Genomic DNA, 56,343 nt, shown 5'->3' with positions numbered 1-56,343 from the left:
GATCGACGCAGGTACCGATCCGGGCATTCACATTTTCGATTTGGATGATAGTTCTGTGTCCGAGGCACGCCGCCGCGTGCCCTCATTGACGCACCTACGGCCTTTCGAGGGGCCCTGATCCAGAACCGGACTGATGGCGGACGAAAAAAATGCCCTTGCGGTCACGCTGTTCAGCGAGATCCTGACCGCTGACCAACTGCTGCGCAACCGGCTGAGCCGGGTGCTGCCCAAGGGCATGGAAATCTCGCATTTCTCGGTGCTGAACCACCTTGTGTACGTCGGCGACGAGCGCACCCCGGCGCAACTGGCCAGCACCTTCCACGTCACGCGCGGAGCAATGACCAACACCTTGGCCAAGCTGGAATGGGCCGGATACATCCACATCCGCCCCGACTGGGACGACGCCCGCCGCAAGATGGTCGCCATCAGCCCCGCCGGTCGCCGCGCGCGCGATCAGGCGATTTCCTCTATTGCGCCGTTGATCAACCGCGTGGTCGGAGAACTGGGGCTGGAGCGGGTGCGGAGTACTCTGCCGGTGTTGCGGGATTTGCGGTTGCAGTTGGAGGGGGAGTAGTTGGGCTGAGGTTTCGTTGCTATTCTGGATTTAGTGACCGATCTCCGGCGATTAGAGTTTGATCGAATGGCCCTTCGTCACATTATGTCAAAGTATATGCTCAGAAATAACGTCAAACAAAGGTTTCAGCGCAAAAGCTATCACTCAAGACAAGTATTGGGCGCGCCTTTAGCCACAATTTCCTGCCATTCGGCCCCTAAGGCCGCCCGTGCGTCAATCGCGTTTGTCGCCTCAGGGTCATTTGCTCTGAACATGACGGCCACAATTGCGGCATCCCGAGAGCCAGCGATTATTGGTGTGGCGCTCGTATATCCCGAGTAGGTTCCTGTATTTCCGTAGGTGCTGAATGTCCCGGTTGAGCTGTAGTTTGCACCAACGACGCGAATATTGTTCTCGGAATCCATTGCTGCGATAAGATACTTATCGTAACCGAGGCGGATGGTTTCAACTGCGGCCATTCTAGTAACCAGTTTTCGTGCGCCTGCTGAGCCACAGGCTGGTGCGGTGCTAGCATCAATCCTTACGATATTTTGAGCGAGTTGTGTTGTGGACGAAGAGGCGCATGCTCCTAAAACCGCGATGATCATAAACCCAGCCAAACAGCTGGCTTTTCTCTTTAGGCATTTTCCAATCATTTTTTCCCACTGATCGATGTAGTGTCAAATTAGCTACTGGGTGCTACCAAATTTTGGGGGTTTAATATCACATCAACGATTGCAATCGGCAAGATTCAAAGCGTGTCATAACAGAGCTTAAGCGGTTTTTACGTCGCTCTTTTAGAGAGACTCACCCCGATTTCACACTCGCCGTCACATAATTCACGCTCAGATCCCGGTCCGAGATCGACCAGCTCCACAGGATCGGGTTGAACACGAAGCCCTTGCGGTCCACCGGCTCCAGCCCGGCTTGGCGCAGCAGGTCGAACAGCTCATCCGGGGTGATGAACTTGTTCCATTCATGGGTGCCGCGCGGGAGCCAGCGCATGACGACCTCGGCTCCGAAAATGGCCATCGCGTAGGATTTCGGGTTGCGGTTGATGGTGGAACACACTTGCAGCCCGCCGGGTTTCAGCAATTGTTGTGTCGCGGTGAGATAGCCGAGGGGGTCGGCCACATGCTCGACCACCTCCATGTTCAGCACCACGTCGAACTGCTCGCCAGCGGCGGCCATGTCCTCGGCGGTGGTGTGGCGATAGTCGATCTGCAGCCCCGATTGCTCGGCATGGATGCGGGCGACGGGCAGGTTGCGCTCAGCGGCGTCGGCGCCGACCACCTCGGCCCCAAGGCGGGCCATAGGTTCGCTCAGCAGCCCGCCGCCGCAGCCGATATCCAGCAAGCGCAGGCCCTCGAACGGGCGCGAAACGGTCAGATCGCGGTCAAATTCCCCGGCGATCTGCTGGGTGATGTAATCCAGACGGCAGGGGTTCAGCATATGCAGCGGCTTGAATTTTCCGTGAGGATCCCACCATTCGGCTGCCATCGCCTCGAATTTTGCGATCTCTGACGGGTCCACCGTGTTCGGATGCGCTTGCATTCCTGTCTCCGTATGCTCTTTTACGTTTTAAGCACTATATAGGGCCATAATGGACAAGTACCCGGACCAAAAGCGCGCAGTTCAATATCTTTACCCGCCGATCGACCCGTTCGATCAGCGCATGGTGGATGTGGGCGACGGGCATCGCATCTACATGGAACAATGCGGCAATCCGGACGGGGTACCGGTGGTGATCCTGCATGGCGGTCCGGGCGGCGGCTGCAGCCCCGCGATGCGGCGCTATTTCGACCCCGAGGTTTACCGGGTGATTCTGTTTGACCAGCGCGGATGCGGCAGATCACGCCCTCATGCGGCGGTCGAGGACAACACCACGTGGCATCTGGTCGCCGATATCGAACGGCTGCGGACGCTGCTGGATATTGAGGACTGGATCGTGTTCGGCGGAAGTTGGGGCGCGACGCTGGCGCTGATCTACGCGCAAACCCATCCCGACCGCGTCAACCGTCTGGTTCTGCGCGGCGTCTTCCTGATGACGCAGGCAGAGCTGGACTGGTTCTATGGCGGGGGCGCGGGCAAGTTCTGGCCCGAGCAGTGGTCGAAATTCACCGCCCTGCTGACCGAGGACGAACTGTCCGACACTATTCGCGCCTATAACAAACGGCTATTCTCAGGAGATCGCGCGACCGAGATCCTCTATGCGCGGGCGTGGTCCAGTTGGGAAAACGCGCTGGCCTCGATCCATTCCAGCGGATCGACCGGAGAAAGCCCCGGCGAATATGCGCGGGCCTTTGCGCGGCTCGAGAATCACTATTTCATCAACAGCGGTTTCCTTGAGAAAGACGGCCAGATTCTGGATCAGATGGACAAGATCGCGCATATCCCCGGCCATATCGTGCAGGGTCGCTATGACATGATCTGCCCACCGCAAGCCGCGTGGGCCTTGTCGGAACGCTGGCCCAATGCGGAACTTAAAATGGTGCGCAACGCAGGCCATGCGCTGTCCGAACCGGGCATCAGTGCGGAACTGGTGCGGATCATGGACCGCGTGGCCGAGGGGGTGGCATGACACGTATGGACCGCCGTGCGCTGTTCGCCTCGGGTGCCGCTGCTGCGCTGCTGGCGGCGACGGGCGCGTCGTTGGCGGATACTCCGAAAACGGGTGGCGTGCTGCGTTTGGCCGTGCCGCGCGATGACAGTCTGGAACAGGTCGCGCGAGGGGCCGTGTTCGATACTCTGACCGAGATTGCCCCCGACGGGACCCTGCACGGCGAACTGGCGACCGGCTGGCAGACCGATGCCAACGCGAGGGTCTGGACCTTTGACCTGCGCCCCGACGTTGTGTTCCACGACGGCACCGCGCTGGAGGTGCAGGACGTCCACGCCGTGTTGTCGAGTTTTGGTCGGGCTGAGGCGCTGGGCCCCAACCGCCTGCGTCTGGACCTTGCAAAGGCCAATCCGGGTCTGCCGTTCCTGTTGGCCGACAGCCGTTTTGTCATCACGCGCGACGGACAGGACGTAACGCCGCTGAACGCCGCGAATGGCACCGGCTGTTACAAGGTGGAGCGCGCCGAGGACGGGCGGCATTTTCTGGGGCGGCGCGTTGCGGATCACTACAAAACCGGTCAGGCGGGCTGGGTCGACGCGATTGAGATCATCGTGATCCCGGATGCCCGTGTCCGGGCCGAGGCGCTGCGCGACGGCTATGTGGATGTGGCCGCCTTGCCGAACCCCGATGACATGCGCCGTATCCGCGGATTGCGGTATCACCCGTCCGAGACAGAGATGTCACTGGCGGTTGCGCCCCAAGTGGGCATGCCGCGCCAGATCGGACGGGGTCAGATATTGGATGATGGGCGGATCGCCGAACGGTGGTGGATCGCCTAAGTCTGATCACGATTTGCGCCGGGGGTTGCAGACTCGGAAACTCCTGCGTATATGCATCTCCAACAGCGGCGCGTTGAACCTCTGGTTCAAGGCTCCACCGGAAGTTTTCACGGGCCGCGCGCCCGTTTTTTTGTGCCCGATTGAAGGGTAGAGACCCGAATGACAAACGACCTGATAGCCAAAGCTGCCATCGACCGGCGACTGGCCGAGATCATTACTCCCGTGATCGAGGATCTGGGGTATGAGCTTGTCCGCATCCGCCTGATGAGTGGCAAGACCACCACGATGCAGATCATGGCCGACAAGCCCGATGGCGGCATCGAAGTGGATGATTGCGCCGAGATTTCCAACGCGGTCAGCGCCACTTTGGATGTCGAAGACCCGATTTTGGATGCCTATACGCTTGAGGTCTCCAGCCCCGGTATCGATCGTCCTTTGACCCGCCTCAAAGATTTTGAGACGTTCGAAGGGTATGAGGCCAAGATCGAGACCGCTGAGCTGATCGACGGCCGCCGCCGGTTCAAGGGTGAGCTGGCCGGGATCGAAGGGGACGAGGTTCTGATCAATATCCCCGAGGGGGATGAGACGATCACCATCGGTCTGCAATTCGACTGGCTGAGCGACGCCAAGCTGGTGCTGACCGATGATCTGATCAAGGAAATGTTGCGCCAGCGCAAAGACGCTGGATCCTTAAACGAAAACGCTTTCGACGAGATTGAGACCGAAGGGTCCGAAGAGGAGACGAACTGATGGCAATCACCTCAGCCAACCAGCTGGAGCTGCTGCAGACCGCCGAGGCCGTGGCCCGCGAAAAGATGATCGACCCCGGTCTGGTTGTCGAAGCGATGGAGGAATCGCTCGCCCGCGCCGCCAAGAGCCGTTACGGAGCGGAAATGGACATCCGCGTGTCCATCGACCGCAAGACCGGCAAGGCGACATTCACGCGCGTCCGCACCGTGGTCGAGGATGAGGAGCTTGAGAACTATCAGGCCGAGTTCACTGTCGAACAGGCCAAGCAATACATGGAAAACCCCGAGGTCGGTGATGTCTTCGTGGAAGAAGTTCCTCCGGTTGAAATGGGCCGTATCGCGGCGCAATCCGCCAAGCAGGTGATCCTGCAGAAGGTGCGCGAAGCCGAGCGGGATCGTCAGTACGAAGAATTCAAGGATCGCGCAGGCACCATCATCAACGGTGCGGTCAAACGCGAAGAGTTTGGCAACGTCATCGTCGATCTGGGCGGGGCCGAGGCCGTTCTGCGCCGCAACGACAAGATCGGCCGCGAAAGCTATCGCCCCAACGACCGCGTGCGCGCCTATATCAAGGAAGTGCGTCGCGAGGTTCGTGGCCACCAGATCTTCCTGTCGCGCACCGCGCCGGAATTCATGGCCGAGCTGTTCAAGATGGAAGTGCCGGAAATCTATGACGGCATCATCGAGGTCAAGGCCGTGGCCCGTGACCCCGGCTCGCGCGCGAAGATTGCCGTGATTTCTTACGATGGTTCGATTGATCCCGTCGGCGCCTGCGTCGGTATGCGCGGTAGCCGCGTGCAAGCCGTTGTGAACGAGCTGCAGGGCGAAAAGATCGACATCATCCCGTGGAACGAAGATCAGCCGACCTTCCTGGTGAACGCGCTGCAGCCTGCCGAGGTCTCCAAGGTGGTTCTGGACGAAGAAGCCGGCAAGATCGAAGTTGTGGTGCCCGAGGAGCAACTCTCGCTGGCAATCGGTCGCCGCGGTCAGAACGTGCGTCTGGCCAGCCAGTTGACCGGTCTGGACATCGACATCATGACCGAGGCCGAAGAATCGGCCCGTCGCCAGAAGGAATTCGAAGCCCGCACCCAGCTGTTCATGGAGACGCTGGATCTGGACGAGTTCTTTGCGCAGCTGCTGGTCTCGGAAGGCTTCACCAACCTTGAAGAAGTCGCTTACGTCGAGATCGACGAGCTGCTGGTCATCGACGGTGTGGACGAAGGCACCGCGCAGGAACTGCAGACCCGCGCGCGCGAATTCCTCGAGGCGCAGGCCAAGGCGGCCTTGGACGCTGCCCGTGCGCTGGGCGTCGAGGACAGCCTCATTGAATTCGAAGGCCTCTCACCCCAGATGGTAGAGGCGCTGGCCAAGGACGATGTGAAGACGCTGGAAGACTTCGCAACCTGTGCCGACTGGGAACTGGCCGGTGGCTGGACCACGGTCGACGGCGAACGCATCAAGGATGACGGTGTTCTGGAACCTTTCGGCGTGACGCTGGAAGAGGCTCAGGATCTGGTCATGACCGCCCGTATCATGCTGGGCTGGGTTGATCCGGCTGAACTGGAGCAGGCCGAAGAAGACGACGAAGCGACCGACGAGGAGGTCGAGGCCTGATCTCAGGCCTCGGGTGGCTGACATGGGTCGCGGTGGCGTCCATAAGGATCGGTCGGAAGGGCCTGAGCGCAAGTGCATTGCCACCGGCGAGGTTCAGCCCAAATACGGGCTGATCCGCTTTGTGACGGGGCCGGATGGTCAGGTCTACCCGGATGTCGCGGCGAAACTGCCGGGGCGTGGGGTTTATGTGGCAGCGGATCGCGCCGCGCTGGACAAGGCCGTTGGCAAGAAACTGTTCTCGCGCGGGTTCAAGGCGCAGGTGAGCGCGTCGAAGGACCTGACCGACGAGGTCGAAAAACAGATCGCGCGCCGTGTCGTTGAATTGCTCAGCCTGGCGCGCAAGTCCGGTGACGCGGTCGCCGGGTATGAAAAGGTCAAGACGTGGCTGGACCGGGAAGAGGCAAGCGTGCTGATTCAGGCCAGCGATGGGTCGGGGCGCGGCAAGTCGAAACTCAGCACGCCGCACTTCGGCAAATACATCGGCTGGCTGACGGCGGACGAGCTTGGGGCGGCATTTGGGCGCCAAACCGTGATTCATGCGGCCTTGGCCTCTGGCGGACTCGCCAAACGTGTTGTAGAGGAAGCGCAGCGCCTGCGTGGCTTGCGCGAAACGGATGACGGCGGCAGGGGCCGCGCGGAAGGGTAAGAAGCTTTATGAGCGATACTGACGGCAAAAAGACATTGGGTCTTCGTGGCGGGGCACGCCCCGGAAATGTGAAACAGAGTTTCAGCCACGGACGCACCAAGAATGTCGTGGTGGAAACCAAACGCAAACGCGTGGTGGTTCCCAAGCCGGGTGCGGCCAAGCCAAGCGGCGGGGCTGCGCCTTCGGGTGATCCGTCGCGTCGTCCTGCGGGGATCTCTGACGCGGAAATGGCGCGCCGGATGAAGGCGTTGCAGGCGGCCAAAGCGCGCGAGGCCGAAGAGGCTGCCGCACGCGAGGCACAGGAAAAGGCGCGTGAAGAAGAACGCGCCCGCCGCCGTGCCGAACAAGAGGCCAAGGAACGCGAGCAGCGGGAAGCCGAAGAAAAGGCTCGTGCCAAGGCCGAAGAGGAAGAACGCAAGCGCGTTGAGGCAGAAGAAGCCGCCAAACGCGCTGCTGCAGCACCGGCCCCGTCAGAAGAACCCAAAGCAGCCCGTGGACCGGCCAACAAACCCGCGCCCGCCGCAGCCCCGCGCAAGCAGGACCGCGAACGCGAGCAGCGTGGTCGTGGCAAAGGCCGCGACGACAATCGTCGCTCGGGCAAGCTGACACTGGGCCAGGCCACCGGTGGTGAGGGCAACCGTCAGCGCTCGATGGCTGCAATGAAGCGCAAGCAGGAGCGTGCGCGCCAGAAAGCCATGGGTGCTCCGGTTGAACGGGAAAAGGTGATCCGCGACGTGCAACTGCCCGAGGCGATCATGGTCTCGGAATTGGCCAACCGTATGGCCGAGCGTGTAGCTGACGTGGTCAAATCGCTGATGCAGATGGGCATGATGGTCACGCAGAACCAGACCATCGACGCCGACACCGCCGAGCTGATCATCGAAGAATTTGGTCACAAGGTCACCCGCGTATCCGATTCGGATGTTGAAGACGTCATCAAAGAGGTCGAAGACAGCGATGACGACCTGCAGCCGCGTCCGCCGGTCATCACCATCATGGGTCACGTTGACCACGGTAAGACCTCGTTGCTGGATGCAATCCGCGACGCGCGCGTTGTGGCAGGTGAGGCCGGTGGCATCACCCAGCATATCGGCGCCTATCAGGTGAAAACCGATGGCGGTACCACGCTGACCTTCCTGGATACCCCGGGCCACGCGGCGTTTACGTCGATGCGCTCTCGCGGTGCTCAGGTCACGGATATCGTGGTTCTGGTTGTTGCGGCTGACGACGCCGTGATGCCGCAGACGATCGAGGCGATCAACCACGCCAAGGCGGCTCAGGTGCCGATGATCGTGGCGATCAACAAGATCGACAAGCCCGAGGCGAACCCCGACAAAGTCCGCACCGATCTGCTGCAGCATGAGGTGATCGTCGAGAAAATGTCCGGTGAAGTTCAGGACGTCGAAGTTTCGGCCATGACCGGTCAGGGCCTAGACGAACTGCTGGAAGCCATCGCGCTGCAGGCCGAGATTCTGGAACTGAAGGCCAACCCCGACCGCGCCGCCCAGGGTGCCGTGATCGAGGCGCAGCTGGATGTGGGTCGTGGTCCTGTCGCAACCGTTCTGGTTCAGAACGGAACGCTGCGTCAGGGCGATATCTTCGTTGTGGGTGAGCAGTACGGTAAGGTCCGTGCTCTGATCAACGACAAGGGTGATCGCGTGAAGGAAGCTGGCCCCTCGGTTCCGGTCGAGGTTCTGGGCCTGAATGGTACGCCCGAAGCCGGTGACGTTCTCAACGTAACCGAGACCGAAGCGCAGGCCCGTGAGATTGCTGCCTATCGTGAGCAAGCCGCCAAGGACAAACGCGCCGCCGCCGGTGCCGCGACCACCCTTGAGCAGCTGATGCAGAAGGCCAAGGAAGACGAGAATGTGGCCGAGCTGCCGATTCTCGTCAAAGCCGACGTGCAGGGTTCCGCCGAAGCCATTGTTCAGGCGATGGAGAAGATCGGTAACGATGAAGTACGTGTGCGCGTGCTGCATTCGGGCGTGGGTGCGATTACCGAGACGGATATCGGCCTTGCCGAAGCCTCGGGGGCGCCGGTCATGGGCTTTAACGTCCGTGCAAATGCCTCGGCCCGGAACACGGCGAACCAGAAGGGTGTCGAGATCCGCTATTATTCGGTGATCTATGACCTGGTGGACGACGTGAAAGCCGCCGCATCGGGCCTGCTGAGCGCCGAAATCCGCGAAAAGTTCATCGGCTACGCCGAAATCCGCGAAGTCTTCAAGGTCACCGGTGTCGGCAAGGTAGCCGGCTGTCTGGTCACCGAAGGCGTTGCCCGCCGCTCGGCTGGCGTCCGCCTGCTGCGTGACAACGTGGTGATCCACGAAGGCACGCTGAAGACGCTGAAACGCTTCAAAGACGAAGTGGCCGAGGTTCAGTCAGGTCAGGAATGCGGTATGGCGTTCGAGAACTACGATGATATCCGTCAAGGCGACGTAATCGAAATCTTCGAGCGCGAAGAGGTTACGCGGACACTGGACTGATCCGGATCCGAATAGAGATTGAAAACAGCGGTTCCATCGGGGCCGCTGTTTTTTCTTGGGGAAGGTCGCTGGCCTTCGGCTGGATGTGCGATGTTTTCTGAATCCAAGTGGTACCGCGCGTCTTACCGGCTTATGCCAATTATGCGGTCGGTCCGATTTAACTTCGTATGCGCGGCCTAAGGAAGCTATTCGTTATTCTTAATCGAACGGCTGCTCTTGGGGCTCTTGAGTTCTTTTTTAGTGGCTTTCCAGAAACTAGAACTAGACCACAAGATGTTCACAATTGATCGAAGTCGCCACGGTTTTCGAGGCAGCTTCTTTATCGGCACGTGCATTCTGAGTGGTTCGAGAAATCTGCCTTGTCCTCAGGACACCTATCGATTTGAGCTGTTTCAACATAACATGAAGCCCGTCGCACTTGTTTAAGCACACGATTTCCAGGTATCACCTTTGACCGACAGGCTCACATCTTTTGGTTAAAATCCGCCCTAGAAAAGCCAATCCTCTATTGAGAGGGGCGCTTGATACGTCCAGAACGCAGTTTCAGGTGTGTCTGTAGTTGGCAGGGACATTGACGGGACCTCCTGTTCCGTCAAGTTCGATAGCCTGAGTTCCAACCAACTGGTCAATGAGCCATTTCCGGCGACCAGCTTAGGAGTGTCAAAAACAAATGCGTCGTTGTCGGCCAGCTTATTTGCAGAGGGTCCCGCTACGGCTGGTCGGAATGAAATCCCCTCATCCTGCAATTGGAAACCGCCACTGGCAACGACGGCTTCCGCGTTCACCAAAGCGGCGTTTCCGGAATTGTTAGCATCAACGGTGGCGGCAGTAGTGTCGGGAAGTTCGTTTCTCAATCTGGCGATGAGTTCAGGGTTCAATTCCCGTGCGCAATATCCACACATCGTGTTCTCCAAGTATGTCTACCGACAGGCTTTTGGACCCATCGAATTAAATTAGTATCTCTAACGCGGGTATCGGAGAAATGCGGCAGTTTTTGGGCTGTCAACTCAATACCCGGAGTTGGCCATCGCGTCCAAACTACGCGGTCGAAAAGCCGATCAGGACTCACCGACCGTTTGTCCAGTCATTCACCCCTTTGAGAACGCGTTTATAGAACGTGCCTTGCGCATCCCCACCCGCAGGACTTACAACCAACTCCCGATCCAAGTTCAGCACCCCTGCGGGTACGATTTGCCGCGCGATCTCGGGCGGTGTGGTTTCGTCGGACGTTCCATTCTTCCAATCGTGAAAGGCTGATGAGTATCGAACGACTGCTCCGCTCGTCGGCAAATCGAGCAGCCCGCCCTCGGCAAAGAACGTCAACCCGTCGCCCATTTCTTCGCCGATGAGTTTGAGCCTGTTCCCCAAACGATGTTTAAGGATGGCCACAAACACGATCGCTGCGGAAAACGTGAACTTATCGACAAGCACAACAACCTGCTGACTTGCGCTTTGCGCGATCGCGTCGATCAGGGGCATCGTTAGAAGAAAATCGCCGCCAGTATTTCCGCGAACGTCAATCAAGAGTGTTTTGTGCGAGCAAGCGCGCACGCAGGACGCGGCATCTGAGATGGCTTTAGGCAGTGCGTTCTCACTAGGATCAGAGAAGCTTGGTAAAGCTATTGATAGCCCAAGCTCCTGCCAGTCGTGCATTTCCACAAAGGTCCTGGGCTCCCAGGTTGGATCAGCCTTGCCGTGCTCATTTCTTGGGTAGAGCGTCGATGCAGGAACAGTATTTCCATTTGCCACTGTCAGATTGGTTATCTGTCCGTTTTTGTCCCGCACATGATACTCGGTCGTACCGTCGTCTGAAGAAAACCCCAAATGTTTCAAAGCGTAAGGCCAAGCCAAAAGGATCGGTCCGATGACCCGTTTCCTTTGGCGCGTTCCCGCCAGTAATTTCACCGCAGCGGCTTCGATTTGGCTCAAGGCTGCGCCGTTTACTGCGATCAACTCGCCTTGCGGTGCAGTTACCCCTGGTGCTGTACCAATGAGGTGCACGGATTGCCCCACGCTCACGAACCTCAGCGGTACCACCGAGATCGCATCATTCGGGATCAGGCGTGTGTGCCCATTCTCGGGAAGGGCCAACAGGCGCATTGCGGATAACAGAAAGGCTTCGGTGGCGCCCTCCAACGCGTATCGTCGGCAGTCCTCAATGCAGTTGTCTATCACGGCTTTTTCGATCCGCCGAAAGCTGGGATCGGTTGGCAGCGCAGTTTCCAGAATTTGCTTCAGGTCTTCCGTCAGCGACATGATTCAAGGTGCGCATAGCCCAACGTCAATGTCCAGATTGGGCTGGAACCGGGTCTTCTTGCTTCAGCCACAAACGCCCGGTTGGTTGCGATGCAAATGTCAGCCTTGTGGGGCGTTCAACACTTACGGCTACTGCGATGCAGGCAAAAACGTCGCCGGATGCATGATGATATCGAAATGCTGCATCCCCTTTTGCAGATCGAAACTGAGCGAGTGTCCGCCCTTGCGCAGCCGTTCTGCGTAATCCCGACTCTGGCGGACGAATTCGGGCGTGTCGCGCTCGGCCACGGTTACGCGATAGCGCGGGCCGGGGGCGGGCAGGTGCAGGTTGGGGGACAGGTCGTGGACCTCGACAGGCGTCAGTTGCAGCGGGTCGTTGACCGGGGTCAGGCTGATCGGTTCCAGATCGTAGACCCCGCTGATCAGAATGACATCGCGCACGCGCAAGCCGGCCCGCGCCAGCGCATCCGCCGAGGTCGCCATGACCATCGCCACAAGATGCGCACCTGCGCTGTGGCCCGACAGGGTGATCCGTGAGGGGTCGAACCCCAGCGCACCCGCCTGCGAGGCCAGCCACAGCAGCGCATCACGGCATTCCGCGACCATGTCCCCAATGCGCGCATCGGGGGCGAGCGTGTAGTTCAGGGTGGCAAAGGAGTGCTCGGCCTCGATCAGTGCCGGGGCCATCATCGCCGACTCGCGCTGGCTGAGGGCCTGCCAGTACCCGCCGTGAATAAAGACATGCAGCGGCGCGCCCGCGCCTTTGGCCGGAAAGAAATCCAGCACCTGCGCGGAACTGTCGCCATAGGCCAGATTCTCATGGCAGGTCATCTGCGCGCGGTGCTGCGCGCTGAGCGCGGCGTAGCTGTCGATATAGGGCGTCAGGTCGCCGCCGATCATGGACCGGGGCGAATATTCCTGATCCAACTCGTCCTGTGAAAATCCGCGATACAGCATGGAACGCCCTCTTTTTCCGATAGGGTATTCCTTGTGCAGCCCGTGCGCGAAATCAACCGCTTTCAGGTCCAGTCCAGCACAACCTTGCCGGATTGGCCGGATTTCATCGCAGCAAACCCTTTGGCGAAGTCATCCACCTTCATCTGATGGGTGATCACCCGGCTGACATCCAGACCGTTCTGCAACATAGCGATCATCTTGTACCAGGTCTCGAACATCTCGCGGCCATAGACGCCTTTGATGGTGATCGCCTTGAACACGATGCGCGACCAGTCGACCGGGGATTTGCCGGGGGGTATCCCCAGCAAGGCGATCTTGCCGCCCATCACCAGCGCCTCGACCATCTGGTCCAGCGCGATTTGCGAGCCTGACATCTCGAGCCCCACATCAAAGCCCTGAGACATACCCAGTTCGGTGATGACATCCTGCAGATCTTCTTTCGAGACATCGACCGTGCGCACCGTCGGCACCACATGTTCGGCCAGTTTCAGGCGGTCGGGGTTGATATCGGTGATCACCACATGCCGTGCACCGGCATGGCGGGCGACGGCGGCGGCCATGATGCCGATGGGGCCCGCGCCGGTGATCAGCACATCCTCACCCAGCAGATCAAAGCTGAGCGCGGTGTGAACGGCATTGCCTAGCGGGTCGAGGATCGCTCCGATCTCATCCGGGACATCATCGGGCAGGGGGACCACGTTGAAGGCGGGCAGTTTCAGGTATTGGGCAAAGGCCCCCTGTTCGTTCACGCCAATCCCGCGCGTGCCCGGGTCCAGATGGAACTTGCCAGCGCGGCTTTGGCGGCTGTCGGTGCCGATCAGGTGCCCTTCGCCCGAGCAGCGCTGCCCGACATCCAGGCCGGTCACATTGCGCCCGATCTCGACGATCTCTCCGGCAAACTCGTGGCCGGTGATCATCGGTACCGGAACCGTGGCGGCGGCCCACTCATCCCAGTTCCAGATATGGATATCCGTACCGCAGATGCCGGTCTTGTTGACGCGGATCAGGACCTCATCCGGGCCGATCTCGGGCACCGGGGCCTGTATCATCCACAGGCCTTCCTCGGGTTTCGATTTTTCCAGCGCTTTCATGGTGTTGGGTCGCATAGGTTTACTCCCACAAATCGGTGGACAGGTATTTCAGGCCGCTGTCGCACATGACAATTGCGATGCAGCCGCCCTTTTCGGGGCCACGTAAAAGATCAATGGCGGCGGCAAGATTTGCCCCGGCCGAATAACCGGCGAAAATCCCTTCGGTTCGTGCCAGTAGCCGGGCGCAGTCCCGCGCTGCTTTTCCGGATACCGCCAAGTGACCGTTCAGAGTCGTCCCGCTCAGATGTACCAGATCACTTATCGCGTAACCGCCCCCCTGAATCGGGTGATCGGGGGTGCTGACCGTGTCTCCGGCAATTGCGCGCGCGCCTTCGGGTTCAACGGCATAGCAGCGCACGCCCAGCGGGCCGAGGTATTCGGCTGCCCCGGCCAAGGTGCCACCGGACCCGGCGAAGTCACAGAACGCTGTTACGGACCCACCGGATTGCTCCCAGATTTCGGGGCCCGTGCCGGTGGCGTGTGCTTTCGGGTTGCCCGAATGTCCGAACTGATCTGCGCGAAACGCATTGCGTTCCGTTGTGATGCGTTGGGCGGCCTCGTCGACCAGCGCCAGATCGGCCCCCGAAACCTCGCCCGGCCTGCTGCCCTCGGCTTGCGGGACGATGATGACCTCGGCCCCCAAGGCCCGCATCATGCGGGCGCGTTCGACCGAGTTTCCCGCGCTCATCACGGCGACAAACGGGTGGCCCAGAATACCGCAGACAATCGCCAGCCCGGTTCCCATATTGCCCGAGGTCAGTTCGACCACGGTCTGCCCCGGTAACAACGTGCCATCCGCACGGGCCAGTTCGATGATAGAGCGGGCCGCGCGGTCCTTCTTGGAAAATCCGGGCAGCAGATAATCCAGCTTGGCCAGAATCCGGCCCTCAAGATCGAGCGACTGACAAATGCGGGTCAACTCGACCAGAGGCGTGTTTTCAATGGCCTCGATGACAGAGGGGTGGATCACGAGATTATCCCCAACTCTTTGCCGACCTTGCCAAAGGCCGCCAGCGCGCGGTCCAATTCGTCCTTGGTCAAAGCCGCGTTCATCTGCGTTCTGATCCGGGCCTTGCCGCGGGGCACAACGGGGAAGAAAAAGCCCGAGACATAGACGCCCTCGTCAAACAGTTTTGACGCCATCTCCTGCGCCACCGTTGCCTCGCCCAGCATCACCGGGATGATCGGGTGTTCGCCGGGCAGAAGGTCAAAGCCCAGTTTCTCCAGTCCCGCGCGCCAGTATTTGGCGTTGCCGAACAGTTGCGCGCGCAGCATGTCGCCCTCTTCCACCAGCCGGATGGCTTCCAGACCGGCGGCGACGATGGACGGCGGCAGCGAGTTTGAGAACAGATAGGGCCGCGCCCGCTGCCGCAGCAGGTCGATCACTGGCTGCGGCCCGGCGATATAGCCGCCGATTGCCCCCCCAAGTGCCTTGCCCAAAGTTCCCGTCAGAATGTCCACATCGACGCCGAAATGATCCGGCGTGCCCGCCCCGTTCGGCCCCATGAAGCCGGTGGCGTGGCAATCATCGACCATGACGATGGCGTCATATTTGTCGGCCAGTTCCCGGATCTTTGGCAGGTTGGCCAGATAGCCATCCATCGAAAACACACCATCGGTGGCGATCATGATGTGCCGCGCGCCATCCTCGCGCGCCTGTTTCAGCCACGCCTCAAGATCGTTCATGTCATTGTTCATGTAACGATAGCGCTTGGCCTTGCACAGCCGCACCCCGTCGATAATCGAGGCGTGGTTCAGACTGTCCGAGATGATGGCATCTTCGGGTCCCAGAAGCGGTTCGAACAGACCGCCATTTGCGTCAAAGCAAGCGGCGAACAGGATCGCGTCGTCCTTGTTCAGGAATGCGGCCAGCTTCTGTTCCAACTCGCGGTGAATGTCCTGCGTGCCGCAGATGAAGCGGACCGAGGCCATGCCGAAACCCTTGGGCTCCATCGCGCCTTTGGCGGCGTCGATCAACGCTGGGTGGTCGGCCAGCCCCAGATAGTTGTTGGCGCACAGGTTGATGACCTGCCGGTCGCCCACCGTAATCTCACCGCCCTGAGGCGAGGTGATCATTCGCTCGCGTTTATACAGACCTTCAGCTTCGATCTGGGCGAGGGTGTCCGTGATGTGGGACAGGAATGCATCTGCCATGGCGGTCTCCGGTTTGTCTGAGTCGCGTGTCTAACATAGCGGACGTAATTCCCAAATAGGAGAATTACAATATGAAGGAAAAATATCCGTGAAGGTGGAATACTGCTGATGTCAGGCGTTCTTGACGATCAGGAATACCCGCGCCGGTTCGGCGGCTGATATGGAATGCGCGATATCGGCGGCATAGCGTGCGGTATCGCCCTGCCCAAGGTCCGAGATCGCCGTGCCCGAGGTGACGCGGACCGCGCCCTCGAGCACGGTCAGTTGCTCGCGCGCGCCGCGTGCATGGGGCTGGCTGTTCAGGGCCCCACCGGCGTCGAACTGAATGTCATAGACCTCGTGCCCGCCGGCTTCTTCCGGGGGAGAGAGGATGCGGATCCGGCATTTCTCGCCCATGTTGTCGATGCTGGGCACCTCGGCGCTGCGCAACACTTCGATACGGTCGGTGTTTTCGCCGTCTTCCAGCAGTCCGGCAAAATCGACCTGAAGCGCGCGGGTCAGGTTCCACAGGGTCGAGATCGTCGGGCTGCTTTCGCCGCGCTCGATCTGGCTGACCATCGACCGGGACACGCCGCTGAGGTTGGCCACCGCTTCCAGCGAGAGCCCCTTGGCGCGGCGCGCCTCTTTCAGGCGGGCGGGCAGGCGTGTCAGGATATCGTCTGTGTCTTCCGTCATCACGGAATCTCATGCGCCTTTCCGGATGTGATGTCAATTCCGGGCGTGACAGTGAGTCCAATAGTCAGACTATGCTGCAGGAGCATAATGCGCGCATATTCTGGAGGAGAGAGATATGAATGACGTAGTGATTCTGGATGGTGCCCGCACCGCCATCGGGACGTTCGGAGGTGCATTGGCATCGACCGCCCCCATCGATCTTGCCACCGTAGCGACCGAAGCTGCGCTAGAGCGTTCAGGTGTCGAGGGTGGACAGATAGGCCACGTTGTCTTTGGCCATGTGATCAACACCGAACCGCGCGATATGTATCTGTCACGGGCCGCTGCGAAACAGGCTGGCGTGTCCGATGAGACCCCGGCGATGAACGTGAACCGGCTGTGCGGTTCGGGCGCTCAGGCGATTGTCTCGGCGGCGCAGTCGCTGATGCTGGGGGATGCGGAATTCGCGTTGGCGGGTGGCGCGGAAAGCATGTCGCGCGGGCCCTACATTGTGCCGCAGGCGCGTTGGGGCGCCAAGATGGGGGATGTCACCTCGCTGGACATGATGGTTGGCGCGCTGAATTGCCCCTTCGGGACCGGTCATATGGGTGTCACGGCCGAAAACGTCGCCGATGAGCATCAGATCACGCGCGAACAGATGGACGCCTTTGCCGTCACCAGCCAGACCCGCGCGGCTGCGGCAATCGAGGCTGGGTATTTTGACAGCCAGATCGCTCCGGTTCAGGTGAAGGTCCGGCGCGACATGGTCGATTTCAAGGTCGACGAACATCCCAAGGCCACCACCGCCGAGACACTGGCGGGCTTGCGTCCGGTCTTCAAGAAAGAGGGTCGTGTGACGGCGGGCAACGCCTCGGGTATCAACGATGGGGCTGCCGCGATGGTTCTGGCCACGGCGGATGCGGCCGAGAAAGCGGGGCTGAAGCCCAAGGCGCGGATTTTGGGCTATGCCCATGCTGGCGTGCGGCCCGAGGTGATGGGGATCGGTCCGGTTCCGGCGGTGCAGAACCTGCTGGCCAAGACGGGGCTTTCGATTGCCGATTTCGACGTGATCGAAAGCAACGAAGCCTTCGCGGCGCAGGCTTTGGCCGTGAACAAGGAGCTTGGGCTGGACGCGGGCAAGGTGAACCCCAACGGCGGCGCGATCGCTCTGGGCCATCCGGTTGGTGCGACGGGGGCGATCATCACGCTGAAGGCACTGTATGAGCTGGAGCGCACGGGTGGGTCGAAAGGCCTGATTACCATGTGCATCGGGGGCGGTCAGGGGATTGCCCTTGCCATCGAGCGGCTCTGATCGGGACCGTTGCAGGGGGGCTGTCTGCCCCCCATCGCGCCGCTGGCGCGATTCCCCCCGAGGATTTTTTCAGACAGATGAAGGGGCGGATCGGGGCTAGCTGAGGGCTGTCAGGATCAGAACAATGGCCGCGCCTGCGGCTGCGCCGATGGCGGCGGGCAGGGCCGAGGACCTGAGCAAGGACTGATCCGTGTCGTCTTTCTGGGTCTGGGCGATCAGCGCGTTTTCCACCAGTGCGGGCAGGCGGGGGCCGAAGCGGGCCAGCACCAGTGCGGTTTTGCCGAAGTCGCGCAGGGCGGCGCGGGGGCCGATGGATTGCTTGATGTAATCCTCGACCACCGGGCGGGCGACTTCCCAGATGTTCATATGCGGGTCGAGCGAGCGCGCGACGCCTTCGACCACCACCATCGTGCGTTGCAGCAGGATCAGTTCGGTGCGGGTTTCCATGCCGAAGCGTTCGGTGACTTCGAACAGGTAGTTCAGCAGGCGGCCCATCGAGATATGGGTGGCGTCCATGCCGAAGATGGGTTCGCCCACCGCGCGCAGGGCGCGTGCGAATTCGTCTACGTCTTGATTGGCGGGGACGTAGCCGGCCTCAAAATGGACCTCGGCCACGCGTTTATAGTCGCGTCGGATGAAGCCGAAGAGGATCTCGGCATAGACCCGGCGGGTGTATTCGTCGATATGGCCCATGATGCCGTAGTCATAGGCGATGATGTCTCCGTTCGCGGCGACCTTGAGGTTGCCCTGGTGCATGTCGGCATGGAAATAGCCGTCGCGCAGGGCGTGCAGCAGGAACAGGCGCAGGACGCGTTCCGCCAGATCGCGGCGGTTGTGGCCTGCGGCGTCAAGCGCATCGTTGTCGCCCAGCGGGATGCCATCGGCCCAGCTGAGGGTCATCACGCGGCGCGCGGACAGGGACCAGACCACGGGGGGTAGCCAGAAACCTGCGTCATCCTTGGTATTGGCGGCGTATTCTGACGCGGCGGCGCTTTCGAGGCGGAGGTCGAGTTCTCCGCGCACGACGCCGTCGAAATGCTCGATCACCTCCATCGGGCGCAGGCGGCGGGCGCCGGGGGCGCACAGCGCGACGATGCGGGCGGCGAAGTAGAAGGCGTCGACGTCCTTGCGGAAGGCGCGTTCGATGCCGGGGCGCAGGACTTTGACGGCGACATCCTCGCCAGTGCTGGTCAGTTTGGCCTTGTGCACCTGCGCGATCGAGGCGGCAGCGATGGGTTCGCTGAAATCGCTGAAGATTTCCGAGACGGGCTGACCCAGTTCCCGTTCGACCTCGGCCATGGCTTCGGCCTTGGAAAAGGGGGGCAGCTTGTCCTGCAGCACCCGCAATTGTGCCGCCAGTTCGTCGCCGACCACATCGGGGCGGGTCGAGAGGACCTGACCGAACTTGATATAGGCCGGTCCCAGCGCGGTCAGCGCGCGGGTCGCGGGTGGCATCTCGGGGTCGCCCTTGTAGCCCAGCCATTGGAAGGGTTTGCCGAGGGTATGCGCCACGATGCGCAGGGCGCGTGGGGCCTCGAACGCATCCAGCACCACATTCATGGCACCGGTGCGCTCCAAAGTGGCGCCCGTGCGGATCAGGCGGATGATGTTGTGGGGGCCGCGCATCTAGATTTTCCAGCCGGAATGCAGCGCGGCGATTCCCATGCTCAGGTTGCGGTATTTGGCGTTTTCGAATCCGGCGGTGCGGACCATCGACAGGAAAGTGTCCTGATCGGGGAACTTGCGGATCGATTCGACCAGATACTGATAGCTGTCGTAATCATTGGCGATCAGCTTGCCCATGCGTGGGATGACGTTGAAGCTGTAGAGATCATAGAGCTTTTGCAGCCCGTCATTGGGCAATTGGCTGAACTCCAGCACCATCAGGCGGCCACCGGGTTTCAACACACGGTAAGCCTCGTTCAGCGCCTCCTGCGGGCGGGTGACGTTCCGGATGCCGAACGAGATGGTGTAGACGTCGAATGTGTTGTCCTCGAAGGGCAGGGACATCGCGTCGCCCACCACCCAGTTCAGGCTGTCGGCCATTTGGTCGGCTTCGGCGCGCTGACGGCCTTCGACCAGCATGGGCTCGGTCAGGTCCAGAACGGTGGCGTGGCCGTGGCCCGCGCGTTTGAGGAATCGGAAGGAAATGTCTCCGGTCCCCCCTGCGACGTCCAGCAGGCGCTGACCGGGGCGCGGGGCCAGCCAATCCATCATCGCGTCTTTCCAGACCCGGTGGATGCCCATCGACATGACATCGTTCATCACGTCGTATTTCGAGGCGACCGAGTTGAACACGCCCTGCACGCGCCCGGCCTTTTCAGTCTCGCGCACGGTTTCAAACCCGAAATGAGTGGTCTTGTCGTTGGTGTCGGACATTTGCCTTGCCGTTCGTCGAATTTCGCCTCTGTTATAGGGCCATGAGAGGCGGGCACAATGCGGCCCTTTGGAATAGGAGCCATCTAATGCCCGAATTGCCCGAGGTCGAGACAGTAAGACGCGGCCTGTCCCCGGCGATGGAGGGGGTGGTGATCGAACGGGCAGACGTGAACCGCCCCGATCTGCGCTGGCCGTTTCCGGACCGGATGGCCGAACGGCTGACCGGGCAGACGGTTCAGCGCCTGCGGCGGCGGTCGAAATATATTCTGGCCGACCTCAGCAGCGGTGAAACTCTGTTGATCCATCTGGGCATGTCCGGGCGGATGACAGTGTCTGGTGACCCTCTGGGGCAGTTCGTGCATGACCATCCAGCGGTGCAAAAGCATGACCATGTGGTGTTTCACATGGCCAACGGTGCGCGGATTACCTTCAACGACCCGCGCCGGTTTGGGGCGATGGATTTGTTGCCAACAGCATCGGCGGAGCAGCACAAGCTGCTCTCGGTTCTGGGGCCCGAGCCCTTGGGCAACGACTTTCACGAACAGCACCTGATTGACGCGTTCAAAGGCAAGAACACCCCGGTCAAATCGGCGCTTCTGGATCAGGGAATCGTTGCCGGGCTGGGAAATATCTACGTTTGCGAGGCGCTTTATCGCGGCAAGGTGTCTCCTCGGCGCAAGGCCGGTCAGATTTCTGGGTCGCGTGTCTCAGCGCTGGTGCCGATCATCCGACAGGTGCTGCAGGACGCCATCGAGGCGGGCGGTTCATCGCTGCGCGATTTCCGCCAAGCTGATGGAGAGCTTGGATATTTTCAACACAGTTTCGATGTCTATGGCCGCGAGGGCGAACCCTGCCGAACCGAAGGGTGCGGGGAGACGATCCGGAGAATCACCCAATCCGGTCGCTCATCTTTCTATTGCGCGCAATGCCAAAGATAACTTGATCCAGCCCATGCGCGTGGTAAGGAATCGTACCTGAACGGAACAACCGGAAGCTTACACCTCATGGCTTTTGAGACGATCATCGTCGAAATCGAAGACCACGTCGCCCTTATCAAACTCGACCGCCCTGACGCGATGAATGCGCTTAACACCCAGTTGATGACTGAGTTGTGTACGGCGCTGGAGGACGCCGACGGGAACGACAAGGTGCGGTGCATCGTCATCACCGGATCGGAAAAGGCCTTTGCTGCGGGCGCGGACATCAAGGAAATGTCCGAGATGAGTTTTGTTCAGGTCTATGGCCAGAACCTGTTCGGGGACGCAAATGACCGGATCACCGCCATCCGCAAACCGATCATCGCCGCTGTTGCAGGCTATGCGCTGGGCGGTGGATGCGAATTGGCGATGATGTGCGATTTCATCATCGCATCCGATACCGCCAAGTTCGGCCAGCCCGAGATCAATCTGGGCGTCATTGCCGGTCTGGGCGGCACCCAGCGCCTGACCCGCTTTGTTGGCAAGTCCAAGGCGATGGATATGAACCTGACCGGTCGTTTCATGGATGCCGAAGAGGCTGAGCGTGCAGGGCTTGTCAGCCGCATCGTCCCCGCCAAGAAGCTGGTCGAAGAGGCCGTGGGCGCGGCGCAGAAAATTGCAGAGAAATCGCAGCTAACTGCAATGGCCGCGAAAGAGGCGGTGAACCGCAGCTATGAGCTGCCGCTGAGCGAAGGGATGCTGTTCGAACGCCGGGTGTTCCATTCGATGTTCGCCACCGAAGATCAGAAAGAGGGCATGGCCGCGTTTCTGGAAAAACGTGCGGCGCAGTTCCGCGACAAGTAAGCCCGTCTTCGGGTGCCAAAACAGGCGGGCTTGGCCCCGCCTTTTTCATGCCTGCACTTTGCGCTCAAGAATCCGCTTGGCAAACCTGGACAACTTGGATAGTAAGCGCCGCTATACATGCGCGTGCGGCCCGCCTGGCCCGACTCACACTCGTGATTTCTGATCCGGTGCGGATAATTCCCGTGGCGCGCAACCCAAGATAACCGTACCGAACAAAGGTCAAAGTCACATGGCAAATTCGCCCCAGGCAAAGAAGCGCGCTCGTCAGAACGAAAAGCGTTTCGCCGTAAACAAAGCACGCCGTTCGCGCATCCGCACCTATCTGCGTAAAGTTGAAGAAGCAATCGCATCCGGCGACAAGGACGCGGCCACCGCAGCGCTGCGGGCGGCTCAGCCCGAACTGATGCGCGGCGTCACCAAAGGCGTCTTCCACAAGAACACCGCATCGCGCAAAATGTCCCGCCTGTCGGCACGGGTCAAAGCGCTGGGCTAAGCTATCTGGTTGACCTTGGGTCACGTCAGAAAAGCTGAACCAATTTGAAAGGCGCCGCGCAAGCGGCGCTTTTTTTCACCTGTTGCCAGAAAACCGCGCCTTCACAAAACCGAGAGATTCTTTCGCCCCGAACCCCGAGTCAATATCAGAGTTTCGTTGCCGCGCCGGGTCTCGTCTTGTTACCACTAATCTAGCGATTCACTCGCTTGGGGGGACAGGCTGTTTCCACGATCTGAATGACGGGCATCAGGAGGGTTGTGGAATCATAGTCGTGATCCGGCTAACGCCGGGCTGCCGATCTGCCACGGATCTCGGGTAACCGTTGGTCCTGGCCCTGTCAAAAAATGCGAATGCGATCTGCGCACCGGTTTGCCGGACGATCCTGTTATTGGCCGTTCCATTGGCCGGGTTGCAGAGCGTTTATTAGGACAGACCCGCCGAACCGTTAGGTCCGGCGACGGGATACCTTTGCGCGTGTGAATCCATAAACCGGGCGACCGGGACATAGTCAATAAGGCCGACAGGCCAATAAAGAATGGGATGCGTGAGGCGCTGAATGACACAAGAGAAATGGGGACTACTGCGTAACAAGTTGCTCAAGGTTGTTGGTCGGAACAACTACACCACCTGGATCGAACCTCTGGAATTTCAGGAGTTGCAGGATGGTGTGGCCGTGTTCTCGGTGCCGACGAATTTCATGGGCAACTATGTCAGCCAAAATTTTGCGGACCTCATTTTATACGAGTTGAACACCTCGGGTGAGACAGTGCAGCGTCTGGATTTCCGTGTCGCCGCCAATTCACCTACGCGACCCTCGCCCGTTGCGGAAGCCAAATCGGAATTCAAAGCCGCCGAACCTGCCACGCCACAGGCAGAGGCCACGCCGGACGCGTTCGAGTCGCTGCAGGCCGCGCCTTTGGACAAGCGGTTCACCTTTGACAGCTTTGTGGTCGGCAAGCCCAACGAATTGGCCCATGCTGCCGCGCGCCGCGTGTCCGAGGGCGGTCCGGTTACGTTTAACCCGCTGGTCCTGTATGGTGGTGTGGGCCTTGGTAAGACCCACCTGATGCACGCGATCGCCTGGGAGCTAAAAACCAAGCACCCAGAACTGAACGTGCTCTACCTGTCCGCCGAGCAGTTCATGTACCGTTTCGTGAAGGCCCTGCGCGAGCGTCGGATGATGGATTTCAAACATCTGTTCCGCTCGGTCGATGTGCTCATGGTGGACGACGTGCAGTTCATCGCCGGCAAGGATTCCACACAGGAGGAATTCTTCCACACCTTCAACGCTCTGGTGGACCAGAACAAGCAGATCATCATCTCGGCCGACCGTGCGCCCGGTGAAATCAAGGATCTTGAGGACCGCGTGAAATCGCGCCTGCAATGCGGGCTGGTGGTGGACTTGCACCCGACCGACTATGAGCTGCGTCTGGGCATCCTGCAGAACAAGGTCCAGCATTACAGCAACACCTATCCCGACCTGACCATCGCTGACGGGGTTCTGGAATTCCTCGCACAGCGCATCTCGACCAACGTGCGCGTGCTGGAAGGGGCGTTGACCCGTCTCTTTGCTTTTGCTTCGCTGGTTGGGCGTGAGATCGACATGGACCTGACGCAGGATTGTCTGGCCGATGTGCTGCGGATGTCCGAGCGTAAGATCACCGTCGAAGAAATTCAGCGCAAGGTCTCTGAGTATTACAACATCCGCCTGTCCGACATTATCGGCCCCAAGCGCCTGCGGTCTTATGCCCGCCCGCGTCAAGTGGCGATGTATCTGTGCAAGCAGCTGACCAGCCGGTCGCTGCCCGAGATTGGCCGCCGTTTTGGCGGCCGTGACCACACCACCGTGATGCATGGTGTCAAGCGGATTGAAGAGCTGAAGCTGACCGACGGCCAGATTGCCGAAGATGTCGAGATGCTGCGCCGGTCGCTGGAAGCCTGAGTCACATCCCCAAACCACTCAGAAACGCCCCGGACCATTGGCCCGGGGCGTTTTCTTGTGCGCATTTCTCCACGGTCGGCGGGTGAACTGTGTCGCAACGACCACGCGGCCCTTGACGGTTGCGGCATTCCGACCCAGAAATCGGTAAAAAATCCTTGTGCCTCAGGGCGGAACCGCTAACGTGCCAGTCCCGCCTATTTCGGCACGCAAGTCAGAGGAATTGAGGGTATGAAGATCAGCATCGAACGCGGCACCCTTCTCAAGGCCGTTTCGCAGGCCCAATCTGTTGTCGAACGGCGCAACACCATTCCCATACTTGCCAATGTGCTGATCGAGGCCGAAGGCGATCAGGTGCAGTTCCGCGCCACCGATCTGGATATCGAGGTGGTCGACAAGGCCCCCGCGCAGGTCGAGAAGGCCGGGGCGACAACCGTGGCTGCAACCACCCTGCACGAGATTGTCCGCAAGCTGCCTGATGGCGCGCTGGTGACGTTGACCGCTGATAGTGCTGCGGGGCGTCTGACGGTCGAGGCGGGCCGGTCGAATTTCTCGCTGGCGACGCTGCCGAAAGAGGATTTCCCTGTTATGGCATCCTCGGAATATGCGTCGAACTTTACCGCCTCGGCGGCGCTGCTGCGGCGGTTGTTCGACAAGTCGAAATTCGCCATCTCTACGGAAGAGACGCGGTACTATCTGAACGGCGTTTACATGCATGTGACTGACGGGTCGGACGGCGGCAAGGTACTGCGCTGCGTGGCCACCGATGGCCACCGCCTGGCCCGCATCGATGCGGACCTGCCGGATGGTGCAGCGGATATGCCCGGTGTGATCGTGCCGCGAAAGACGGTGGGTGAGCTACGGAAACTGCTGGACGATGATGAGATGGATATCGCCGTCTCGGTCAGCGAAACCAAGGTGCGGTTTGCCACGCCGGATATCACGCTGACCTCGAAAGTGATCGACGGCACCTTCCCCGACTACACCCGCGTGATCCCACAGGGCAATACCCGCAAACTGGAAGTGGATGCCGCCGAGTTCGCGCAGGCGGTGGACCGGGTGGCGACTGTTTCGTCCGAGCGTTCACGTGCGGTGAAGCTGCAACTGGACGGGGATAAACTGGTTCTATCGGTGAATGCGCCGGATAGCGGGGCGGCTGAGGAAGAACTGGCCGTGGCCTATGGCGACGAGCGGTTGGAGATCGGGTTCAACGCGAAGTATCTGCTGGAGATTGCCTCGCAGGTGGATCGCGAGAATGCGGTGTTCCTGTTCAACTCAGCGGGCGACCCGACCCTGATGCGCGAGGGCAATGATCAGAGCGCGGTTTATGTTGTCATGCCCATGCGCGTCTGATCGCGCTGGCGCGCGATGCCTTCGGCGACCGTATTTTTGACAAGAAGAAGGGTGGGGTCATGGGATTGGCCCTGACCGAGCTTACGGTCTCGCATTTTCGGTCTCATAAATTGGCGCGGTTGTCCTTGGATGGGCGACCGGTGGCGATCCATGGGCCGAACGGGGCGGGGAAGACGAATATTCTTGAGGCGGTGTCTTTGTTTTCGCCGGGGCGCGGGATGCGGCGGGCGAGTGCGGCTGAGATGACGCGGCGGCCTGAGGCGCTAGGGTGGAAACTGTCCGGTGTTCTGGATGTCCGCGGCCAGCGGTCTGAAATCCAGACCTGGTCCGAAGGCGGCGCGGCACGGCAGGTTCGGATTGATGAGAAATCTGCGACACAAATTGATCTGGGCAAGCTGGCGCGAGTCGTCTGGCTGATCCCTTCAATGGACCGGCTTTGGATCGAAGGGGCCGAGGGGCGGCGGCGGTTTCTGGACCGGATCGCGCTGAGTTTTGATCCCTCGCATGCCGAGGCCTCACTGACCTATGAAAAGGCGATGCGCGAGCGGAACCGGCTGTTGAAAGAGCAGGTGCGGGATGCGCATTGGTATGCGGCGTTGGAGGGGCAGATGGCTGAAATGGGTCATCGTATCCATGTCGCTCGGCTAACAGCATTGGGGCATTTACGGGCTGCGCAGGATCAGGCGGAAACGGCATTTCCTTCGGCTGATCTGGAACTGGTGCAGACCGAGGGCGCGATGCCAGAGACGGCGGAAGATTTGCGTGAGGCTTTGGATGAAAGCCGGTTTCGCGATCTGGCCGCAGGACGGACCTTGGTGGGGCCGCACCGGTCGGATCTGTATGGCGTATTTGCCGCCAAGGGGGTGCCTGCTAAGGATTGCTCGACCGGAGAACAAAAAGCGCTGCTGGTCTCGCTGATCCTGTCCAACGCGCGGGCGCTGGCCGGGATGGTTGGGGCACCGCCGATTGTGTTGCTGGATGAGGTGGCCGCGCATCTGGATGCCGGGCGGCGGGCGGCGCTTTATGATGAGATTTGCGCGCTGGGCGCTCAGGCCTGGATGACGGGCACCGGGCCTGAGCTGTTTGCGGAATTAGGCGACCGGGCCCAAACCTTGGTTGTCACCGAAGGCGATGAGGGCTCGGTCGTGACGGCTTAGGCCGGTTCGCTGACCTTGCGTTCCCACAGGAAGCCGCGCATGACTTCGTCCACCGGGGTCTGCGCCATGTGGTTGACGTAGTTCGACATGGTTTTCTGCGCGAGACCCAGTACCACGTCCAGAACCGCGCGATGCGAGTAACCGGCGTCGAAGAAGGCTTGCAGTTGTTCCTCGGTCGGGTTGCCGCGGGATTCCATCACTTGCAGGGTGAATGTGCGCAGTGCCTCAAGCTTGGCCGAGGGCAGTGGGGTTTCGTTGCGCAGAGCCTCGGTGATGTCATCCGAGATCTTCATCATCTTGGCGATACCGGTATGGGCGGGCACGCAGTAGTGGCACTCGTTCGCCACGTTGATCGTCTGCCAGACGACGGTTTTCTCATCATCGTCGAAATCGGTCTGCAGGAACAGGCCGTGCAGGACCTGATAGGCCTCAAGATGCTGCGGGCTTTCCGCCATCACTTTGTGCAGGCCGGGCAGGCGGCCAAACGCGGCCTGAGACTTTTCCAGCAGCGGTTTCGACCCTTCCGGGGCGGTTTCGAGGTCATGAGAGGGGAAGTTTGCCATGTCAAAGCTCCTGTTTCTGGCGCGATGAGTCGTATTTAGGCTTTCTTGAGCGATCACTCAAGTATATATTTGAGTGAACGTTCAAGAATTGGTGAAGCCGATGCCCCGTAAGCCCACATATGACCGCGACGCGCTGATTGCGCAGGCCCGGGATCTGTTCTGGCGTCAGGGCTGGGCCGGGACCTCGCTGAAGGATCTGGAGCGCGAGTTGAACCTGAAACCCGGCAGTTTCTATGCCGCCTTCGGGTCCAAGGATGCGCTGTATGCGCTGACGCTGGAACGATACGCGCTGGATGGCGTGGCTCGTCTGATGGCGTTGGCCGATGAGATCGGGCCGCTGCCGGCGCTCAAGGCGCAGCCGCATGAGGTGATCGACGAAAGTGAGATGCCCGCGCGCGCCTGCATGCTGGCCAAGACCTATGCCGAACTGCAGGCCAGGGGGCACGATTTGGCCGACAAGGCCGGATGCCATATGGCCGAGATGAAGGATTGTTTCGCGACGCTGTTTCGCCGGGCGCAGGAGGCTGGGGAAATCGGACCTGACCACGACCCTGATCGTCTGGCCGCGCGCTATCAGTCCGACATTCTGGGTCTGCGATTGTCGGCCGAACGTAGCGACGTGAATGCGGCGGAAATTGCCGCTGATATCGCGGCGGATCTGGATCGGCTTTGATCCGCACCAACCCTCAGATTCCGACACAAAATGTTGGGGGATCGCGTGACAATGCCCACCAGAAAACGTATAAGTTACCAAAATAATATAGGTACTGACTGAATGTCCGAAGACGCACAGGCACCCCAGGAATACGGCGCGGATTCCATCAAGGTTCTCAAAGGTTTAGAAGCGGTTCGCAAGCGCCCCGGGATGTATATCGGCGACACCGATGATGGCTCGGGTCTGCACCATATGGTGTATGAGGTCGTGGACAACGGAATTGATGAGGCTTTGGCCGGCCATGCGGACCATGTGACCGTCAAAATCCACGCGGATTCCAGTGTTTCGGTCAGCGATAACGGGCGCGGAATCCCGGTCGATATTCACCCGGAAGAGGGTGTTTCGGCGGCCGAGGTCATCATGACCCAACTGCACGCGGGCGGGAAGTTCGACAGCAACTCATACAAAGTTTCGGGCGGTCTGCACGGCGTGGGTGTTTCGGTGGTGAATGCCCTGTCCGACTGGTTGGAACTGCGCATCTGGCGCGCAGGCAAAGAGCATGTAGCGCGCTTTGAGGGCGGTGAGACGGCGGAGCATCTGAAAGTCGTGGGCGACTGCGGCGACCGCACCGGGACCGAGGTGCGGTTTCTGGCCTCGACCAACACGTTCTCGAACCTTGAATACTCGTTTGAGACGCTGGAAAAGCGCCTGCGCGAACTGGCCTTCCTGAATTCGGGTGTGCGGATCATTCTGATTGACGAACGCCCCGCCGAGCGGCTGGAAACCGAGCTGTTCTATGAAGGCGGCGTTAAGGAATTCGTCAAATACCTCGACCGGTCGAAAACCCCGGCGATGCCCGAACCGATCTATATCAAGGGCGAGCGCGACGACATTGGCGTCGAAATCGCCATGTGGTGGAACGACAGCTATCACGAGACGGTGCTTCCCTTTACCAACAACATTCCGCAGCGCGATGGCGGTACCCATGTGGCCGGTTTCCGGGGCGCATTGACGCGGACGATCAACAACTATGCGCAGTCCAGCGGGATTGCGAAGAAGGAAAAGGTCAGCTTCACCGGCGATGACGCGCGCGAAGGTCTGACCTGTGTGCTGTCGGTCAAGGTGCCCGATCCCAAGTTCTCGTCTCAGACCAAGGACAAGCTGGTGTCGTCCGAAGTCCGACCGGCGGTCGAAGGTCTGATGAATGAGAAACTGGCCGAGTGGTTTGAAGAAAACCCCAACGAGGCCAAGACCATCGTCGGCAAGATCATCGAGGCCGCCTTGGCGCGCGAAGCCGCCCGCAAGGCCCGCGAACTGACCCGCCGCAAGACCGCGATGGATGTGAACTATCTGGCCGGGAAGCTGAAGGATTGTTCCGAGAAGGACCCCTCGAAGACCGAAGTCTTTCTGGTTGAGGGGGATTCGGCGGGCGGTTCGGCCCAGACGGGCCGAGATCGTCTGACGCAGGCGGTGCTGCCTCTGCGCGGGAAAATCCTGAACGTCGAACGTGCGCGGTTTGACCGGATGCTGTCGTCGCAGGAAATCGGCAATCTGGTGATGGCGCTGGGCACCGGCATTGGCCGTGATGAGTTCAACATCGAAAAGCTGCGCTACCACAAGATCGTTATCATGACCGACGCCGACGTGGACGGTGCGCATATCCGGACGCTGCTGCTGACCTTCTTCTACCGGCAGATGCCGGAACTGATCGAAGGGGGTTATCTCTATATCGCCCAGCCACCACTTTATAAGGTTTCGCGTGGGAAGTCAGAGGTTTACCTGAAAGATCAGGCCGCTCTGGACGATTACCTGATCCATCAGGGCGTTGAAGGCGCGGTGCTGAAGCTGGGCTCAGGCGAGGAGATCATCGGTCAGGACCTGACCCGTGTGGTCGACGAAGCGCGGCAGTTGAAACGCGTGTTGGATGCCTTCCCAACACACTACCCGCGTCACATTCTGGAACAGGCCGCCGTTGCCGGAGCCTTCGTTCCGGGCGCGGTTGATGCCGACTTGCAGGGCGTCGCTGACAAGGTCGCGGCCCGTCTGGACCTGATCGCGCTGGAATACGAACGCGGCTGGCAAGGCCGCATCACGCAGGATCATGGTATCCGCCTTGCCCGCATCCTGCGCGGCGTCGAAGAGGTCCGCACGCTCGACGGCCCCATGCTGCGCTCGGGCGAGGCGCGCAAGACCGGGTCGTTCACGCAAAGCCTGCAAGAGGTCTATAACACCCCCGCCACGCTGGTACGCCGCGATCGGATGCAATCCATCCACGGCCCGCTGGACCTGCTGCGCGCGATTCTGGAAGAGGGCGAAAAGGGCCTATCGCTGCAGCGCTACAAAGGTCTGGGCGAGATGAACCCCGACCAGTTGTGGGAAACCACTCTGGACCCGGATGCGCGCACTCTGCTGCAGGTGCGCGTGGACGACATGGTCGAGGCTGACGATCTGTTCACTAAACTGATGGGCGACGTGGTAGAACCGCGCCGCGAGTTCATCCAGCAGAACGCACTGAGCGTGGAAAACCTGGATTTCTAGCGGTCCTCGCCGCCACGCCGCTTATTTACAGATCGGCAACACCAACGGAGGTTGTTTCGGTAGAGACTGCCTCCATTGGTTTATGACCGGCTGTAAATTGCTTTTGGGCCAGAACTTAGGCGCGCCGATGGCCTGCAGGCAGGCAGCATTCCAGTAAAGCCCGGCGCGGGACAGGGATCGCCCCTTTTTCACCGCTTTTGCCACCGCGTTGATGTCTTTGGATTCCGGATAGATGTACAGCGTTGTCGGGTTCCCCTCGACCAGCGCCAGGATGTCCTTGGACGCGGATTGGGACCAGGTTGTGCAGCCATTGCTGCGGCCGCCGGTGTAGTTCACCAGTCTTCCGTAAGGAACATAGCCTTCGGCATCGGCATGCGGGCTTTGCGGGTTTTTGAAACGGCATTGCCATTTAAGGAAAACGGCGGGGTGGCCGCCGATGGCCCGTTCCCTTGCATTGCTCGTTTCACCCTCGCCATCGAACAGAAGGAAGGTGCGGTAGAACGGTGTGCGTTTGCCCGACTGGTTGTAGTAGCCTTTGAACGAGGTGCGGGTTTCTGCGGTCACGTAGGACCCGCCCGCCGTCAGTTTCGATCCCTCGGCGTTGCTGAAGTTCTTTGCGCATTGCCGCCCGTTCGAGAAATTCGCCCGCTGCAGCTTGCGCCCGTTGCCATAGCCCGAGGACACGGCGCGGAAGACCTTCTGAGATTCACAAATCACATAAAACCGCCGCCCCGGATTGCCTCCGGGCGAGGTGCTGGGGCGGGTCGCATCCTTGGCGAGGTAACAGGGATTTCTGACCGCCCCCTGCCGACGTTTTTCCTGATAAAGTGCCCGCGCCCGTTGCAGAACTACCGGTGCGATCTGGCCTTCGCCGGTTCCCACATGTTTCTGCAGCCAGGCAGGAATGTCGGACGATAGCGCGTGGGCAGTGGTTGACGAGAATGCGACAGCCATAACGGCGGCAAGGCGGAGCGGCTTGGTCAGCAACGGGAAAACTCCTGCTAGAATGTCCTCAGGTCCAAACTAGCACAGATTGTTCGCCTAAAGGCGTCAATCCGGAGATGATGTCCGGGACTGTGGCCGCAAATCCTACGCTGCTTTGCGCGCCTGGGTTCAGAAAATCTCGCAGGCCTGCCCGGCAACCTTGATCACGCGGTCATCGCCAGCCTTGATGCATTGCGCCGGGACCGCACCACCAAGTTCTTTCTTGGGCGAGGTCATCCAGAACGCGCGCTGCCATGGCGTCATGCCGTGCGGCAGGGCCTGCAGCACTTTTTCCATCAGTGGCAGGGGCGTGCCATCTTCGGCGAACTGAAAGGACGGGTAGGCGTCAGTGCCTTGATAAGGCAGGGAAAGTACCTTTCCAGTCCGTTTCCAGATATCGCCGATCCGCGTCAGATGCCACGCGCCACCCTTCCACCGGGCGTGCACGGCGCTGTCATCCAGCAAAGGATAATCCCGCGCAAAATCGTCTTTCTGGGTGTTTCTGACGGCGTCACTGCGCCCGTCGAACTTCGACAAATACATCAAAAAACTCACACTATTCACTCACCACGGCTCAAGCATACTACCGCAAAGCGATTCGTGCCAAAGTGAAACACTTCACACTGTTTCAATGGAATGAGAGGTTTGCGGAGGTTTTTTGTCCACAGGCCGTGAGCCTCGCACCGGGCGCGCGATTCCCGGTATTGTCACGGATCGAGGCAATACTTACCTCAGTCACACCGCGTTCACGGCTCTGCCACGGGCGCATCCTGAGGGTTTGCAACAGATGGGTTACACGAAAACGGCACTGCTGATGGCCGCCATGACCGCCTTGTTCATGGGGCTTGGGTATCTTCTGGCCGGGACCGGCGGCATGGTGCTGGCTCTGGTCGTTGCCGCGGGCATGAACGTGTTCACCTGGTGGAACTCGGATAAAATGGTGCTGCGCATGCATAATGCGCAACCTGTTCCCAGCGGGGATCGGCTGGGCCTGTCGCAGATGGTGCATGATCTGGCGCGCAATGCCGGGATGCCGACGCCCGCAGTCTATCTGCTGGACACCCCGCAGCCGAACGCGTTTGCAACCGGGCGCAATCCGAACAATGCCGCCGTTGCCGTGACCTCGGGCCTGATCCGGACCCTGTCGCGCGAGGAACTGGCGGGTGTTGTGGCCCATGAGCTTGCCCATATCAAGAACCACGACACCGCGATCATGACCGTCACCGCGACCTTCGCGGGTGCGATCACGATGCTGGCGAATTTCGCGCTGTTCTTTGGCGGGCGGCGGGATAGCGGGGTCGGGTTGGTCGGGACCATCGCGCTGATGATCCTGGCCCCGCTGGCTGCTGGGTTGGTGCAGATGGCGATCAGCCGGACACGGGAATACGCCGCCGACCGTTTGGGGGCCGAGATTTGCGGCCAGCCGCTGGCGCTTGCCTCAGCGCTTGAGCGGATCCAGCAGGGCGCGGTTCGGATCGACAATGATGCGGCCGAACGGAACCCGGCGACGGCACATATGTTCATCATCAACCCGCTGCACGCGCATACGCGTGACAAACTGTTTTCGACGCACCCTTCGACGGCGAACCGGATAGCGGCCCTGCGAAACATGGCTGGGCAGAGGGATGCGCCCCGCGCGCCCCAGCCGGAACGAGCTCGGCGCCCCGGGAGCGGGCCTTGGGGGTAAAGCCTGGCTACGTCTCGGGTGAGGCCAGCACTTCGCCCTGATACCCGAACAGGGCGGGTAGCCCGCCGGTATGCAGCAAGACCACCTTTTGACCCGTTGTGATCTGACCCTCGCGGACCAGATCCAGCAACCCGGCAAAGGTTTTGGCCGAATAGACAGGATCGAGGAAAATGCCTTCGGTCCGGGCCATTCTCTCAAGTGCAGACCGCGTTTTTGGACCCAACCGGCCGTACCCCGGAGCCAGCGCGCCGTCCCATATATCGACCCTGTCGGCCACCAGCGCCGGGTCAACTTCCAGCAGGTCCGCCAGCTTTTGCAGGACAACAGACATGCGCGCGCGCTGTTGATCGGCATCGCGGCGCACGCAGATGCCAAACACCCGCGCCTTGGAACCTGATGACGCAACCCCGGTCAGAAGCCCGCCATGGGTCGCGCCGCTGCCCGATGGCACAACGACCGCGTCAAAATCCTGCATCTGCGCGCAGAGCTCCTGCCCTGCAGCAACATAGCCAAGCGCGCCCAGCGGCGGATGGTGCAGCCCAAGATGGATGACATAAGGTGTGCGGCCTTGCGCTTTCAACTCATCCGCGCGGGCATGCAGAGCTGCGTCAGCCCCGGCCTCATCTTCCCCGACGGGATAGCTCATATGCTCAGCGCCCAGAATTTTCGCCAGCAGCACGTTGCCCGAGGTGTAGTAGTCCGGCCCCATATTCGGCACCCGTTCCTCAAGCTGCAGAACGGATTTCATGCCCAGGCGCGCCGCCGCCGCTGCAGCAGACCGAACGTAATTCGACTGCACCGCGCCTGTGATCAGGATCGTATCGGCCCCCTGCGCCAGCGCATCGCCAAAATAGAACTCAAGCTGCCGGGTCTTGTTGCCCCCGAACCCAAGCCCGGTCAGATCGTCACGCTTGAGCCAGAGGTCGATCCCCAGTTCGTCGGACAGGCGCTCCAACCGGTCCAGCGGGGTTGGGCCGGACATCAGGTGCGCCCTTGGAAATTGTGCCAACAGATCGGTTTGTGTCATCATGCGTCCACCCGGTTCACGCCATCCCATAGGCGCGTTGAAACAGAACATAGCAGGCAATCACCGAGATCACCCGGATTGCTGTCTTGATCGCGGCTTGCGGCAGATAGGGCCGGGCCATGCGCCCGCCCAGGCTGCCCAGCACCGTGATCCCCGCAAAGGCCCAAAGCTGCGGACCAAGCGGGATTGACTGCCAGTCTGACAGGCTGTGCAGCAGAAAGGCGATGCCATAGGCCACCAGCGCGATGGGTTGCACCAGCCGCGCAACGTCACGGGCCGGGCGGCCCTTGGCCATCAGCCCGAACACCATCAGCGGCCCCGGCGTCGCGGCCCAGACCGTGGCCAGCCCAGACAACCCCGAAACGGTGGCAAACCCGGTTGTGCCGATCGCCGTCCGCGCCGGGATCAGCGTGGTCAGCACGCCGATCAGCAGAAGGGCCCCGGTCAGGGCCAGCACGAAAGGTTCGCTCAGCCATGGATAGATGGCCAGCCCGAGGATCACGCCCACAAGGCATCCGAGGATTGCGGTGGATATGGTCTTTTGCTCCGCGCCGACAATGCGCCAGTCAGTGGCGACGGCTGACACAATGGTGTTGAGCAACAACAGCGCAGGCACGGCCGTCGCCGTGCCCAGCAGGATCATCATCGGCGGTCCCGCGACGATGCTGAAGCCGATGCCGATCCCGACCTGCAGCATAGCGCCGAGGCAGATGGCGATCATCAGGATGGCGAGTTCTGCGGGCACCAATAATCCTCGTTGGCGGCTGGTAACGGGCGTGGTTTAGCCTGTTTCGGCAACGCCCGAAACCACCCTTCACCCCCAGGGCATGATCCCGGAATAGGGCGCACGCGTGGTTACCGTATGCGCCATCTGCGCAAGGGTTGTCAGGTCGAAGACCGGCAGCTCCAACACCTGCTGAATTTGCGCGGCATAAGGCGGCAAATCGGTGCATTCCAGAACGATGGACCGTATCTCGGGTGCGTCGCGTTTCAGGTCTCGGGCGGCTTGCAAAACCTCAGCCTCGATCAGGTCGGTGTCTATTCGAGTGCGGGTGTTGCGCAGGATGACCTCGGCAAACTCCTGCGTGGCTTCCAGCCCTTTCACGGCCACCGGAATGCCCGCCGCGCCCACGCCCTCGAAATGGCGTGGGGTCAGGGCCGAAGCGTTCGCTGTGAGAACCCCAACCGGCGCGCTTGCCCCGGTCATGTGATAGGCCAGCGGCACCTGAATCAGGCTCGACGCGAAGACGGGCACGGAAACTTCGGCGGCCAGTTCCTTTTGAAACAGGGCCAGAAAGCCGCAACTGCCGGTGATGGCGCGCACGCCCTCGGCCTCGAGCCGCTGCGCGCCCTTGATGAACGGGTCCAGCAGATCGGGGCTCGGGTTGTTCAGCAATGTCGGAACGGTGATACCGTCGATCATTTCGTAGAGCACGGGGAAGGGCAGGCTTGAGGGATTCTTGATATGCCCCGGCGGTTTCGGGAAATAGCTTTCAAGGCACAGAACCCCAATGGATGCCCCGCAGATATTCTGCCCGCCTTGGTAAATCGGCATAAGTTCAGGTCCTTTCGGTGATCGTGTACGGCCCCTCAGAACCGGGCCAGAGAATAGGGGCTCAAGTCGACGTTCAGACGGCGCTCGGACACTAGATCGGCCACAAGCTCGCCGGTTTTCGGGGCCATCATCAGCCCGTAATGCGAATGTCCGAAGGCGGTGAAAAGCCCAGGTTTTCCGTCGATTTGGTCGATTGCGGGCAGGCTGTCGGGAAAGGACGGGCGTCGCCCCATCCAGAACCGCGTCTGACTGCTATCCAGATCGGGTATCATCGCCTTTGCCTGATCGGTCAGGATCGCCTGTTTGCAAGGGTCGGCGGGAGCATTGATGCTGCCAAACTCGGCGGTGCCCGCGACCCGCAGACCATCCCGCATCGAGCTTGCGACCACTTTCGCATCCACATCCATCACCGAGTTGTTCAGACAGACCGACGGGGTTGGGAACTCAACATGATATCCCCGTTCGGCCACAAGCGGCACCGGCAACCCCAGCGGTTTCAGAAGGTCGGCGGACCAGACACCGGCGGCCAGAACAACTGTGTTGGCATGCAGGGTCTCGGCAGGAGTTAGCAGATGCCAGCCTCCACCGTCGGCGCTTGTCAGCCCCTTGATCTCGGTCTTTAAGATCTCGGCTCCTTGCTTCCGGGCCTTCTCGGCCAGAACCGCGCCGACCCGTCCGGGCGATGTGATCCGCGCTTGCCCTTTGATTACAACGGCGGCCTTGTAGTCCCGGCTCAGCGCAGGTTCAATGCGGCGAAGCTCGTCGCCGTCAACACGCTCCAACTCGCTGCCTTTTTCGGTGCGGATCAGGTAATCCAGACCCTCAAGATTGGCCTGTTCGGGGCGGCGGTAGGCGTGAATGTAGTTGCTATCGACAATCAGGTTTTCATGGCGGGTACCCTGCAGATGCATGCGATAAAGCTCGATAGACGGGCGGCACAGCAACTCCATCGCGTCGGCGGTTGCGCGCACGGTCTTTTCGCCGGAATTCGCAAGAAACCGCATGCCCCATGGGATCATTCTGGGCCAAAACGACATCCGGACCGACAAGGCGCTTTTGGGGTCCAGCAGCATATGGGGCAGCTTCTTCCAAATGCCGGGCGTGGACTGAGGGATGATCGACCAGGGCGACACCACGCCTGCGTTGCCAAAGGAAGTCTCCTGACCCGGTTCACCCCGGTCGATCAGACGAACCCGGACACCCCGATCCTGCAGCGACAGGGCGCAGCAGATGCCAACGATCCCGGCCCCGATGATTGTAACCTGCTCGGTCATTGGATCAGGCCGGAGAGTGGCTGCGGCTGCGCGCGATCAGTTGCGTCACGATCACTGGCGACGCCACGGCCAGCGCGATCAGGTCAGCGGTCAGGGATGGCGCGACAAAGATCACCCCGGCGATCGCCATCAATATGCGCGACACCACGTTCAGGGGTTGCAGCCAATAGCCCACCACAGCCGCAGACAGGGCGATCACCCCGGCGATACAACTGGATGCGGTATAGGTGAATTCCCACAGGTTGAAGCCGGTCGAGGACACGAACAGCAGAACCGGGGCATAGACAAATGCCATCGGTGCGATGACCTTTCCAAGCCCGAGGGTGAAGGCCGACAGACCGGTTCGGAACGGGTTCGAATTGGCAATCGCCGCCGCCGCATAGGCCGAGGTGCAGACCGGTGGCGTAATCTCGGACACCACGCCGTAATACAGCACGAACAAGTGGCTTGCGATCGGCGGCACCCCCAGTTGCGCCAGCGCGGGCTGCGCGACCGAGACCAGCATGATGTAAAGCGCCGTCGTTGGGATGCCCGCGCCCATCAGGATGCAGACCACCGCGATAAAGACCAGCGAGATGAACAATTGCAAGTCTTCCATGGCAAACAGCTGGAAGCTGCCGAACGAGATCATGTTGTACAGATCCGACGCCAGATTGCCCGCGCCCTGCGTCACCATGAACCCGATACGGAAGCCGATGCCGGTGGTGTTGATCACACCGACCACGATGCCCACGGCCGCCGCCGCCGCGCCAACGGCCAGCGAGTATTTAACGCCCAACTCGACCGCCTGCAGCATCTCGGGCACTTCGATGCGTTTTTGCGGGTTGAGCGTGGCGACGACGGATAGCGCACACAGGGTTGCGGTCATGGTCAGATCGAAGCCGCCATCCGAGAATTTCCACAGCACAAAGGCCAGAAACGCCGCCGCATAGATCAGGGTCGGCGGTTGTTTGATGCGCGACATGCCCGCGATCACCGCCAGAGAGATGCCGCAAAAGGCCGACATGAACGGCGTGTAGCCGGAAAAAAGCACCACCAGCAGGCCGATCAGGGGGACGATATTGGCCCAGCCCTCGGCCCAGACCGCTTTCAGTTGCGGCAGCTGCTCTTTCGCCAGACCCTGCAGGTTCAGCTTGCGCGCCATCAGGTGCACAACGGCGAAGACGCCGACATAATGCAGAACCGCAGGGAAGATCGCGGCGATCACGATGGTGGTGTAGGGCACCTCGAGGAATTCAGCCATGATGAAGGCTGCGGCCCCCATGATCGGCGGGGTGATTTGGCCACCCGCGGAAGACGCGGCCTCGACCCCGCCTGCGAAATGGCCGGGATAGCCCAGTCGCTTCATGTTCGGAATGGTCAGCGCCCCGGTCGAGACGGTGTTGGCGACCGAAGAGCCCGAGATGGTTCCGAAAAAGGCCGAGGATACGACGGACACTTTCGCAGGCCCGCCGGTGTAACGCCCGGCCAGAATAGTTGCGTTGTCAATGAACAATTGCCCCAAACCGGTGCGCTGGGCGATCACGCCGAACAGCACAAAGTGGAACACGATGGTCGACACCACCCAAAGCGTGACGCCATAGATGCCTTCCTGCGGGAAATACATCGACGAGACGAAGGTTTTGAAATTTACGCCCGGGTGCTGCAGCAGACCGGGGAAATAGGGGCCCAGCAAGGCATAGGACATGAACACACAGATGATCAGCGGCAGCACCCATCCCAGCGTGCGGCGCGCGATATCCAGCACCAGCAGGATGATGACGACGCCCAGAGCTACGTCATAGGTATTGGGATTACCCATGCGGAAGGTCTGTTCCTCGATCCCCAGAAAAGGGATGCCGCGCCAGGCAACGCCGACGTAAAGCGCAGCGATAATGCCAAGCGCCATGAACACCAGATCGTAAAGTGGGATATTCCCGATCCGAAACCGGCTGACCTTGAGCGCATAGAGGTTTTTGGACCCCACGATCGGGATCGTCGCGTAGACCAGAATGAACAGCAGGGCCAGATAGATGCCCATATGCCAGTGATCGGCGGGCAGGCCGAAACCCGCCGTGAAAAACTCGTAGAACGCAAAGATCAGGGCCACGACCCGCAGGACCTTGCCCGCCGTCGGCGTGACCTGCCGGACGGCGGCGCCTTCGTCGAACTGTTCCTCGATGGCGGCCAGCTCCTCGGCCGTCAGTTCGTGGTCATCAAGTTTCTGGGTCTCGGACATGATGGCCCCCTGAGATCGCGCGTTTGGAGAATCCGGTGCCCTGAAAAGGGCACCGGATGGTTGTGTTCAGCAGGTTCGGGTTACTGCAGCAGACCGGCTTCTTTGTAGAACTTCTCGGCCCCCGGATGCAGCGGCACGCCCAGGGCCTGAACCCCGTCCAGCGCCGTGTCGGGTGTGATCTGCTTGCCCTTGGCGTGGCCATTGTCCAGAAGCTTGCGGGTGTTGTCGTTCCACAAGGCTTTGGTCATCTGGTAGACCAGATCGTCCGACAGGTCCGAGGACACCACCAGCATTGCGCTGACCGCAGGTGTCTTGGTCTCAGAGTCGATGCCTTCATACACACCACCCGGAATGGTCGATGGGATATAAGCCGGAATGATCTCATTGATCTTGGCCATATCTTCGTCCGTGAAGGAATGCAGGTTCATCCCCTTGGTCGAGGACAGTTGCACCATCGCGGCTACGGGCCAGCCAGCGGCGTAGAAATAGGCGTCAAGCTGACCATCCGCCAGACGCTCGGCGCTTTGGCTGTTGTTCAGTTCGGCCTCATCCATGTTGTCGCGATTGACACCCCAGGCATCCAGCATCTGCAGCACGGCCACTTGCGTACCAGACCCCGCCTGTGCGATGCCCACGCGCTTGCCTTCCAGATCGCTCAGGTCAGTGATCGTCTCACCCGCCGGAAGCACCAGATGCAGGTCTTCAGGGAACAGGTTGGCGACAATGCGCAGCTTTGGATGGGGTTTGCCGTCGAATTTACCCTCGCCCAGATACATCGAGCGGGTGACGTCAGCCGCAGCAAGCCCGGCTTCCAATTCGCCGTTTTGGACGGCGGCGTTGTTGAAGACCGAGGCGGTCGTGGACTGCGCAATCGCGATCAGACCGGGCACGCCACATTGGCCGCCCTCTTCACAGGGGCGCGATCCCGGAGGGGCCGAGATACCGTTGGCGATGGTCCCGCCGATCGGAAAATAAGTACCGCCCGCGCCGCCGGTGCCGATGCGGAAAAAGGTCGGGTCCTGTGCCAGCGCCGGCGCAGCAAGCGCGCCAGCCAGGGCCAGACCGGTCAGACATTTCACTAGATTCATTACAGTCTCCCAAATTTGGATTCGGTTTTTCCGAATTTCAATCCTGTCAGCCTAGACGCAATTTTCATAAATTCAAATTTGTTATATTTCACAAAACTAATTTTTCGCTTATGTATCCGGCATGAACCTGACGCAGCTCACCGTTTTTCGCGAGGTGATGGAGACGGGCTCCATCTCTCAGACCGCCAGAAAACTGAACCGCACCCAACCCGCGATCAGCCTGGCACTGAAGAATCTTGAGAAAAGCCTTGGCCTGACCCTGTTCGAACGCCGTGGGCGCAGGTTGGTTCCAGTGCCCGAGGCGCATTACCTGTTAGCCGAAACCACCGGCATTCTCGAACGGCTGTCAACTATCTCCAGCACGATGGAAGGGTTGATCAAGGGAATCTCCGGCAGCCTGAACATCGCGACGATGCCGGGCCCCTCGGCCTTTCTGTTTCCGCGTTTCATCAGCGGATCGGTTGGCGAAAATCCCGAGGTCCGTATCACCTTGTCGACGCGCAGTTCACCGCAGATCATGGAGCTTGCGGGCAGTCAGAACATCGATTTCGGATTTGCCGATTTCGAACATCCCACCGGCAAGGAACCTCAGTTTTCCGCCGAGATCATCAGTGCGGATTGCTTTTGCGCCATCGGTCGGGACCATGAATTGGCATCCCGCGCGTTCATCACGGTCGCTGATCTGGACGGGGTCCCGATGGGCGGTCTACATGCTACCCATCCATTCCAACGCAAGGTCCGGCAGGAATTCCAGAACGCCCCGGCGACGTATAACCCCACCGTCACCTGCCAGTATTTCCTGCCGCTGATCCCGTTCATCAGTTCCGGTCAGTGCTGTTCCATCGTCGATCCGCTAACCGTCGCGACCGAGAGCGAGATGAACTTGTCCGATGGCAAAATCCTGTTCGTGCCGTTTGAGGCCCCCCTGCGCTATGAATATGCAATCCTGACGCCCACGCATCGACCGCCGTCCCAGTTGTCGCTGAGAATTCAGGCAGGCTGGAAGGCCGAGGTCTTGCTGAAGCTGAACGAGGTGAAAGCCAATCCCCGGACCGAGGCTTAGGGTCGCGCGATCAGGTTTCGACCAGATCGTAATGCCGGATGATGCGCGACTCGACCAGTTCCGCTTCGGCCGGATCGATATGCGGCGTCGTGTAATCCTGGCCCACAAAGGCTTTCAGGGCCTCAAGATCGCGCCAGACCATGACAAAACTGAACTCGCGCGGGGTCTCCCGCCGGGCCGCGCCGGGCAGGACCGAGACAATCCCGTCCGTCTGGGTCATCAAGGGAATTGCCGTTTCGTGAAAGAATTTCGCAAATTCGGCTTCCTTGCCGGGGCGGGTGACGACCTGAAAAATCCGCATAATCATACCGATACCTCCCAAGTTGGGGTTTCCTGGCGTATGCGATGCCTCGGTCGTTTCGAGAACCTGTACCACATCAGGGCCCGGTTGTCGCCCAAGAGCGCGGGGTCAAAGGATGGGGAGCGGCCCCCGCGTCTTGGTTTGACGCAGAACAAAATTGCTGCGCGTGTCTCGCACCAGCCCGGATTTCAGCAGGCGCTGCATGATGAACATCTCAAGATCTTCCGGCGTTTTGGCATAGACCTTGAGGATAAAGTCGTGATCCCCGGTAATCGAGGCGCATTCGACAATCTGCGGCTCGGTTTCAACCAGCCGCAGGAAGTCGGAGATGCTGTCCTCCTTATGGTCCCGCAGCGCGACATGCACATAGGCAATGGCGTTCAACCCCACAGCCTTGGCCGCCACCTGCGCGCGGTAGCCCGAGACAACGCCCGAGGCCTCAAGATCGCGCACCCGCCGCCAGCATTGTGAGGCCGACAGGCCGGTTTTTTCGGCCAGTTCCTGCATGGACAGGCGGCCACTGATCTGCAATTCGCGCAGGATCGAAATATCGGCAGGTTGAAGCATATATTTCGCTTTTTTGATGAAACCTAAATGAATTCGTCAAAATATATCAGGTTTCCCCAGAATCAAAACAAATTCCACCGCATCCGAACAGCTATCCTGTTGGAAAGCAGGAGGAGACCTATGCCCAAATCGACCAAATACGTTGCCAAAGTGGCCGATGCGCGGGGACACATCGATTATACCGCCGATGAAGACAGCGTTTGGGCCGATCTCTACGCCGCGCAGGAAGACAATGTGCAGCGCTACATGGCGCGGGAATACACCGACGGACTGGCGCGGCTGGACTTGCCGAAGACCAAGGTGCCGTCTTGCGCCGATATCTCCGAGCGTCTGCTGGACCTGACCGGCTGGCGCGTGCAGCCGGTGCCCGCGCTGATCGGGTTCAAGACCTTCTTTGGCATGCTGGCGGATCGGGTGTTTCCGGCGGCGTCGTTCATCCGCTCGCGCGAGGATTTCGACTACATCGAAGAGCCCGATATCTTTCACGAGATTTTCGGGCACACGCCGCTGTTGAGCGATCCGCGATTTGCCGCGTTCAGCCATGCCATCGGGCAGGCGGGTGTTCAGGCGGATGCGGGGGATTATGCCTGGCTGATCCGGCTGTACTGGTTCTCGATCGAATTCGGGCTGCGCCGTCAGGATGGTCAGATCAAGGCGCTGGGCTCCGGGTTGGCCTCCTCCCCGACCGAGCTTGTCTATGCTGTCACCAGTGACATTCCCGACCGGGACCCGTTCGATATCCTGACCATTCTGCGCACGCCTTACCGGATCGACATGCATCAGATGGGGTATTTCGTCCTCGACGACCCCGAAGACCTGTTTGCCGCTGCCGAACGCGACCTGCTTGCGGATGTGCGACAAGCCCGCGCGATGGGGTTGTTGCCCAACAAGTTTCCCGAGAAAGCCACCGCCGCCGAATAACGGTTGAATACCGCGTCAGACCGCAAGGTTTTTGTACATGTAGGTGGTCGGCTCCAGCCTGTCTTCGAACGGGTTGCGGCAGTAATTCGGGATTTCTCCGGCGATCTGGAACCCAAGGCTCTGGTACAGGATGCGCGAGGGATCGCTGCTGCGGGTGTCCAGAACCAGAACCGAGCGCCCCAGTTCCGACGCGCGGTCGGTGAGGGCAGCCATCAAAGCCCGCCCAAACCCGCGCCGCCGGGCCTGCGGATGGACGAGCAGCTTGGCTACGTCCGCCCGGTGCGGCTGGTTCGGCATTGCGGCTGGGATCAGCTGGACAGTGCCCTGAATGCGCCCCGCGTCATAGATGACAAACAAGTCCAACGCGCCTGAGGCAAGGTCGGGCCGGACCCGGGTCTGCCAATAGGCGCGGGCATCGTCGTGCGAAAACGGCAGGATGAAGCCAATGCTCGCGCCGGTGTGGACGCAGGCGTGCAGAATTTCGGTCAGGTCTTCCAGCGCGCCGTCAAAATAGGCGTCAGTCAGCCGGGTGATCATACTAGCACCAGAATGTAACGCGCGCCACGTGCGGGACCGGTTTCAAAGCGGGTCGGACCTGACAGGTGATAGCGCAGGCAATCCCCGCCGTTCAGAACGTGCGCGGTGCCATCGACCGTCAGCGTCAACGCGCCGTCGAGGACGATCAGGTGATGTTCCTGCCCCGGCTTGGGCGGCGTATCATAAGTGATAACCGTGTCGCGGGGTAGGTGACATTCCAGGACCTCTGCGTTCAGTCCGGGGGCAGGGGGCGACACGGCGCGGCGGGTGAACCCGGTCTCGGGGTCGCGCCATTCGGCCTGACGTTCAAAGGGAACTTTCGGGTCGAAACTGTCTTCGACCATCATCAGCAGGCGCGACATCGGCAGGCCGTAAGCGGCGCACAACCGGCCAAGGCTTTCGGCGGTCGGGCTGACATCCCCCTTCTCCATCCGCGACAGCGTGGCGCGGCTGATGCCACTGTGGTCGGTGAGTTGGTCCAGTGACCAGCCACGTCCCTGACGGAGTTCTTTCAGGCGAGTGGCGAGGCGGTCAGAGAGTGCATCCAGCATAGATCGAATCTGGGAAAAATTTCCAATTATGAAAATACTATCCTGAAAATGATAAAACTGTGCAACGAAAAAGGGGTGCGAACCCGCGTCGCACCCCTGAACTGCTCGATACTTAGGCAGGACTACTTCCAGCCAACCTCGTTAAAGATCTTCTGTGCCTCGGGGATGTTCTTGGCCACCTCGGACAGATTGATCTCATCCGCTTTGAAGTCACCCAAAGCCTTCACCGACTCGGCCAATTCAACGCCTTCGACGGCGGGGAATTCGTCATTCCCGGCCGAGAAATACTGCTGCGCCTGATCGCCGGCGAGGTATTCCAGGAACAGGACCGCGTTGTCCTTGTTCGGCGCATGCGCTGCGACGCCGCCACCGGACAGGTTCATATGCGCGCCATAGCTGTCCTGGTTGGGGAACACCCAGCCGATCATGTCGCGGTCCGCCGACAGGCCTTTGACGTCTTTGCGGATCGAACGGGCGAAGTAATAGGTGTTCGACACGGCGATGTCGCATTCCCCAGAAACGATGCCGCGCAGCTGGTCGGTGTCGCCGCCCTGCGGGTCACGGGCCATGTTGGCGACGATGCCTTCGGCCCAACCTTTGGCCGCATCAGCACCTTCATGGGTGATGATCGAGGCCAGCAGGGTCTGGTTGTAGACATTGCTGGACGACCGGATGCAGACCAGCCCCTGATACTCGGGCTTAGCCAGATCGGCATAGGTGGCGGGCGGGTTGGCGACCTTGTCCTTGTTGTAGAAGATGATCCGCCCGCGCTGCGAGAAGCCGAACCATTCATTGTCGCTGTCCTGCAGGTTGGCCGGAACGCGCTCTTCCAGAACGGCGCTGTCGATGGATTGCAGGATACCGGCCTCTTTGGCGCGGGCCAGACGCGAGGTGTCGACCGTCAGCATCACATCCGCTGGGGAGTTCGCGCCCTCAGCTTCCATCCGGGCGATCAGCTCATCGGCTTTGCCTTCGATCCGGTTGATCTTGATGCCAGTGGCTTCTTCAAAGTCCGAATACAGACGCTCGTCGGTGTCGTAGTGGCGTGAGGAATACAGGTTCAGTTCACCCTCGGCGGCGGCCGAGGTGGCAATCAACGCCGTCAGGGCGGCGGCAACGCAGGTGGAGGATTTCAGCATCTTTTGGTCCCAACATTGAAATGTGTGGCGGGTTATAACCCGACTGATTTAGTCAATTAAACGATTCTGCGGGGGATGCAAGGAATTCCGACAAATTTAGTTGGTCAAATGGTCGCTGTTGTGCCGAAAGGCGGTTTCTTGAAAAGAAACCGTTTCTGAAACTTTGAAAGTTTCAGGCGGGACAGCTTGATGGTCAGTGCATAGCTCATCCCATCCGCCAACAAAAAAACCGCACCCAAAGGCGCGGTTCTTTTAATTCGGTTTGTGCAGTTCTCAGCCCTGACGTGCTTTGAACTTGCGCTGCGTCTTGTTGATCACGTAGACGCGGCCTTTGCGACGCACAATCCGGCAATCACGGTGCCGGTTCTTGAGCGAGCGGAGCGAGTTCTTGACCTTCATTGGTCTGTCTCCAATCTGCGGCGCCTTCATCAAAGACGTGGCCAGCGCCTGGGTTAGCGGGTGCCCCGGAAAGCCCGGAACAGTGAAACGATGGTGGGCGGTACAAGGATCGAACTTGTGACCCCTTCGATGTCAACGAAGTGCTCTACCGCTGAGCTAACCGCCCACGAACCTTTGCGTGCCCTGCCCCATAACGAAATGGGGCGCGGATACCCGCGCCGGTAGCGGGGTCTATAAAAGGAGTCGCAAAGGGGTTCAAGGGGTTTGGAAGAACTATTTTCCGGTCTATGTTAGCTGCGAAGACGGAGTGATCATGCAGAACGCAGCCTACACACTGGATATGCCCGCCAAACGCACATCCTGCGCGGTTTTTTCCTCGCCGCACAGCGGGCGCGACTATCCTGAGGCCTTTCTGAAGCGCTCGGTGCTGAACCCGAGTATGATTCGATCCTCGGAAGATGCGTTTGTCGATCAGCTTTTTGCGCCTGCCGCCGACTGTGGCGCACCGCTGATCAAGGCCGCGATGCCGCGTGCCTATCTGGACCTCAACCGCAGCGCCGATGAGCTTGACCCTGCGCTGATCAGCGGTGCCCGCAGGCACGGGCATAACCCGCGCGTCGCCTCGGGTTTGGGGGTGATCCCACGGGTCGTGGCGAATGGGCGCGCGATTTATCGCGGCAAGCTGACGATGGACGAGGCGCGGTTGCGCATCGACACTTATTGGCGGCCCTACCACGCGCGCCTGAAATCGCTGCTGGCGGAATCGCATGAAAAATTCGGGCAGGCGATTCTGGTCGATTGCCATTCGATGCCGCACGAGGCCGTTGCGATGGCCAGCGCCGCGCATAGCAAACGGCCCGAGATCGTGCTGGGCGACCGGTTCGGCGCGTCCGCTTCGGCCGAGATTGTGGAGCGGATCGAAGCAGCCTTTGCCTCGGCGGGTCTGACGGTGGCGCGGAATGCGCCTTTTGCCGGGGCCTATGTCACGCAGACCTATGGGCGTCCGGGGCGGCACCAGCATGCCGTTCAGATCGAAATTGATCGGGCCTTGTACATGGATGAGGAAAAGATCACGCCAAATGCCAATTTCATGGCGTTTTCTAAAGTGCTGCGGCAGGTGATCGCCGAGATCGCCAGTATCGGCGCGCAGTCTCAGCGCTTGGCTGCTGAATAAGCCCTAGCGCAAAGCTCGCCCTTTCACGATGGCATCGGTGCCGAATTTCTTGCGAATCTCGTCCGTTGCCCGCTCAGCCTGTGACCGGCGCGCTGCGCCCGGGTCCAGCAGATCGCCCGAGATATCGGCCTGATCCTCGGGGCACAGATCGGACAACCCGCAGCCCAGCAGGCGATACGGCCCGTGATCACCAACCTGATCGAACAACCCGCGCGCGGTGCGGTAAATGCGGTCGGCGATCTGGGTCGCGTCGCGCAGCGACACCCGTCGCGTCAGGATCTTGTGGTTGGCCTTCTTTAGCTTCAGCGTGACCACCCGCCCGGCCAGTCCCTTGGCCTTGGCCCGGTCCGAGACCTTCAGGGCCATGCGCCACAGGTGCCCGTCCAGAATCTCGATGCTCGAGGTGTCTTCGAAAAACGTCATCTCATTGCTGATCGATTTCATCGGCTCATGGGCCGACACACGGCGTTTGTCCTGTCCCCGCGCCAGATGCCACAGGCGATAGCCCATTGATCCGAACCGGGCGGTCAGCGCCTCCTGATCCCAGCGCAGGAGGTCTGAAAATGTGCGGATGCCGGCGCGGTCCAGGGATTCCTGCGCCGCCGGGCCTATGCCCCAGATCAGCCGCACCGGTTTGTCCTGCAGAAACGCAGCGGTTTCGGCCTTGCCGATCACCGAAAACCCGCGCGGTTTGTCGAGGTCCGAGGCGACTTTGGCCAGAAACTTGTTATGGCTCAGGCCGATGGACCCGGTCAGGCCCAGTTCGTCTTTCATACGCTTGACCAGCCGAGCCAGCATCACCGCAGGCGGCGCGCCGTGCAGACGCTGTGTGCCCGACAGGTCCATGAACGCCTCGTCCAGTGACAGGGGTTCAACGTCCGGGGTCAGCTCATCCATCATCGCGCGGATTTCGCGCGAGACCTCGGCATAGACCGACATGCGCGGTTTGATCACCACCGCCTCGGGGCATAAGGCAAGCGCCTTGAACATCGGCATGGCCGAGCGCACGCCCCGGATCCGCGCCACATAGCAGGCGGTCGACACCACGCCGCGCTTGCCGCCGCCGATGATCACCGGCTTATCCGCCAGATCGGGATTGTCGCGCTTTTCGACCGATGCATAGAACGCGTCGCAATCCATATGTGCGATGGCCAGATCAAACAGTTCGGGATGAGATTTGACACGCGGGCTGCCGCAAGAGGGGCAGCGCCGTTCATCGTTGAGCGAAGTCAGGCAATCTCGGCACAGACCGGGCATTTGCGTCCACATGCGCAGGGTTCGGTAAGCTTCTTATAGCACCCTTTGCGGATGATCACAGGCCCGTCAGCAGCGTGGTGTTTTCCAAAAGAAGACCCCCCGCGACTGGCGGGGGGAGGTAACGAACCTCAGGAAGAGACGGTTCGTTGGGGAGTGTCTCATCCCTAGAATCGCGCAAAATGCGTTCACGCGATAGTTTGAACACAGCCCATATCTAACGCGCGTTTTGGATGTGTGTTTTCAGGCACAGGGGCAATTTGGCGCGGCGGATGCAAAAATTGACCTTACGTCAACGGGTTGTCGCCCGTTTTAGGGGCAAAATCAGGCTGATTCCCCTGCGCCGTTCAGTGGCGTGTCAAAGAATTTAACTCGTTCAGAACAGCCTCGGCGGCGGCTTTAGGGTCGTCCGCCTGATAAATCGGGCGACCCACGACGATATGATCGGCCCCGTCTCCGATGGCGCTGGCCGGGGTGGCGACGCGTTTCTGATCGCCCAAAGCAGCGCCTGCCGGGCGCACGCCGGGGGTGACGATCAACCGGCCCTCGGCCTGGGGCAGGGCACGGATAAGCGCGGCCTCTTGCGGGCTGGCGATGACGCCATCGGCCCCGGCCTCCAGCGCCTTTGCCGCACGTTCTACCACCAGCTCATGCACGTCGCCCGCTTTCAGCAGGCTGGCATCCAGATCGTCGCGGTTCAGCGAGGTCAGGATGGTCACCGCCAGAATTTTCAGGTCCTTGCCCGCAGCCCCTTCCTTGGCCGCGCGCACAACATGCGGGTCGCCATGCACGGTCAGGAAATCCAGATCGAACTGCGCCAGCCCCCGCACCGCATTTTCGACCGTATTGCCGATATCGAACAGCTTCATGTCCAGAAAGATGCGCTTGCCGTGATCCTGTTTCAGCTCATTGGCCAACGCCAGCCCGCCGCCGGTCAGCATCCCCAGCCCGATCTTGTAGAAGGATACGGCATCCCCCAGCCGTTTGGCCATGGCCAGCCCCTGCAGGGCGTTCGGAACATCGAGGGCTACGATCAGGCGGTCATCGGACATGGGGTGGGCTCCTGCTTTTTGGCAAACGTCTGCGTCCTAGCGGGTTCGGGGCGGTCTGTCCATCAGCGGACCCCGTTGAACAGCACCACGCGGTGGATTTTTCTGTGCTATCCTGCATCCCGATTCCGGCGAGCGATTTGAAAAAGGGACAGGACATGAAACGACTGGTTGCACTTGGGCTGCTTGTTGCTGTGGCGGCCTGCGATGAGACTGCGCAAAACGGCGCATCCGACAGTGGGGTGGCCCCACCCCCGACCAACGATGATTTGCTGCTGGTCGGTGGCTACCGTGCTGAAGAGGACTGGTGTCAGCTTACCGGCGAAACGGCCTTTACCGGCGAGTTTCTAGACCACACTGCCGATCTCGTTTCATGCCCGACGGGCAGCGCTGCGGCGCAGTCGCTGGTGGACGACCTCGGTGCTGTTCAGGTGGCAGAGACCGGAGGCTACACCGTCTACACGATCCAGCGCGAATAAGCGCTGTTTCTGCGTCATAGCCTCTTGAACCCAGTCAGATATTTCCCAGATTGAATGTGGGGCTTCGACCGACATGTGCTGCCTGGCGGGCATGTCAACACGGGGCGCTTGGAAAAGGAGAATATCATGGACTTGAACAAGTTCACCGAGCGGGCACGGGGATTCGTGCAGGCGGCGCAGACCATTGCGCTGCGCGAAGGGCACCAGCGGCTGGAGCCCACACATATACTCAAGGCATTGATGGATGACGATCAGGGGCTGGCCAGCAACCTGATCACCCGCGCAGGTGGCGCACCGAACCGCGTGGTCGAGGCGCTGGATGCCGCGATGGGGAAAATCCCGAAGGTCAGCGGTGACGCGAGCCAGGTCTACATGGACGGCCAGACCGCCAAGGTTCTGGACGAGGCCGCCAAGATCGCCACCAAGGCGGGCGACAGCTTTGTGCCGGTCGAACGGGTGCTGATGGCGCTGTGCATGGTGAAATCCAAAGCCAAAGACGCTTTGGAGGCCGGGGCCGTATCCGCCCAGAAACTGAACGAAGCGATCAACGATATCCGCAAGGGCCGCACCGCTGACACTGCCTCGGCCGAGGAAGGCTATGACGCGCTTAAAAAATACGCGCGCGACCTGACCGAGGCTGCGGCTGAGGGCAAGATCGACCCGATCATCGGGCGGGATGAGGAAATCCGCCGCTCGATGCAGGTTCTGTCGCGCCGTACCAAGAACAATCCGGTTCTGATCGGTGAACCCGGCGTCGGTAAAACCGCGATTGCCGAAGGCATGGCCCTGCGCATCGTCAATGGCGACGTGCCGGAATCGTTGAAAGACAAGAAGCTGCTTGCGCTCGACATGGGCGCGCTGATCGCCGGTGCGAAATACCGGGGTGAGTTCGAGGAACGCCTCAAGGCCGTTCTGACCGAAGTGACCGAAGCCGCCGGTGAGATCATACTGTTCATCGACGAGATGCACACGCTGGTAGGTGCAGGTAAATCCGACGGCGCGATGGATGCCGCCAACCTGATCAAGCCTGCGCTTGCCCGGGGTGAGTTGCATTGTATCGGCGCGACCACGCTGGACGAGTACCGCAAATACGTCGAGAAAGACGCAGCCCTTGCGCGCCGGTTCCAGCCCGTTGTGGTGGCTGAACCGACCGTCGAGGACACGATCAGCATCCTGCGCGGCATCAAGGAAAAGTACGAACTGCACCACGGCGTGCGCATCTCAGACTCGGCGCTGGTCTCGGCGGCGACGCTCTCGCATCGCTATATCACCGACCGGTTCCTGCCCGACAAGGCCATCGATTTGGTCGATGAGGCGGCGTCGCGGTTGCGGATGGAGGTGGATTCCAAGCCCGAGGAACTCGATCAGCTGGACCGCCAGATTCTGCAGATGCAGATCGAGGAAGAGGCGCTGAAGCTGGAAGATGACGCGGCCTCGAAGGATCGTCTGGACACCTTGCAAAAGGATCTGGCCGACCTGCAGGAGCAATCCGCCGAGATGACCGCCCAATGGCAGGCCGAACGCGATAAGCTGGCCGGTGCACGCGATCTGAAAGAACAGCTCGACAAGGCGCGCGCTGATCTGGAGATCGCCAAGCGCGAAGGCAACCTCGCCAAAGCGGGTGAGCTGTCCTATGGCGTCATCCCCGAGCTTGAGAAAAAGCTGACCGAGGCCGAAAACGCGGAAAGCAACGCCATGATGGCCGAGGAAACGGTGCGCCCGGAACAGATCGCTTCGGTGGTCGAACGCTGGACGGGTATCCCGACCTCGAAAATGCTGGAAGGTGAGCGTGAGAAACTGCTGCGGATGGAAGATGAACTGCATTCGCGCGTCATTGGTCAGGATGCCGCCGTCACCGCCGTTGCCAATGCGGTGCGCCGGGCGCGCGCGGGCCTGAATGACGAGAACCGCCCGCTGGGCAGCTTCCTGTTCCTCGGGCCCACAGGTGTGGGGAAAACCGAACTGACCAAGGCCGTGGCGAACTTCCTGTTCGACGACGACAACGCGATGGTGCGCATCGATATGTCCGAGTTCATGGAGAAACACGCGGTTGCGCGTCTGATCGGGGCCCCTCCGGGCTATGTCGGCTATGACGAAGGCGGCGTGCTGACCGAGGCCGTGCGGCGCAGGCCCTATCAGGTCGTGCTGTTTGACGAGGTCGAAAAGGCGCACCCGGATGTGTTCAACGTGCTGCTGCAGGTTCTCGACGACGGCGTGCTGACCGATGGTCAGGGCCGCACGGTGGACTTCAAGCAGACGCTGATCATCCTGACGTCGAACCTTGGTTCTCAGGCGCTCAGCCAACTGCCCGAAGGGGCCGATAGCGCGCAAGCGCGGCGGGACGTGATGGATGCGGTCCGGGCGCATTTCCGGCCCGAATTCCTGAACCGTCTGGACGAGACCATCATCTTTGACCGCCTCAAGCGGGCTGATATGGATGGCATCGTCGATATCCAGATGGCACGCCTGCAAAAACGTCTGGCCGCCCGCAAGATCGAGCTTGCGCTGGATGATGGCGCCAAGGAATGGCTGGCCAATGAAGGCTATGACCCGGTCTTCGGTGCCCGCCCGCTGAAACGCGTGATCCAGCGCGCCCTGCAGAACCCTCTGGCCGAGGCGCTGTTGGGTGGTGAGATCAAGGATGGCGAGACCGTTCCCGTCACCGCCGGGGCCGAAGGGCTGATCATCGGCGACCGGCTGGGCACGTCGGATCGTCCAAGACCGGACGATGCGGTGGTCCATTGATCAATCAAACAGAAAAGACCCGCCACACCGGCGGGTCTTTTCGTTCAGAGCGGTCTAGTCCCGACGCTGCGCCACGATGCCCCGACTGGTCCGCGACGGCGGGCCTGCAGGAAAGGAGTACGTGCTGGTGCAGTTGAAACCCGCTTGCTTCAACAGGGCCAGAATTTCCGACCTGCCAAAGGTGCGATGACGCCATTGCAGCCAGATGATCGCGTTGCACCAATGCGGTTTTGACACCACAAGATACAGGCGGCCACCGGGGCGCAGAAGATCGCGAATCTGTTCAAGCGCTTGCAAAGGGTCCGGGCAGTGCTCAATCACATGTGCGGCCAACGCCACATCTGCTGGTTCCAGATCAACCTCGCCCAGCAGACCTTCCACGATGCTCGCTTCCACGCCTCGTGCTCGCAAAGCGCTCTGACCGTGCGCCAGCATGACCGAGCTTGGGTCGAGCAATGTCATCTCGGCTGGCGGTCCGTGAATGGCGACCCAGGCCTCGGCAAAAGACGCGGTTCCGGCCCCGATATCCACCACGCGATCGTGTAACTCAGGCGCGCGCCGCCTTGTTGAAAGAAACCCGAGATACGCATCACAGTAACCAAGAATGCGCATCTTATCCCGCCACTTAGGCGCGGCAGTGTCATAGCGGAGCGTGGTGCCAGAGGTCGGCTGGGCCATTGGACGTTCTCGGCGTCAAAGGATCACCGCTTTGGTAGCAGGAAACCGAACCCGGGGTCCAACATTCGCGGCCCGCCAGACAGGCGGGCCAGTGTTTCACACCCTAAATCAGCGCAAATATCCGCGCCGGGCCGCCGGTGCCTCCTTTATGCTTGGGTGCCCCGATCACCAACGTGGCACCCGAGGCTGGCACGCGATCCAGATTGGCCAAACACTCGATCCCGAAGCGACCCGAGGGCAGCCAGGCATAGTGGGTTGCGAAATCGACGGACATGCCATGATCCAGAGACAACGTATCAACCGCAATCGACCGTGCGCCGGTTTCTTCCATCAGCATTTGTGCCGCTTCCACATGGAAGCCGGGGTAATGCTGGGCCTCGCCGTCGAAGTTACGGAATCCGTCTGTCGCCGTTTTGCCGCCCCAGCCCGAGTGCATCGCCACGCAAGCCCCGTCGGGAATGTCGCCATTGGCTGCGATCCACGCCTTCAGGTCATCCGGCGTAACGCGTGTGTCGGCGTCTTCGGCAGCGCGGGCAGCGATATCCACCACGCATAAAGGCGCGATCAGATCGGTGACCGGGATTTCATCCACCGAGGTGCCATCCGCCGAGAAATGCAGAGGCGCATCGATATGCGTGCCGGTATGTTCGTTGATCGACAGGCTGAACAGGTTGAAGCCATGATCCCCAAAGTTAAAAACCTGCTCTGCCGAGATGCCCGGATCGCCGCCCCAAGTTGGGAAATCGGGGCTGAGCGTGTGTGTCATATCCTCAACCCCGCCATGCCCTGCCGCCAGCGCGGCAGGCGCGGACGCGCTTGTTGCAGCCGCCGCAAGACCCGAGGCTGCCGTCACTTTGAAGAAGTTTCGCCGCGACAGCATTTTGTCTTTGACCGCATTCATAACGCAAATATCACACATTCGTCTTCTCCCACTGAGGTTGTTCAACAGTCCGGATGGATCGGGCTACCTTTTCATTATTGTTTTGTTTGCGAGCAAGACTGCACGTTTGGCACACGCCTTGTAAAGATTGCGGCCATCACGGTCGTTCCATCCGGCCATACGTTACAATCCCGTCTCTCAATCGTTACGCCTGTTTCCTTTGCTCTGTGCTATCAGCGGCCTACCTCGTAGCTGAGGTGCATATATACGGAGACTTAAATGGCGCATCGCTGGACCAACACATTGACACATGCCGACGTCACCCCTAGGGCGGCGTTTCTGAGCCGGCGGCAGGTAATGGCCGGGCTGGCAGGCGTTGGGTTGGCGACCTTGCCAAAGCCGTCACGGGCGCAGGATGCGTTGGAGCCCAATACGTGGGAAGAAATCACCTCGTACAACAACTACTATGAATTCGGCACACGCAAGGACGATCCGGCAAAATATGCCCATACGCTGGTGACCGAGCCGTGGAGCATCAAGATCGACGGTCTGGTCGATCGCCCCGGTGACTACGAGTTTGCGGATGTCATGTCCGAGATGACGGTCGAGGAACGTATCTACCGATTCCGCTGTGTCGAGGCCTGGTCGATGGTGATCCCGTGGAACGGGTTTGAACTGGCTGACTTGCTGAACATGGTTGGCGTGCAGGAAGGTGCGAAATACGTGGCCTTTGAAACGGCGCTGCGCCCGGATGAAATGCCGGGTGTCCGCTTCCCCGTCCTCGAATGGCCCTATCGCGAGGGGCTGCGGCTGGACGAGGCCATGCATCCGCTGACGATTATGGCCACGGGGATTTACGACCGCCCGATTCCGAACCAGAATGGCGCGCCGCTGCGTCTGGTCGTGCCATGGAAATATGGTTTCAAATCTATCAAGTCGATTGTCCGCATCACCCTGACCGAAGATGAGCCGCCGACAAGTTGGAACATGTCGAACCCGCGTGAATACGGTTTCTATAGTAATGTGAATCCGTACGTGGATCATCCGCGCTGGTCGCAGGCCACCGAACGCCGCATCGGTGGGGGGCTGTTTACCAAACGCGAGCCGACGCTGATGTTCAATGGGTATGAGGAAGACGTCGCAGGCCTTTATGAAGGAATGGATCTGGAAAAGAACTACTAAGACCATGCACGCAGTGAATCAGATCTTCTGCCGGATACCGGTATGGGCCATCTATTTGGTTGGGGTGCTGCCGGTGCCTTGGCTGTTTTATCTGGCCCAGACCGGCGGGCTTGGGGTCGAACCCATCGAAGCTCTGGAGCATGAGTTGGGCGAGCTTGCCCTGCAGTTGCTGATCCTGGGGCTGGCAGTGTCCCCTCTGCGGCAATATTTCGGGCTGAATCTGATGAAGTTCCGCCGCGCCATCGGGGTGCTGGCGTTTCTCTATGTTGCGCTGCATCTGCTGGTCTGGCTGGTGCTGGATGTTCAGGTGCTCAGTCAGATCTGGGCGGATATCCTCAAGCGCCCCTATATTACGGTCGGCATGGCCGGGTTCCTGCTGATGCTGCCTCTGGCTTTGACGTCGAACAACTGGTCGGTGCGCAAGCTGGGCCGGCGGTGGCGCAACCTGCACAAACTAGTCTATGGCGTGGCCCTCCTTGGGGGGCTGCACTACGTGATGCTCGCCAAAGGGTTTCAGATCGAGCCCTTGATATATCTGACTGTGATTGTCGCGCTTCTGATCCTCCGATTCCCCGTGCCGCGTCTGTTCACACGGGTCCGCCGGGTCGATTCCGCCTGAGTCCGCGATGAGTCTGTGGGCAAATGTGTGAATAAGCCGTTCACGTCTGCGATTCTTGGTGTTGGGGTCCGGTTTTGTCACTCAATGGGTGTAGTGTTTTCTATTTAACTAATTGATAATAAAGATTAAAGAATGAAGAGCGGAAAATTCTCGCCTTTTTGTAATTTTCTGCTTGCGGCGGTTGTTTGTAGACCTTAGAACCCCCTTCACCGGCGCTGCTGAGGCGCTTGGGACGCGGCGGAA

The 56,343-nt window shown here is 60.3% G+C and carries 54 protein-coding genes and 1 tRNA gene (1 of these 55 only partly in view); 25 read left to right on the top strand and 30 right to left on the bottom strand.

The annotated features are described in order from the left end of the window. On the top strand, nt 1-118 hold the 3' portion of the coding sequence (locus tag ACR0JN_RS20195) for a carbon-nitrogen hydrolase family protein (protein WP_480888290.1). The gene continues 713 nt to the left of window position 1, outside the view; only the last 118 of its 831 coding nucleotides appear in the window; its start codon lies off the left edge, out of view; its stop codon occupies nt 116-118. A gap of 15 nt (nt 119-133) precedes the next feature. Further along, the gene (locus tag ACR0JN_RS20190; protein WP_480888289.1) at nt 134-574 is read left to right on the top strand and encodes a MarR family winged helix-turn-helix transcriptional regulator; all 441 of its coding nucleotides are present in this window, start codon (nt 134-136) and stop codon (nt 572-574) included. 140 nt (nt 575-714) lie between these two features. On the opposite strand, the gene ACR0JN_RS20185 is transcribed toward ACR0JN_RS20190, so the two are convergent. Both ACR0JN_RS20185 and ubiG read right to left on the bottom strand, forming a co-directional pair. Further along, nucleotides 715-1,032: a hypothetical protein gene (locus tag ACR0JN_RS20185; RefSeq protein WP_480888288.1), complete on the bottom strand. Its 318-nt coding sequence runs from the start codon at nt 1,030-1,032 to the stop codon at nt 715-717. A gap of 328 nt (nt 1,033-1,360) precedes the next feature. Next, nucleotides 1,361-2,107, bottom strand: a complete 747-nt coding sequence (gene ubiG, locus ACR0JN_RS20180) for a bifunctional 2-polyprenyl-6-hydroxyphenol methylase/3-demethylubiquinol 3-O-methyltransferase UbiG (protein ID WP_480888286.1) — start codon at nt 2,105-2,107, stop codon at nt 1,361-1,363. 49 nt (nt 2,108-2,156) lie between these two features. Between ubiG and pip the strand changes: the two genes are divergently transcribed. From pip to infB, 6 genes are all read left to right on the top strand, one after another. After that, nucleotides 2,157-3,134 (top strand): prolyl aminopeptidase, encoded by a 978-nt coding sequence (gene pip / locus ACR0JN_RS20175; RefSeq protein ID WP_480888285.1) that lies wholly within the window; start codon nt 2,157-2,159, stop codon nt 3,132-3,134. Then, a complete protein-coding gene (locus ACR0JN_RS20170) occupies nt 3,131-3,952 on the top strand; it encodes an ABC transporter substrate-binding protein (protein ID WP_480888283.1) in 822 nt (273 codons plus the stop codon). The genes pip and ACR0JN_RS20170 overlap by 4 nt, the downstream gene beginning before the upstream one ends. A 159-nt stretch (nt 3,953-4,111) precedes the next feature. Beyond that, complete coding sequence (rimP, locus tag ACR0JN_RS20165; protein WP_480888282.1) at nt 4,112-4,702, top strand: ribosome maturation factor RimP; 591 nt, start codon at nt 4,112-4,114, stop codon at nt 4,700-4,702. After that, nucleotides 4,702-6,315, top strand: coding sequence for a transcription termination factor NusA (nusA, locus tag ACR0JN_RS20160; protein WP_480888281.1), 1,614 nt, complete (start codon nt 4,702-4,704; stop codon nt 6,313-6,315). The genes rimP and nusA overlap by 1 nt, the downstream gene beginning before the upstream one ends. A gap of 22 nt (nt 6,316-6,337) precedes the next feature. Next, a complete protein-coding gene (locus ACR0JN_RS20155; RefSeq protein ID WP_480818670.1) occupies nt 6,338-6,961 on the top strand; it encodes an RNA-binding protein in 624 nt (207 codons plus the stop codon). An 8-nt stretch (nt 6,962-6,969) separates the two neighbouring features. Then, complete coding sequence (infB, locus tag ACR0JN_RS20150) at nt 6,970-9,447, top strand: translation initiation factor IF-2 (protein WP_480888280.1); 2,478 nt, start codon at nt 6,970-6,972, stop codon at nt 9,445-9,447. A 1,065-nt stretch (nt 9,448-10,512) separates the two neighbouring features. Here infB and ACR0JN_RS20145 read toward each other — a convergent pair. From ACR0JN_RS20145 to ACR0JN_RS20120, 6 genes are all read right to left on the bottom strand, one after another. Further along, nucleotides 10,513-11,703 carry a S41 family peptidase gene (locus tag ACR0JN_RS20145; RefSeq protein WP_480888279.1) on the bottom strand — a complete coding sequence of 397 codons (1,191 nt, stop codon included), beginning with the start codon at nt 11,701-11,703 and terminating at the stop codon, nt 10,513-10,515. Between the two features lie 129 nt (nt 11,704-11,832). Continuing rightward, nucleotides 11,833-12,660 carry an alpha/beta hydrolase gene (locus ACR0JN_RS20140; RefSeq protein WP_480888278.1) on the bottom strand — a complete coding sequence of 276 codons (828 nt, stop codon included), beginning with the start codon at nt 12,658-12,660 and terminating at the stop codon, nt 11,833-11,835. 62 nt (nt 12,661-12,722) lie between these two features. Continuing rightward, nucleotides 12,723-13,751 (bottom strand): L-threonine 3-dehydrogenase, encoded by a 1,029-nt coding sequence (gene tdh / locus ACR0JN_RS20135; RefSeq protein ID WP_480888366.1) that lies wholly within the window; start codon nt 13,749-13,751, stop codon nt 12,723-12,725. A gap of 19 nt (nt 13,752-13,770) precedes the next feature. Then, nucleotides 13,771-14,721, bottom strand: coding sequence for a PLP-dependent cysteine synthase family protein (locus tag ACR0JN_RS20130; protein ID WP_480888277.1), 951 nt, complete (start codon nt 14,719-14,721; stop codon nt 13,771-13,773). Further along, complete coding sequence (locus ACR0JN_RS20125; RefSeq protein WP_480818675.1) at nt 14,718-15,905, bottom strand: glycine C-acetyltransferase; 1,188 nt, start codon at nt 15,903-15,905, stop codon at nt 14,718-14,720. The genes ACR0JN_RS20130 and ACR0JN_RS20125 overlap by 4 nt, the downstream gene beginning before the upstream one ends. Nucleotides 15,906-16,016: 111 nt before the next feature. Next, complete coding sequence (locus ACR0JN_RS20120; protein ID WP_480818676.1) at nt 16,017-16,580, bottom strand: helix-turn-helix domain-containing protein; 564 nt, start codon at nt 16,578-16,580, stop codon at nt 16,017-16,019. A gap of 115 nt (nt 16,581-16,695) precedes the next feature. On the opposite strand from ACR0JN_RS20120, the gene ACR0JN_RS20115 reads away from it, so the two are divergent. Next, on the top strand, nt 16,696-17,871 hold the full coding sequence (locus ACR0JN_RS20115; RefSeq protein ID WP_480818677.1) for an acetyl-CoA C-acyltransferase family protein: 1,176 nt from the start codon (nt 16,696-16,698) through the stop codon (nt 17,869-17,871). Nucleotides 17,872-17,967: 96 nt separating this feature from the next. Here the strand turns inward: ACR0JN_RS20115 and ubiB are convergent, their stop codons facing one another. Then, nucleotides 17,968-19,497 carry a 2-polyprenylphenol 6-hydroxylase gene (gene ubiB / locus ACR0JN_RS20110; protein ID WP_480888276.1) on the bottom strand — a complete coding sequence of 510 codons (1,530 nt, stop codon included), beginning with the start codon at nt 19,495-19,497 and terminating at the stop codon, nt 17,968-17,970. Then, a complete protein-coding gene (gene ubiE, locus ACR0JN_RS20105; protein ID WP_480888275.1) occupies nt 19,498-20,250 on the bottom strand; it encodes a bifunctional demethylmenaquinone methyltransferase/2-methoxy-6-polyprenyl-1,4-benzoquinol methylase UbiE in 753 nt (250 codons plus the stop codon). An 86-nt stretch (nt 20,251-20,336) separates the two neighbouring features. Here ubiE and mutM point away from each other — a divergent pair, with 86 nt between their 5' ends. From mutM to recF, 6 genes are all read left to right on the top strand, one after another. Further along, nucleotides 20,337-21,188: a bifunctional DNA-formamidopyrimidine glycosylase/DNA-(apurinic or apyrimidinic site) lyase gene (gene mutM / locus ACR0JN_RS20100; RefSeq protein WP_480888274.1), complete on the top strand. Its 852-nt coding sequence runs from the start codon at nt 20,337-20,339 to the stop codon at nt 21,186-21,188. Nucleotides 21,189-21,254: 66 nt separating this feature from the next. Continuing rightward, entirely contained in the window at nt 21,255-22,031 is a 777-nt protein-coding gene (locus ACR0JN_RS20095) for an enoyl-CoA hydratase (protein ID WP_480888273.1), read from the top strand. A 229-nt stretch (nt 22,032-22,260) separates the two neighbouring features. Further along, a complete protein-coding gene (gene rpsT, locus ACR0JN_RS20090) occupies nt 22,261-22,524 on the top strand; it encodes a 30S ribosomal protein S20 (protein ID WP_142638226.1) in 264 nt (87 codons plus the stop codon). A gap of 556 nt (nt 22,525-23,080) precedes the next feature. Beyond that, nucleotides 23,081-24,466 carry a chromosomal replication initiator protein DnaA gene (dnaA, locus tag ACR0JN_RS20085; protein WP_480818681.1) on the top strand — a complete coding sequence of 462 codons (1,386 nt, stop codon included), beginning with the start codon at nt 23,081-23,083 and terminating at the stop codon, nt 24,464-24,466. Nucleotides 24,467-24,694: 228 nt separating this feature from the next. Continuing rightward, the gene (gene dnaN / locus ACR0JN_RS20080; RefSeq protein WP_480888272.1) at nt 24,695-25,816 is read left to right on the top strand and encodes a DNA polymerase III subunit beta; all 1,122 of its coding nucleotides are present in this window, start codon (nt 24,695-24,697) and stop codon (nt 25,814-25,816) included. Between the two features lie 59 nt (nt 25,817-25,875). Continuing rightward, nucleotides 25,876-26,973, top strand: coding sequence for a DNA replication/repair protein RecF (recF, locus tag ACR0JN_RS20075; RefSeq protein WP_480888271.1), 1,098 nt, complete (start codon nt 25,876-25,878; stop codon nt 26,971-26,973). Here recF and ACR0JN_RS20070 read toward each other — a convergent pair. Next, nucleotides 26,970-27,536: a carboxymuconolactone decarboxylase family protein gene (locus ACR0JN_RS20070; RefSeq protein WP_480888270.1), complete on the bottom strand. Its 567-nt coding sequence runs from the start codon at nt 27,534-27,536 to the stop codon at nt 26,970-26,972. The two genes, recF and ACR0JN_RS20070, sit on opposite strands and share 4 nt — an antisense overlap. A 100-nt stretch (nt 27,537-27,636) precedes the next feature. On the opposite strand from ACR0JN_RS20070, the gene ACR0JN_RS20065 reads away from it, so the two are divergent. Both ACR0JN_RS20065 and gyrB read left to right on the top strand, forming a co-directional pair. Then, a complete protein-coding gene (locus ACR0JN_RS20065; protein ID WP_480888269.1) occupies nt 27,637-28,209 on the top strand; it encodes a TetR/AcrR family transcriptional regulator in 573 nt (190 codons plus the stop codon). 102 nt (nt 28,210-28,311) lie between these two features. Next, entirely contained in the window at nt 28,312-30,729 is a 2,418-nt protein-coding gene (gyrB, locus tag ACR0JN_RS20060; RefSeq protein ID WP_480888268.1) for a DNA topoisomerase (ATP-hydrolyzing) subunit B, read from the top strand. 21 nt (nt 30,730-30,750) lie between these two features. Here the strand turns inward: gyrB and ACR0JN_RS20055 are convergent, their stop codons facing one another. Further along, a complete protein-coding gene (locus tag ACR0JN_RS20055; RefSeq protein WP_480888267.1) occupies nt 30,751-31,716 on the bottom strand; it encodes a hypothetical protein in 966 nt (321 codons plus the stop codon). Nucleotides 31,717-31,842: 126 nt separating this feature from the next. Further along, nucleotides 31,843-32,256: a hypothetical protein gene (locus ACR0JN_RS20050; RefSeq protein WP_480888266.1), complete on the bottom strand. Its 414-nt coding sequence runs from the start codon at nt 32,254-32,256 to the stop codon at nt 31,843-31,845. 244 nt (nt 32,257-32,500) lie between these two features. On the opposite strand from ACR0JN_RS20050, the gene htpX reads away from it, so the two are divergent. Beyond that, nucleotides 32,501-33,400, top strand: a complete 900-nt coding sequence (gene htpX / locus ACR0JN_RS20045; RefSeq protein WP_480888265.1) for a zinc metalloprotease HtpX — start codon at nt 32,501-32,503, stop codon at nt 33,398-33,400. A gap of 7 nt (nt 33,401-33,407) precedes the next feature. Here htpX and ACR0JN_RS20040 read toward each other — a convergent pair whose 3' ends face one another. The 6 genes from ACR0JN_RS20040 to ACR0JN_RS20015 form a co-directional block, all read right to left on the bottom strand. Continuing rightward, complete coding sequence (locus ACR0JN_RS20040) at nt 33,408-34,382, bottom strand: D-cysteine desulfhydrase family protein (protein ID WP_480888264.1); 975 nt, start codon at nt 34,380-34,382, stop codon at nt 33,408-33,410. 61 nt (nt 34,383-34,443) lie between these two features. After that, complete coding sequence (locus ACR0JN_RS20035; RefSeq protein ID WP_480888263.1) at nt 34,444-35,172, bottom strand: hypothetical protein; 729 nt, start codon at nt 35,170-35,172, stop codon at nt 34,444-34,446. Nucleotides 35,173-35,241: 69 nt separating this feature from the next. After that, a complete protein-coding gene (locus ACR0JN_RS20030) occupies nt 35,242-35,982 on the bottom strand; it encodes an aspartate/glutamate racemase family protein (RefSeq protein ID WP_480888262.1) in 741 nt (246 codons plus the stop codon). Between the two features lie 35 nt (nt 35,983-36,017). After that, on the bottom strand, nt 36,018-37,256 hold the full coding sequence (locus ACR0JN_RS20025) for an NAD(P)/FAD-dependent oxidoreductase (RefSeq protein ID WP_480888260.1): 1,239 nt from the start codon (nt 37,254-37,256) through the stop codon (nt 36,018-36,020). Between the two features lie 4 nt (nt 37,257-37,260). Next, a complete protein-coding gene (locus tag ACR0JN_RS20020; RefSeq protein WP_480888259.1) occupies nt 37,261-39,474 on the bottom strand; it encodes a TRAP transporter permease in 2,214 nt (737 codons plus the stop codon). A gap of 80 nt (nt 39,475-39,554) precedes the next feature. Continuing rightward, nucleotides 39,555-40,562, bottom strand: a complete 1,008-nt coding sequence (locus ACR0JN_RS20015; protein ID WP_480888258.1) for a TAXI family TRAP transporter solute-binding subunit — start codon at nt 40,560-40,562, stop codon at nt 39,555-39,557. Between the two features lie 121 nt (nt 40,563-40,683). Between ACR0JN_RS20015 and ACR0JN_RS20010 the strand changes: the two genes are divergently transcribed. After that, entirely contained in the window at nt 40,684-41,625 is a 942-nt protein-coding gene (locus ACR0JN_RS20010) for a LysR family transcriptional regulator (protein ID WP_480888257.1), read from the top strand. 10 nt (nt 41,626-41,635) lie between these two features. Here the strand turns inward: ACR0JN_RS20010 and ACR0JN_RS20005 are convergent, their stop codons facing one another. Next, complete coding sequence (locus tag ACR0JN_RS20005; protein ID WP_480888256.1) at nt 41,636-41,932, bottom strand: putative quinol monooxygenase; 297 nt, start codon at nt 41,930-41,932, stop codon at nt 41,636-41,638. A gap of 102 nt (nt 41,933-42,034) precedes the next feature. Next, nucleotides 42,035-42,493 (bottom strand): Lrp/AsnC family transcriptional regulator, encoded by a 459-nt coding sequence (locus ACR0JN_RS20000; RefSeq protein ID WP_480888255.1) that lies wholly within the window; start codon nt 42,491-42,493, stop codon nt 42,035-42,037. Nucleotides 42,494-42,613: 120 nt separating this feature from the next. On the opposite strand from ACR0JN_RS20000, the gene ACR0JN_RS19995 reads away from it, so the two are divergent. Then, complete coding sequence (locus ACR0JN_RS19995; protein ID WP_480888254.1) at nt 42,614-43,414, top strand: phenylalanine 4-monooxygenase; 801 nt, start codon at nt 42,614-42,616, stop codon at nt 43,412-43,414. Nucleotides 43,415-43,429: 15 nt separating this feature from the next. On the opposite strand, the gene ACR0JN_RS19990 is transcribed toward ACR0JN_RS19995, so the two are convergent. From ACR0JN_RS19990 to ACR0JN_RS19970, 5 genes are all read right to left on the bottom strand, one after another. Next, nucleotides 43,430-43,951 carry an N-acetyltransferase family protein gene (locus tag ACR0JN_RS19990; protein WP_480888253.1) on the bottom strand — a complete coding sequence of 174 codons (522 nt, stop codon included), beginning with the start codon at nt 43,949-43,951 and terminating at the stop codon, nt 43,430-43,432. Continuing rightward, entirely contained in the window at nt 43,948-44,502 is a 555-nt protein-coding gene (locus tag ACR0JN_RS19985; protein ID WP_480888252.1) for a helix-turn-helix domain-containing protein, read from the bottom strand. Before ACR0JN_RS19985 ends, ACR0JN_RS19990 begins: the two co-directional genes overlap by 4 nt. A 122-nt stretch (nt 44,503-44,624) precedes the next feature. Beyond that, a complete protein-coding gene (locus tag ACR0JN_RS19980; RefSeq protein ID WP_480888251.1) occupies nt 44,625-45,641 on the bottom strand; it encodes a Fe(3+) ABC transporter substrate-binding protein in 1,017 nt (338 codons plus the stop codon). Nucleotides 45,642-45,914: 273 nt separating this feature from the next. Further along, nucleotides 45,915-46,040 carry a type B 50S ribosomal protein L36 gene (gene ykgO / locus ACR0JN_RS19975; protein ID WP_008755722.1) on the bottom strand — a complete coding sequence of 42 codons (126 nt, stop codon included), beginning with the start codon at nt 46,038-46,040 and terminating at the stop codon, nt 45,915-45,917. Nucleotides 46,041-46,131: 91 nt separating this feature from the next. Further along, nucleotides 46,132-46,206, bottom strand: a tRNA-Val gene (locus tag ACR0JN_RS19970). Nucleotides 46,207-46,353: 147 nt separating this feature from the next. On the opposite strand from ACR0JN_RS19970, the gene ACR0JN_RS19965 reads away from it, so the two are divergent. Further along, nucleotides 46,354-47,214: an N-formylglutamate amidohydrolase gene (locus ACR0JN_RS19965; RefSeq protein ID WP_480888250.1), complete on the top strand. Its 861-nt coding sequence runs from the start codon at nt 46,354-46,356 to the stop codon at nt 47,212-47,214. Between the two features lie 3 nt (nt 47,215-47,217). On the opposite strand, the gene ACR0JN_RS19960 is transcribed toward ACR0JN_RS19965, so the two are convergent. Both ACR0JN_RS19960 and pyrF read right to left on the bottom strand, forming a co-directional pair. After that, nucleotides 47,218-48,471 (bottom strand): DNA polymerase IV, encoded by a 1,254-nt coding sequence (locus tag ACR0JN_RS19960; protein ID WP_480888249.1) that lies wholly within the window; start codon nt 48,469-48,471, stop codon nt 47,218-47,220. Nucleotides 48,472-48,815: 344 nt separating this feature from the next. Next, nucleotides 48,816-49,520, bottom strand: coding sequence for an orotidine-5'-phosphate decarboxylase (pyrF, locus tag ACR0JN_RS19955; RefSeq protein ID WP_480888248.1), 705 nt, complete (start codon nt 49,518-49,520; stop codon nt 48,816-48,818). 155 nt (nt 49,521-49,675) lie between these two features. Here pyrF and ACR0JN_RS19950 point away from each other — a divergent pair, with 155 nt between their 5' ends. Both ACR0JN_RS19950 and clpB read left to right on the top strand, forming a co-directional pair. Beyond that, entirely contained in the window at nt 49,676-49,996 is a 321-nt protein-coding gene (locus ACR0JN_RS19950; RefSeq protein WP_480888247.1) for a hypothetical protein, read from the top strand. Nucleotides 49,997-50,122: 126 nt separating this feature from the next. Then, nucleotides 50,123-52,741: an ATP-dependent chaperone ClpB gene (gene clpB / locus ACR0JN_RS19945; RefSeq protein ID WP_480888246.1), complete on the top strand. Its 2,619-nt coding sequence runs from the start codon at nt 50,123-50,125 to the stop codon at nt 52,739-52,741. A gap of 54 nt (nt 52,742-52,795) precedes the next feature. On the opposite strand, the gene ACR0JN_RS19940 is transcribed toward clpB, so the two are convergent. Further along, nucleotides 52,796-53,419 carry a class I SAM-dependent methyltransferase gene (locus tag ACR0JN_RS19940; RefSeq protein ID WP_480888245.1) on the bottom strand — a complete coding sequence of 208 codons (624 nt, stop codon included), beginning with the start codon at nt 53,417-53,419 and terminating at the stop codon, nt 52,796-52,798. Nucleotides 53,420-53,522: 103 nt separating this feature from the next. Next, nucleotides 53,523-54,338 carry a cyclase family protein gene (locus ACR0JN_RS19935; protein WP_480888244.1) on the bottom strand — a complete coding sequence of 272 codons (816 nt, stop codon included), beginning with the start codon at nt 54,336-54,338 and terminating at the stop codon, nt 53,523-53,525. Nucleotides 54,339-54,578: 240 nt separating this feature from the next. Here ACR0JN_RS19935 and msrP point away from each other — a divergent pair, with 240 nt between their 5' ends. Further along, entirely contained in the window at nt 54,579-55,481 is a 903-nt protein-coding gene (gene msrP / locus ACR0JN_RS19930) for a protein-methionine-sulfoxide reductase catalytic subunit MsrP (protein WP_480888242.1), read from the top strand. A 4-nt stretch (nt 55,482-55,485) separates the two neighbouring features. Then, nucleotides 55,486-56,100 carry a protein-methionine-sulfoxide reductase heme-binding subunit MsrQ gene (gene msrQ / locus ACR0JN_RS19925; protein ID WP_480888241.1) on the top strand — a complete coding sequence of 205 codons (615 nt, stop codon included), beginning with the start codon at nt 55,486-55,488 and terminating at the stop codon, nt 56,098-56,100. Nucleotides 56,101-56,343 lie beyond the last annotated feature (243 nt).

It is taken from the genome of Ruegeria sp. G12, from assembly GCF_056533565.1.
This window is presented reverse-complemented; position numbering and strand designations above follow the sequence as displayed.

Bases quoted from the DNA above. Each gene is read 5' to 3' on its own strand.
- ACR0JN_RS20190 (WP_480888289.1), top strand. From the start codon at position 134: ATGGCGGACGAAAAAAATGCCCTTGCGGTCACGCTGTTCAGCGAGATC.
- ACR0JN_RS20185 (WP_480888288.1), bottom strand. From the start codon at position 1,032: ATGGCCGCAGTTGAAACCATCCGCCTCGGTTACGATAAGTATCTTATC.
- ubiG (WP_480888286.1), bottom strand. From the start codon at position 2,107: ATGCAAGCGCATCCGAACACGGTGGACCCGTCAGAGATCGCAAAATTC.
- pip (WP_480888285.1), top strand. From the start codon at position 2,157: ATGGACAAGTACCCGGACCAAAAGCGCGCAGTTCAATATCTTTACCCG.
- ACR0JN_RS20170 (WP_480888283.1), top strand. From the start codon at position 3,131: ATGACACGTATGGACCGCCGTGCGCTGTTCGCCTCGGGTGCCGCTGCT.
- rimP (WP_480888282.1), top strand. From the start codon at position 4,112: ATGACAAACGACCTGATAGCCAAAGCTGCCATCGACCGGCGACTGGCC.
- nusA (WP_480888281.1), top strand. From the start codon at position 4,702: ATGGCAATCACCTCAGCCAACCAGCTGGAGCTGCTGCAGACCGCCGAG.
- ACR0JN_RS20155 (WP_480818670.1), top strand. From the start codon at position 6,338: ATGGGTCGCGGTGGCGTCCATAAGGATCGGTCGGAAGGGCCTGAGCGC.
- infB (WP_480888280.1), top strand. From the start codon at position 6,970: ATGAGCGATACTGACGGCAAAAAGACATTGGGTCTTCGTGGCGGGGCA.
- ACR0JN_RS20145 (WP_480888279.1), bottom strand. From the start codon at position 11,703: ATGTCGCTGACGGAAGACCTGAAGCAAATTCTGGAAACTGCGCTGCCA.
- ACR0JN_RS20140 (WP_480888278.1), bottom strand. From the start codon at position 12,660: ATGCTGTATCGCGGATTTTCACAGGACGAGTTGGATCAGGAATATTCG.
- tdh (WP_480888366.1), bottom strand. From the start codon at position 13,751: ATGAAAGCGCTGGAAAAATCGAAACCCGAGGAAGGCCTGTGGATGATA.
- ACR0JN_RS20125 (WP_480818675.1), bottom strand. From the start codon at position 15,905: ATGGCAGATGCATTCCTGTCCCACATCACGGACACCCTCGCCCAGATC.
- ACR0JN_RS20120 (WP_480818676.1), bottom strand. From the start codon at position 16,580: ATGACGGAAGACACAGACGATATCCTGACACGCCTGCCCGCCCGCCTG.
- ACR0JN_RS20115 (WP_480818677.1), top strand. From the start codon at position 16,696: ATGAATGACGTAGTGATTCTGGATGGTGCCCGCACCGCCATCGGGACG.
- ubiB (WP_480888276.1), bottom strand. From the start codon at position 19,497: ATGCGCGGCCCCCACAACATCATCCGCCTGATCCGCACGGGCGCCACT.
- ubiE (WP_480888275.1), bottom strand. From the start codon at position 20,250: ATGTCCGACACCAACGACAAGACCACTCATTTCGGGTTTGAAACCGTG.
- mutM (WP_480888274.1), top strand. From the start codon at position 20,337: ATGCCCGAATTGCCCGAGGTCGAGACAGTAAGACGCGGCCTGTCCCCG.
- ACR0JN_RS20095 (WP_480888273.1), top strand. From the start codon at position 21,255: ATGGCTTTTGAGACGATCATCGTCGAAATCGAAGACCACGTCGCCCTT.
- rpsT (WP_142638226.1), top strand. From the start codon at position 22,261: ATGGCAAATTCGCCCCAGGCAAAGAAGCGCGCTCGTCAGAACGAAAAG.
- dnaA (WP_480818681.1), top strand. From the start codon at position 23,081: ATGACACAAGAGAAATGGGGACTACTGCGTAACAAGTTGCTCAAGGTT.
- dnaN (WP_480888272.1), top strand. From the start codon at position 24,695: ATGAAGATCAGCATCGAACGCGGCACCCTTCTCAAGGCCGTTTCGCAG.
- recF (WP_480888271.1), top strand. From the start codon at position 25,876: ATGGGATTGGCCCTGACCGAGCTTACGGTCTCGCATTTTCGGTCTCAT.
- ACR0JN_RS20070 (WP_480888270.1), bottom strand. From the start codon at position 27,536: ATGGCAAACTTCCCCTCTCATGACCTCGAAACCGCCCCGGAAGGGTCG.
- ACR0JN_RS20065 (WP_480888269.1), top strand. From the start codon at position 27,637: ATGCCCCGTAAGCCCACATATGACCGCGACGCGCTGATTGCGCAGGCC.
- gyrB (WP_480888268.1), top strand. From the start codon at position 28,312: ATGTCCGAAGACGCACAGGCACCCCAGGAATACGGCGCGGATTCCATC.
- ACR0JN_RS20050 (WP_480888266.1), bottom strand. From the start codon at position 32,256: ATGTATTTGTCGAAGTTCGACGGGCGCAGTGACGCCGTCAGAAACACC.
- htpX (WP_480888265.1), top strand. From the start codon at position 32,501: ATGGGTTACACGAAAACGGCACTGCTGATGGCCGCCATGACCGCCTTG.
- ACR0JN_RS20040 (WP_480888264.1), bottom strand. From the start codon at position 34,382: ATGTCCGGCCCAACCCCGCTGGACCGGTTGGAGCGCCTGTCCGACGAA.
- ACR0JN_RS20030 (WP_480888262.1), bottom strand. From the start codon at position 35,982: ATGCCGATTTACCAAGGCGGGCAGAATATCTGCGGGGCATCCATTGGG.
- ACR0JN_RS20025 (WP_480888260.1), bottom strand. From the start codon at position 37,256: ATGACCGAGCAGGTTACAATCATCGGGGCCGGGATCGTTGGCATCTGC.
- ACR0JN_RS20020 (WP_480888259.1), bottom strand. From the start codon at position 39,474: ATGTCCGAGACCCAGAAACTTGATGACCACGAACTGACGGCCGAGGAG.
- ACR0JN_RS20015 (WP_480888258.1), bottom strand. From the start codon at position 40,562: ATGAATCTAGTGAAATGTCTGACCGGTCTGGCCCTGGCTGGCGCGCTT.
- ACR0JN_RS20010 (WP_480888257.1), top strand. From the start codon at position 40,684: ATGAACCTGACGCAGCTCACCGTTTTTCGCGAGGTGATGGAGACGGGC.
- ACR0JN_RS20005 (WP_480888256.1), bottom strand. From the start codon at position 41,932: ATGATTATGCGGATTTTTCAGGTCGTCACCCGCCCCGGCAAGGAAGCC.
- ACR0JN_RS20000 (WP_480888255.1), bottom strand. From the start codon at position 42,493: ATGCTTCAACCTGCCGATATTTCGATCCTGCGCGAATTGCAGATCAGT.
- ACR0JN_RS19995 (WP_480888254.1), top strand. From the start codon at position 42,614: ATGCCCAAATCGACCAAATACGTTGCCAAAGTGGCCGATGCGCGGGGA.
- ACR0JN_RS19990 (WP_480888253.1), bottom strand. From the start codon at position 43,951: ATGATCACCCGGCTGACTGACGCCTATTTTGACGGCGCGCTGGAAGAC.
- ACR0JN_RS19985 (WP_480888252.1), bottom strand. From the start codon at position 44,502: ATGCTGGATGCACTCTCTGACCGCCTCGCCACTCGCCTGAAAGAACTC.
- ACR0JN_RS19980 (WP_480888251.1), bottom strand. From the start codon at position 45,641: ATGCTGAAATCCTCCACCTGCGTTGCCGCCGCCCTGACGGCGTTGATT.
- ykgO (WP_008755722.1), bottom strand. From the start codon at position 46,040: ATGAAGGTCAAGAACTCGCTCCGCTCGCTCAAGAACCGGCACCGTGAT.
- ACR0JN_RS19965 (WP_480888250.1), top strand. From the start codon at position 46,354: ATGCAGAACGCAGCCTACACACTGGATATGCCCGCCAAACGCACATCC.
- ACR0JN_RS19960 (WP_480888249.1), bottom strand. From the start codon at position 48,471: ATGCCCGGTCTGTGCCGAGATTGCCTGACTTCGCTCAACGATGAACGG.
- pyrF (WP_480888248.1), bottom strand. From the start codon at position 49,520: ATGTCCGATGACCGCCTGATCGTAGCCCTCGATGTTCCGAACGCCCTG.
- ACR0JN_RS19950 (WP_480888247.1), top strand. From the start codon at position 49,676: ATGAAACGACTGGTTGCACTTGGGCTGCTTGTTGCTGTGGCGGCCTGC.
- clpB (WP_480888246.1), top strand. From the start codon at position 50,123: ATGGACTTGAACAAGTTCACCGAGCGGGCACGGGGATTCGTGCAGGCG.
- ACR0JN_RS19940 (WP_480888245.1), bottom strand. From the start codon at position 53,419: ATGGCCCAGCCGACCTCTGGCACCACGCTCCGCTATGACACTGCCGCG.
- ACR0JN_RS19935 (WP_480888244.1), bottom strand. From the start codon at position 54,338: ATGTGTGATATTTGCGTTATGAATGCGGTCAAAGACAAAATGCTGTCG.
- msrP (WP_480888242.1), top strand. From the start codon at position 54,579: ATGGCGCATCGCTGGACCAACACATTGACACATGCCGACGTCACCCCT.
- msrQ (WP_480888241.1), top strand. From the start codon at position 55,486: ATGCACGCAGTGAATCAGATCTTCTGCCGGATACCGGTATGGGCCATC.